Below are 56,415 nucleotides of genomic sequence, written 5' to 3' on the forward strand. Positions count from 1 at the left end.
CGTGCTCGGCGTCGGCGCCGGGTGGGCCCGTCAGGAGCACGACGCGCTCGGCGTGCCGCACGACCGACGGGGACGGCTGACCGACGAGGCGCTCGTGACGATCAAGGACGCCTGGCGCGACCACGACGACTACCGGGCCGGGCACATCCCGATCTGGGTCGGCGGCGATTCCGCGCCCGCGTTGCGTCGTGCGGTGGCGCACGGGGACGCGTGGCACCCGTTGCGGCAGACACCCGAGCAGTTCGAGGAAGCCTTGGCACGCCTCAAGACCGCCGCCCAGGACGCCGGGAAACCCGTGCCCGCGCTCGCACCCCGCATCCTGCTGAACCTGACCGACGACCCGCCCGCCGAACGGCGGCTCGGCGAAGGCACGGTGGCGCAGGTCGTCGCCGACCTCCACCGGCTGCGCGACCTCGGCGCCGGTACCGTCGTGCTCGACCCGTACCTCGGCGACCCGCGCGAGACCCTCGAACCCGAGGCGGCCTGGCACGCGCTGGCCGCCGTGCGAAAGGAATTCCGGTGACCCACCTGCACCGCGCGATCGCGTTGGCCGCCGAAGCCCGCGCCTCGGGCAACCCGCCGTTCGGCTCGCTGCTCGTCGGCCCGGACGGCGAGGTGCTGCGGGAGGAGCGCAACACCTCGTTGTCCGACAACGACATCACCGCCCACCCGGAGCTGAAGCTCGCCCGCTGGGCGGCGCGGGAACTCGCTCCGGAGATCGCGGCCGGGACCACGATGTACACGAGTTGCCAGCCGTGCGGCATGTGCACGGGCGCGATCGAACGCTCGGGCCTGGGACGAGTGGTGTTCGCGTTGTCCGAAGGGCAACTGCTCACCCTCAAGCCCGGCGGCGGGTTCCCGCCCGTGCCGCAGGACGGGCCGGACCTGTTCGACGAGGCCCGCGTCCCGGTGGCGGGCTACTACTGACGGTTCCACCCGGTGCTCCACGCGTCGACCTTCGGCATCCGACGGGGCGACGTGGTCGTGCCCGGTCAGGACACCGTGAGCACCGTGTTGTACGGCAGCAGCCCCGAGCACTCCTGCTCCCGGTAGCCCAGGCCGGCCACCTCGGCGAGCACGGCCGCGCGCCGCTCGCTCGTCGGCGTGTCCACCAGCAGCAACGGTCGCCAGCACGCGATCATCTCGCGGGCGCCGCGCAGCACGGCCGGTTCGTCGCCCTCGACGGCGATCTTCACGCAGTCCACCCGCGGCCCGCCCGCCGCCCGCCAGATCCCGTCCAGCGTGCGCACCGGGCACGACGTGCCGCCGTCGGCCGCCCGGTGCGAGAACGCCGAGTCGGGCGTCACCAGGAACTCCGCGTCGGAGTCGTGCTCGCCCAACGCGATCCGGTACACCAGCACGTTGCGCAGGTCCGACGCCACGACCGCGCGTTCCAGGTGCCGGGCCGTGTCGTCGATCGGCTCGAACGCCCACACCTCGCCCGCCGGCCGGTGCGCGCCGACGAGCAGCGAGAACCAGCCGACGTTCGCGCCCACGTCGACGAACACCCCGCCGGGCTGGGTCGCGCCGGTGAGCACCTCGCCCTCGGCGTGCTCGTAGCCCGCGCCCACCACGGCCATGCGTGCCAACGCGCCGCCGCCGTGCAGGCGCAGGTTCACGCCGGGCGACACGGACACGCGCACGGCCGGCACGCCACGTCGGGGCAACGCCCGGTCGAGCAGCCGCAGCACCGCGCGGTTGAGGACGCCGCCGGTCAGGGCCGCGTGCGCGGCGGCCACCAGGCCGACCACACGGACCCGGTGGTAGCCGGCGCCGCGCTCGACTTCGAGCCGGGGCCGGGGGATCGCACTGCGCGGCACGGTCATGGGATCGACTCCTCCCGTACGAACAGTCCGTCGCACTGGAGCAGGCGCCCGGTGCGCGGATCGCTGAACCCGGGTTCCAGCGCCCACAGCGTGAAACCCCGGTCGGTCAAGGTTTCCACGACGTCGTCCATCAGCCGCTGCCCGGCGTACAGCTCGACCAGGGTCAGCTCGACCTGCACGGCGGTGATCGACGACAGGCTCTCCGCCGCGCCGGCGAGCACCTGCGCCTCGTACCCCGGCACGTCGATCTTCACGAGGGTGTGCCGCAGCGGCAGCCGCAGATCGGCGGACAACGCGTCCAGGGTGGTCATGCGGACGACTTCTTTGCCCTGGTAACGGGAATCGGGCGCGGCCTGCTCGTGCACGGGCAGCATGTCGAGCACGGACGACGACGCGCCCGCGTTGCCCGCGATGTTGATCTCGACCTCGCCCTCGCGGTCGCCGACCGCGACCCGCAGCGCCGACCACGACCGGTCGTCGCGCGACCGTCGGCGCAGGTCGCCGAACGGACCGCTCAGCGGTTCCACCGAGACCAGCCCGCCGGGGAACCCGGATTCGCGCATCAGCGCGGCGTATTGGCCGGAATTCGCGCCGATGTCGAGGATCGTGGTGACGCCGACCAGGTTCGCCAACCGGACGACCCGACGCGGGAACGGGTGGCGCGATATCGCCAACCCCGCCCGGCTCGCGACCCTCCTGATGCCCGAGCGCAGCGCGGGCGGTACGTGCCTGGCGAGGTCGACGCTCAACGGAACTCCTCGGGTCCGGCGTCCGGGGTGGCCGGTGTCCATACTGGACCCGCCGACGCCGCCCTCAGCCGGACCGAAGCCGAAGCGTCACCTGAAAGCACCCGAACGCGTGGCTCCGGGTCCGGCTCGGCCGCCGTCCTCGCTCTTCGTATCGGCGACCAGGTGCACGTAGACCTGTTGCGGCGTATAGGCCGCCGTTTCGAGCCGGGACCGGTCCGGCCGCGTCGAAAGGGGAGGTGCGAGCCGCGCGGAATTCGACCGGTGCGCCGCCATGATCATGAGGACCGCTCGGGTCACGGGCCGATTCGCGTGCAGGTGCGGCGGAAGTGGGCGCCGTCGATCGGGCCGAGGAACTTGGCCGGCACGCCGCCGTGCGGCGTGCCGCCGGCTTAGCGGGTGTGCGGCGCGGTCACCGAGATCACCGGACCACCTTCGCGGGGTCTTCGCCGGTCGGCACCCCGAGCGGGTCGTCCGTGGAGCCGTGGTCCCCGACGACGAGTCCGTCGTCGGGGGAGAGCCGTCGCGGGATCCCCGCGAGACCGGCGGTGGAATGGCGTCCGGGGTCCGGGCCGGGCATGAGCGGGCTCAGCACCGGACACCCCCGGGCCCGGGTGGTGCGACTCGGCTCAGCACCGGATGCCGCCCAGCAGCGACAGGTACGCGTCGGCCACCGCCGGCACGGCGAACCGGTCCCGGGCGTACACCTGGCCGTTGTGGCCCACGCGGCGGCGCAGGTCGGCGTCGTCGAGCAGGCGGCGCAGGCTCGTCGCCGCCGACTCGACCGTGCGCTCGCACACCACGGCCGCCTCGTGCTCCACCAGTTCGTCGCCCAGGTAGACCTGGTCGCTGAGCAGCGCGGGCACGCCCGACTCGACCGCTTCCGCGACCGACAGCCCGAAGTTCTCGTTGTCGCTGAGCAACGCGAACACGTCGGCCCGCGTGAACAGCGCCCGTCGGGTCACGCCGTCGACCCAGCCCGGGAAGTACACGGTGCGGTCGCCGAGGATCAGCGCCGCCCGCCGCCGCAACGCCGACTCCAGTTCCTCGTCGCCGCTGCCCGCGATCACGAGTTCGTCGCCGGGCGCCGCGGCCCGGTCGAACGCCTCCAGCAGCAGCGGCAACCCCTTCTTGTGGTCGATGCGACCCAGGTAGAGCACGGTGCGGTACTCGTCGCGGGCGGCCTGCCGGGGGATCACCGGCGGACCGCCGGTGGTCAACGGCACGACGGTGGTCGCGGTCGTGGCGCCGAACCGGCGCACCCGTTCGGCCTCGCGGCGGGTCGTGCACACCACGGCCCGCGCACCGTTGAGCATGGCCCGCCACAGCGGTGCCAGCGCGAACTTCGCCAGGCGGTGACGGCGCAGGTCGTACGCGTCGAGGCTGCCGTGCGGCCACACCAGGTAGGGCTTGCCCGCCGCGCGTGCCGCGAGCCACCCGGCCTGCGCGACCGCGTCGAACACGCCGTGCACCACGACGACGTCGTGCTCGGCCACCAGGGCACGGGCGGTGGCCGTCAGGTCGCGGCCGTGGTGGAACCGCCCGGTGAACCGGTGCGGCACCAGCAGGTGCACGTCGAACGCGCGCACCGCCCGCCGCAACGTGTCCGTGCCCTGCTCCGGCCGGTCGAGCGTGACCAGGCTGGGCACGTGCCCGAGGTGCCGTTCCACGGCACCCAGACCGGCGACCGCGGTCGCCACGCCGCCGTACGAGTCGCCGACGCTGGCGACGAAGTGGACGGCCTTCACCACTCGCCCAACGCCGTCGCGGTCACCTGGCGGCTCGACCGACGCGGCGCGACCGTGCCCCGGCCGAGCGCGTGGCCCACGACGAGTCCGACCGACGCGCGGTCGACCTCTGCCGCCACCTCGCAGTCGGCGATCGTCGAACCCGGGCTCCCGTGGTCGGACGGGGTGCCGTCGACCGCATACCCGCGGCGGTGGTCGCGTGCGATCCGTTGTGTCCCGGCCGAGGTGCAAGGCGAGGAGGGCCGGAGCGGTGTTCGTTTGTTCCTGTGGTCGATGCGGCTGGTGTCGACTGTGCTCGCGCGGCGGACGACGCCGTGCGCCCGGTGTCCCCGGGAGATCGACAGTCCGGCCAGGCGGCTCCCGTCCTGACCGGTGATGCCGGTGACCAAGGCTCGCTTCGTCATACCGGTTCCTCCATATCGGACGGTGGTCGTGGGCTCGCGCTTGCCGCGAGCACGGGCAACGATAGGGCCGTGCCCGCGAGCGGGCACGGCGCCGACGGGTGACGCGATCTCACCCGAATGGGAGGACTTTGTGGCCGACCGACTGTCGACGGCGGAACAGGTCTTCGCGGCGGGAACGGGCGGTCCCGCCGGGGCCGTGATCGTCCGGACGCCGGGCTGTACCAGGCCGTGCTCTGCCGAGTTCGACCGCTACGCGCCGCCCACGTCGATCCACCGGGCTGTCGAGTGCGTCGCGGACACCGTGACGTCGTGGGATCCGCGCGCCGACGACCCGGGCAAGGCGTGCGTGCACCCGCTGCGCCGACGGGGAACGGTCGTCCTCTCGGTACCCGGCGGCGCGCAGCGCGCCAGGACCTGCCGCCGGTCCGTCGGGCACCGGGAGGTGGCACGCCGGTGACGTCCGTGACGATCGTCGGCCTCGACTTCCACCCCGACAGCCACGGCGTCGCGCCGTACTCGACGGGCCTGGCGCGGGGGTTGGCCGCGCGCGGGCACGCGGTGCGGGTCGTGACGGGGTTTCCGTACTACCCGGCGTGGCGGCTGCCCGCCGAGTACCGGTGGCTGCGGCACGGGTTGGCGCGTCGCACGCGGGAGCACGGTGTCGACGTGACCAGGCTGTGGCACCACGTGCCGCGCCGGCCGACGGCGATCGGTCGGTTCGTGCACGAGGCTTCGTTCGCGGCGCACGCGCTGGTGCGGCTGCTGTGCACGAGGCCCAGACCGGACGTCGTCGTCGGGGTGAGTCCGTCGCTGCTGTCGTCGGCCGCCGCCCGGTGCTATGCCGACCGCGTCGGCGTGCCGTTGGCCGTGGTCGTCCAGGACCTGTGCGGGCGGGGCACGCGCGCGGCCGGGTTCGAGCGGTCGCTGTTGGCGCGGGCCGCCGGGGTGTCGGTGGCCCACGACTCGGTCCGCTCGTACCTGGAACACGCCTACCGGCTGGACCCGGTGCGGCTCACCGTGATCCGCGACTGGGCGCACGGCGCCTCGTGCCGGCCCGACGTCGACCGCCACGAGGCACGCCGGGCGCTCGGGTGGCCGGTGGACGGGTTCGTCGCGCTGCACGCCGGGAACATGGGCGTGCGGCAGGACCTGGTGAACGTCGTCGAGGCCGCGCGGATCGCGGGCATCCGGCGGGAACCCGTGCACTTCGTGCTGATGGGCGACGGTGCGGCCCGGCCCGAGGTGGTGGCGCGGGCGCGGGGGTTGCCGCGGGTGTCCGTGGTGGCGCCGGTGGCCGGCGACCTGCTGCCGACGGCGTTGGGCGCGGCGGACGTGCTGATCGTGAACGAACGGCCGGGCCCGCCCGGGATCCGCCTGCCCCGCAAGCTGACCGCGTACTTCCGCGCCGGGCGGCCGGTGGTGGCCGCCGCGCACCGCGACTCGACGACGGCGACGGAGGTGACCGCCGCCCGGGCTGGGTGCGTGGTCGAACCCGGTGACGCGGTGGCGTTGCTGAACACCGTGCTGGACCTGGCCCGCGACCGTGCGTACGCGGAGTCGCTCGCGGCGGCGGGACTGGACCATGCACGTCGGACGCTCGATCGGGACCGCGCGCTGGACGCGTACGAGGACTGGTTGTGCGGGGTGGCGCGCTGAGAATCGGTCGTGCGGTGGGTGGGTTCGGTGGCAGCGCCCTGATCGCGCCCTGATCGCGGCCGAAGCCGACGACCTGGTGGACCGGGCGTGACCGGGTCCGCCTCGACCACCCGCGGCCGTCAGCGCCGACCGGCCGGGATGGGCTCGTCCCGCGCCAGCGCCGCGCACTGGGCGGCGAACGCGTCGGCGTCGAGGTTGACGATGGACTGCCCGTCGGGACTGGTGCCGAGCGAGGCCACCGCCGCGGTCGCGAACCGGACCCGGCCCGAGCCGATCCGGCTGACCTGGTCGGCCAGCGTGAACAGGTCGGTCACGGTCAGGCCCTCGTCGATCGCGACCGACGACGAGACCAGCCGGGTGAGCCGGTCGAGCAGCAGCGGCTGACCGAGCGGGTTGAGCGTGCGGACCCGGGCCAGTGCCCCGAACAGCAGTTGGTGCTGGCGGGCGATCCGGTCGAGGTCGCCGCCGGGCAGGCCGTAGCGCTGGCGGACGAAGGTCAGCGCGCGGTCGCCCTCCAGGACGTTCTCGCCCGCGTCGAACGTGGTGTTCGTCAACGGGTCCGTCGACGCCTCGGGCAGCGTGACCGTGACGCCGCCGAGCAGCGTGGTCAGCTCGCGCACCACGCCGAAGCCGACCTCCACCACGTGGTCGACGTGCACGCCCGACACCTGTTCGACCGTCCGCACCGCCAGCGGGATGCCGCCGTAGGCCAGCGCGGCGTTGATCTTCGCGTAGCCCCGGCCCGGGATGTCCACCCAGGAGTCGCGCGGGATGGACAGGACGTTGACCGCGCCCCGGTGCGGTGCGATCCGCGCGAGCATGATCACGTCCGCGCGTTCGCCGGTGACGCCGCTGCCCGCGTCCGCGCCGACCCGGGCGTCGGAGCCCAGCAGCAGGATGGTCGTGCCCTGGTCGTCCGGTGTGGACTCGTCGTCACCGTCGGTGCTCTTCGGTTCCGTCGGGGTGATCGCGCCGGTGATGCGCTGCACCGTCACCTCGGCCGTGTGCTTGAGGTGCCACGTGTACCCGGTGACGACCAGGACCGCCACGGCTGCGGCGGAGATCAGGACCCGGAACACCGCTCGCAGCACGGACATGCGGGGAATCGTCGCACCCGCGTCCGCGCGTGGCCGGACCGCCTCACTCGAAAGGACGGACGCCGGGTGTCGACGGGCCCGTCACCCGGGCGGCCGGTGGCCCGGGGGCTGGCGACGGTCGGTGCCGCTCTCGGCATCGCGGGCCGGTACCCGGCGGTGCCGGTGGCCCTGCCCGCCGGCCATCCGGTCCGGCGGCTCGCGGGTCGACCTCCTCGACGCGCCGAGCGTGATGGAGCCGGTGTCTACCGGGACGGTGCGGGTTCGCGGTTCCTGCGCCCGACGGCAGCCAGGAAGAGCAGGAGCACGGCCGCCGTGTACGCGGGCGCGGTGGGTCCGGCCTGGGACAGCAGCACGCCGCCGGCCACGCCACCCGCGGCGATGGCCACGTTCCACAACGTCACCAACGCGGCCTGCGCCGGGTCGGCGTAGGGACCGGCGGCCACCGCGGCGGCGGTCTGGAGCAGGGTCGGGACGCCGCCCCAGGCCAGGCCCCACACGGTGATCGCGACGAGCGGCACGGGCAGCGCGGCCAGTGCCAAGGCCGCCAGCGCGACCAGGACCGTGCACGCGAAGAGCAGGGGCCGGGACGCACGGTCGATCAAAGCGCCCACCACGGCCGTGCCGACCACGGACGCGATGCCGAACAGGAGCAGTGCCAAGTCCTTGGCGTCGGACAGGCCGTGATAGTCCAGCAAGGACGCGATGTAGGTGAAAAGAGTGTTGTGCGCCAACACGAAAACCAGCGTCACGAACAGCGTCCACCGCACGCCGGGCATCGCCAACGTCGCGCGCAGCGGTGGCGGGCCGCCGGACGGGAGACCGGGGAAGTCCGGCACCGCCAACGCGATCCACGCCGACAGCACCGCGGCGAGCACGCTCATCACGCCGAACGTCCACCGCCAGCCGACCGCCTCGCCCAACGCCGTCCCGGCGGGCACGCCCAACGACAGTGCCAACGGGATGCCGGTCATCACGATCGCGATCGCCTTGCCCGCCAACGGTTCCGGGACCAGGCGTCGCGCGTAGCCGGCCAGCAACGCCCACACCACGCCCGCCGCGATGCCCGCGCCGAACCGTGCCGCCAGGGTCAGCCAGTACGACTCGGACAGTGCCGTCACGGTGTTGGCCACGGCGAAACCGGAGACGCCGGACAACAGCAGGACTCGCCGCCGCCACCGTGCCGTGACCAGGGACAACGGGATCGCGGTCAGTGCCGTGCCGACCGCGTAGGCGGTGACGAGCTGGCCCGTGGCCGACTCGCCGGCCGACAGTCCCCGGCTCATCTCCGGCAGCACCCCGGCGGGCAGGGCCTCGGTCAGGACGGTGGTGAACGCGGCCGTGGCCAGCGCCAGGAGGGCGGGCAGGCGGGACCTCGTGGTTGCCATGGCTCTTATGCTGAAAGCCTCACACTGGTGTGAAGGTCAACGGATGTGGGGACGGGCACATGCTGATCGGGGAGTTGGCCGCGTTGACGGGCACGTCGCGACGGCTGCTGCGGTACTACGAGGAGCAGGGCCTGCTCGCGTCCACTCGCGCCGCCAACGGGTACCGGGAGTACGACGAGCGGTTCGTCGACCGGGTGCGCCAGATCCGGGGCCTGCTCGACGCCGGGTTGCCCACGCGGATCATCCGGCAGATCCTGCCCTGCCTGGACAAGCCCCGGATCATCCACTTCCCCGACGCCACGCCGGAGATGCTCGCGACGTTGGAGCACGAGCTGAGCCGCATGACCGAGCGCATCGAGTTCCTGACGCGCAACCGGAACGCTATCGCCGAATACCTCGCCGCGGTGCGTTCGTGCGCGAAGCCTTCGTGACGGTCCCACGCCTCGGACGGCGTTGACGGCCGATTCCGGCGGTTCCTAGCCTCGCGGCAGGGAGGAGAAACCGCCATGCCACAACAGCTTTCCGCCCAGGACCCCCTCGACCACGCCCGCGAGGCCGAACGCCTCGGGGTCGACCACCTCGTCGGCGACGACGTCCGGCTCGCCGCCGTCGCGGCCGTGACCACGAAGATCGGACTGGTCGTCGCCGTCGACCCGGACACCACGCAGCCGTACGAGGTCGCGCGCCGCGTCGCCACGCTCCACCACCTCAGCGGCGGACGTGCCGGCTGGCAGGTCGGGCCGTCCGAAGACCCCTTGCGGCGCAGGGAGTTCATCGAAGCGGTCCGTACCCTGTGGAACAGTTGGGACGCGGAAGACCTGCCCGCCGACCGCGACACCGGGACCTTCGTCCGGTCCGGCGCGGGCGAATTCGCCTACGAAGGCGCGCTTCTCACGCTCTCCGGCAGGTTCGTCACCCCGCGTCCCCCGCAGGGACACCCCGCACTGATCGAGGAGTCGGCATGAGCCCGATCCGGTTGGCGGTCGCGTTGGACGGTGCGGGCTGGCACCCGGCCGCCTGGCGGCTGCCCGAAGCGCGACCCGACGAGCTGTTCACCGCGCCCTACTGGATCGACCAGGTCCAGGCCGCCGAACGCGGCGGGATCGACTTCGTCACCATCGAGGACCAGTTCGGCGTCCAGTCGCCGCTCACCGGGCCGGACGGGCGCACCGACCGCGTGATCGGCCGCCTGGACGCCCTGCTCGTGGCGGCCCACGTCGCACCGCACACCCGGCACGTCGGTCTCGTGCCCACCGCGAACGCCACGCACACCGACCCCGCCGCGATCGCCGCCGCGTTCGCGGCGTTGGACCAGGTCAGCGGTGGTCGCTCCGGGTGGCGACCGCAGCTTTCCGCGCGGGAGAACGACGCGGCGCACTTCGGCCGGCGGCCGGCGGTCGCGCTCACCGCCGAGGACGTCGCGGGTGGGCCGTTGGCGATCTCGCTGCGGCTGCGGCCGTTGTTCGAGGAGGCGGCCGGGTTCCTGGAAGCGGTGCGCGGTGCGCACGACACGCTCGTGGCGCCGCTCGCGCACGCGCCGATTCCCTACGAGTTGGCCGCCAAGGGGGCCGACATCGTGTTCGTGACGCCGTTCTCGCTCGACGACGTCGGGCACGTGCTCGGTGAGGTGCGTGAAGCCGAGGCGAAGGTGCGCACGCGGTCCGAACCGTTGCGGGTGTACGCGGATCTGTTGGTGCACTTGGACGACACGCCGGGTGCGGCGGATCTGCGGCGTCGGCATCTCGACGGCCTCGACGGTGCCGAGGCCGACTCCGACGCGAAGATCGTCACCGGGACGCCGGGTGAGCTGGCCGACCTGCTCGTGGCCTGGCACTCGGCCGGGATCGCGGGGTTCCGGCTGCGGCCCGCGAGCGTGCCGCACGACCTGCACGCGATCGTCGACGGGCTGGTGCCGGAGCTGCGTCGGCGGGGCGTGGTGCCGGAGGCGTACGGCAGTGGGTCGTTGCGGGAGCGGGTGTTGTCGACCGGCGATTGACTCTGATCTGTCCACTATGTGTCCGCCGCCGCCGGAGACGGCCGTGCCATCCTGAAAGTGTGGGGTGCGGAGGTGGTGGAATGCGTGGGCGGTGGTTTTCCGTGTGCGGAGTACTACTGCGATGCGGATCGGCCTGCGCTGGAACCATGCGGGCCGGTCCGCTTCGATGATCGTGCGCGTGGACTTGCCGCGCTGTGGCGTGGCACCCGCTGTTCCTTCGTGATCGAGGCGTTCGCTCGTCGGTCGATTTCGCCTGCCCGGAGTTCGGCGGGGTGGCCGGGGGTGGTTCGTGGGTGTTCTCCGCTGTCGGGAATGGGCTCGGTCGTCGGTGGGCTCGGTCGTCGGTGGGGCGGATCGGGTGGTGGGGTGTCGGCTCCGCCGTCCGTGGCGGGGGCGGGTTCGGGGAATCGGGTCAAGCGGGGGGTGCGCTTGTCGATGGATCGCTCGGTGTCCCGCCGCCAGAGGGGAGTGGCGGGCGCCTCGCGGCCCTCGGCCCCGCCTCCGTGCCGGTCGGGTTCGTGAACGCGCGAGTTGTGCGTTCAGACACCGCGAAATGTGCGTTCAGGCACTTTCGTTCGGGTGGCCGACCGTGGTGGCTGTTGGTGTCCGCTCAAGGAAAGCCGGCCACGACGGTGGTCGTGGCCGGCTGTGCGCGGAGTGGTGGCCGGTCCCCCCGGATCGTCGGAAACCCTTCCGACGGCCGGGCGTGGGTCCTGGCACCGCGTACCCCCCAACGTGCGCCGGCGGTGGCGCAGGCGGTGTCGGTGGACCCCTACCCGGCTTGGCCTGCCCTGCTCCGCGCGTGACCGGTCACGGGCGGGTGGTCCGGGGTCGGCGTTCGGGCCTTCCCGTCCTCGACCGGTCGGCATGCGGGGTGGTGGGGCGACTTCGCGTCTGTCCTCCGGCGCGCGGTTCCGGTCCGTGTGGCGGTTCGGTGTCCGTGTTTCGCACCGTTGTCGCCTGCCGGTCGGAACGGGTTCCGGTCCCCCTCGATGCCCCCATGTGGTTCTCCTCCCCCTTGCGTCCTCGACATTAGTTACTTCTTCACGGGACGCTGAGGGGTGTTCGACCCACATTCAGAGATCTTCCAACCTGACCAGGCCGTCCTGGATCGCCCGTGCCACGAGGGCTGCCTTCGTGTGTGCGGGTCGGCCCGCGTCCGCGTATCTGATCCTGGCCCTGTCGATGTAGGTGTTCACGGTGCGCACGCTGATGTTCAGCTTGCGTGCCACCATCTCCTTCGACTCGCACGCGAACCAGTTGACCAGCACGTCCACCTCCCGCGCCGTCAGCCGGGGGCGGTCGGGGCGGTCGTCGGTGCCGAACGCGCGGGCCATCACGGGCGGTGTGTAGGGGAGGTCCTGGGCCGCCGCACGGATGGCCGGTACGAAGTGGGCCGGGCCCTCGGTTTTCGTCAGGTAGGCCGCCGCGCCGAGGTCCAGGCACGTCAGCACGGACTCGCGGTCCTCGCGCAGGGTGTAGACGACCACGCGGCGCCGTGCCGTCACGAGCCTGCGCAGGTCGCCGTACGCGGGAGTCGAGCCGGTCAGTTGGAGGTCGAACACGACGACGTCCGCGCCCAGGCCGGGTTCGGTCCAGGCCGCCGCCGGTGTGGGGCCGGAGCCGAGTACTTCGATCGGCGGGTCGGCCGCCGCGCACCATGCCTCGATGCCGGCGACGATGGCCGGGTGGTCGTCCACCACGACGACGCTGGTCACGGACGCCATGTCGCCTCCACCCACACCTGGCCGTCGTCGTCGAACCTGGTCACCCGCACGCCGGCGGCCGGGCGCTCCGCCACCTCGCCCGGGTCGGCGTCGGCCACCACGCTCACCGTCACCTCCTCCGGCGAACCGAGCACGGTCACGCGGGCACGGCCGCGGGCGGCGATCATGGTCCGCATGATCGGGTCCGTCAGCGCGCGCCGCACGTCGGCGGGCACGGTCGGGCCGTCGCCGCAGGTGCCGATGTAGACCGTGACGCCCCGGCGGTCGAGCAGGTCGGCGCACCCGCGCAGCTCGTGCAGCAGCGGGTCGGCGGCCTCGTCGTCCTCGGCGAACAGCCGCCGCATCCGGGCCGCCTCTACCAGGCACCGCCGTCGGGTCTCGGCGTCGACCGGGTGGCCGGTGGCGATCCGGGCCAGCAGCGGACCGGTCGTGTCGGCCAGGTCGGCGTAGCGGGCGCGTCGGTCGGCCTGGAGGCGTTCGGCGATCTCCTCGGCCGTGCGCCCGCGCGCGGTGGCCGCCGCCGTCTCCCGCGCCCGGTCCGCGATCCGCCGCAGCACCCGGACGGCGGCGACCACGGTCAGCTGCTCGGTCAGCACGAGCACGGTCACGACCGACCCGCGCACCGGGTCCTGGTCGTACCAGAGCAGTCTCAGGACGTCGACGGACGCGTGTGCCGACAGGAACACGGCCGCGGCGAGCGGGCTGCGGTCCATCAGCAGGGCCAGCGCGAACCAGCCGACCAGGCCGTAGGACCACTCGGCCTCGGACGCGAGCAACTCCACCGGCACACCCGCCACCGCCAGCCACGACGCGCCGTACACGGCCGCCAGCAGGGTGATCCGCAGCGGCCACCCCGGCTCCCACCGGGCCCACAGCACGCCGCACAGCACCACGGCCACCACGGTGATCACCGACACCGCCGCCCACTCCAGCGCGACGTGCGCGTACCGCGGCGTGTTGGCGAGCACCTCGGGGATGCCCAGGCCGATCAACGTCACCATGCCGACCAGCACCACGGCCAGCCGCAGCACACGGGTCAGCGCGGCGACCGTCAAACCATCCACAGTGGACTCAGGCACGCGGCCACTCAACGCGGACGACGGTGCCCGAGGCTCCGCTGTGGACCGCCGACCGCCCGCCGACCGCCCGCATCCGCTCGGTGATCGACCCGCTGATGCCGCGTCGCGCCTCGGGCACCGCGGTCACGTCGAACCCGCTCCCGGTGTCGCGGACCTCGACGGACACCACGCCGTCGGCGTCGGCGACCACGACCGACACCCGGTCGACGGCCGCGTGTCGGGCCGCGTTCGTCACCGCCTCACGGGTCGCGCGCGCCAACGCCACGGCCTGCGCGGCGGGCAGGTGCACCGCGGCCGGTGCCGTGGTGGCCACCGCGATCGGCGCGTGCCGGGCCACCTCGGCCAGCAGGCGCACCAGGTCGGTGTCGCCGTCCTCGGAGTACAGCCGGCCTTCCAGCACGTCGAGGTCGGCCGCCGCCCGTGCGGCCAGCCACGGCTCGTCGCCGCGCACCATGCCCAGCCCGACGCCGAGCACGGTCGCGGCGGCGGTGTCGTGCAGCGTCGCCAGGTGCTCGCGCTCGTCGGCCCGGCGCGCGGCGGCGAGCGCGGCCGACCGGCGGGCGTCCTCGGCCTCGGCGGCGGCCCGGTCGCCGACGCGGGCACCGGCCCGCACGAGTACGCACAGCGCGCGGGACAGGCCGCATTCGGCGAACGTCCACAGCCCGATCTGGAGGTCGCCCGGCCACACGCCGGTGCCGGTGTCGGCCAGGCCGGCACCGGTCAGGTACGCGGCGACCGCGACGGCCGTGACCGCGACCCCGGTGCCGATCCCGGTGTTCCACTGCGTCGCGACCACGGTGAACGACACGATCGCCAGCACCCAGTTCGTGCTGTCGTCCAACGCGGGCACGGGCACGGTGAACGGCTGCGACGCGCACAGCAGCACCAGCAGCACGGTGTCGCCCGGCACCGTCCACCGCGCGTCCGGACGCCTGGTCAGGACCACGTGCCACAGCAGTGCCGCCGCGACGACGGCGGCGACCGCACCCCTGGTCGCGGCCGGTGCCTGGACGATCCCGACCAGTCCCGCGCACGCGACCACGACGATCCGCCCGGTGAGGAGGTACCGCCGCCCGACCCGCAGGGCTTCCGCCTCGACCGCGCCCGTCATCCCACGATCGTCGCAAAGACGCGATCGCGTCGCCGCCGAAAACGGGTCCGTGTCGCGGGTTCACCCGAGCGGACCTCCGGGAAGTCCGTTCCCCCAAGGGTCTCCGGCGTCAGACCGGTTCGGTGGTCCGCGAGGACACGGTCCGGTGCGCGAACAGCACGCCGGTCAGCACGATCGCCCCGAACACGCCGTAGAGCCACCGCGAGGAGTTCGCGATGTCCGCCGCGTTCCCGTCGACGCCGGTCAGGTTGGTCACGGTGCCCGCGAGCGCCGCGCCCAACGACGTGGCGACCAGCTGCACGGTCGTCAGCGACGCGGCGGCCGTGTCCTGTTCCCGCGGGGTGTCGCCGGAGTTCATGGCGGTGGCGGTCATGTGCGGCCACGCGATGCCGACGCCCGAGCCCGTGACGAACAGCAGCACGGCCCACACCAGCACCAACGCCGCGGGCGCGGCCGACCACGACGTCAGTGACAAGCCGGTCAGGCCGAGCGCGGACACCAGCGGCGCCACGCCGACGAGCGCGCGGGCGCGACCGGTGAGTCCGGCGCTGACCATGGACCCGACCGTCCACCCGGCCGCGAGCGCCGCGCCGAGGAACCCGGCCGCCAGCGGGCCGAGACCGCCCAGGTGTCCGCCGAAGAACGGTACGAAGATCTCGGTGGTACTGGCCAGCACGAGGACGACCAGCGTGCCGTACAACGGGATCAGCGCCGAGCCGGACGTGAACGCCTTGCGCGGCAACACCCGAGGGGCCCTCGTGCGTTCACGGTGCACGAACACGCCCAGCAGGACGATCGCGCCGACCACGCCCGCGACGTTCACCAGCGCTTCGTGGGACAGGCTCGTCGCGCTGACCAGCAGCACGGCCGCCGCGATCAGCGCGAGGTTGGCGACGGGGACCGGGGTCGCGGTCCGCGTGCGGTCGTCCGGCATCGTCGAACGCAGCAGCAGCATCAGGCCCAGCGTGCACCCCGCGAGCACGCCGAACGCCGTACGCCACTGGCCGAGCTGCGCGAACGCACCGCCGAGCGCCGGTCCCACCAGCGTGCCCACACCCCACATGGCCGACAGCACGCCGGCCGCGCGCGTCCACAGGGCGGGCGGCAGCGTGGCGCCGATCATCGCGTAGGACAGGCCGACGAGCAGGCCGCCGCCCAGGCCCTGGACGGTGCGCCCGACCAGGAGCACGGCCATGTCCGGCGCGAGCGCGCAGACGAGCGTGCCGATGCCGAACGCGACGAACGCGAACCGGTACGAGCCGCGCGGGCCCAGGCGGGACAGGCAGCGGGGGACCAGGGCGGAGGAGACCACCGAGGCGAACATGAACAGCGTGGTGCTCCACGCGTAGTAGCGCAGGCCGCCGATGTCGGCCACGACCGACGGGAGCATGGCCGTGACCAGGTAGATGTTGATCGCGTGCAACGCCGTGCCGCCCGCGAGGACGGTCAGCACGGCGAGATGGGGCGGTCGTAGCAGCGCGCCCCAGGAACCGGTATTCATGGACACCTCGCATCCAGGATTGCGGACATTTCAATACGAGCCGGAACGGATCGTAACTTGACGCAGCTCGCGGGCGGTAGGTGACCGGGCGCACACGCTATGCTTGCTCGGTGGGACGGCGTGTGGTCGGCAGACCGAGGGACCCGGCGATCGACCGCGCGATCCTCGACGCCACCGTGGCCGTGTTGCGCGAGCACGGGTACACGGGGTTCAGCCTCGAAGCCGTGGTGAACCGCGCCGGCACCACGAAGCCGTCGGTGTCCCGGCGGTGGCCGCGCCGCCAGGAGCTGATCATCGCGGCCCTGGTGACCGTCGTGGTGACCCCGCCCGTGCCCGACAGCGGGTGCACGCGGTGCGACCTGATCTCGGGCGTGGAGCTGTTGGCGGCGGCCCTGCTGCGGCGGATGCCGCCGGGGGTGCTGGCGCCGCTGGTCGCGGACTGCGCGGCGGACCCGGAGTTGCACCGGCACCTGGTCGACTCGTTGATCAAGCCGGTGCGGGGCGCGGTGGCGGCGACCGTGCAGCGCGCCGTCGAGCGCGGGCACCTGCGCGCGGGCTACGACGCCGAGCTGGTCGTGGACCTGCTGGTGTCCGTGGTGTTCCAGGCGAGCGTGTTCGAGTCCCGGTTCACGGTGGACCTGGCGGCCAACTTCGTCGACATGATCCTGCAGGGCATCGCCGTCGACTTCGACGAGCTGGTGGAGATCAGCCGCCGCACCCCCAAACCCCACCGCCACGACACCTGATCCCGCGAGTCCTCCACTCGGACACCGTGAAATACGCGTTCGGACACCCACTTCCGGGTGATCTCCACGTGCGCGTCCTCCGGTCAAGCTGAACGGGCGCCCCGGTTCCCCGCCGGTCGGGGCACCGGGTGTGCCGGGTGCGCGGGCCGTCCGCCGCCGTTCGGGTGTGCGGTCCTGCCGGCCTTCGAGTCCGGCCCGAGTCCGGTCGGCGACGGTCGTGCGCGGCACCAACCCATCCGGGAGGTCGTTGTGCATCGCACACTCATCGTCGCGAGGGTCGACCCGCGCGACACCGACGCCGTCGCCGAGGTCTTCGCCGAGTCCGACGCCACCGCACTGCCCGCGCGCATCGGCGTGACCGGGCGGACGCTGTTCCGCTTCCACGGCCTGTACTTCCACCTCGTGGAGGCCGACGAGGACATCCGCCGCAACCTGTACGCGCACCGGGATTCCGCGCTGTACCAGGACGTCAACACCAAGCTGTCCCGGTTCGTGTCGCCCTACGACCCGGACTGGAAGGAACCCGCCGACGCCATGGCCACCCCGTTCTACCGGTGGACCGCCCAGGACGGACGGCTCCGGTGAACGCCCCGCGCAAGATCAACGCGACCGCCGTCGAACCCAACGTCCGCCGGGGCGGCGAGATCCGCGTGACGCTCAGCCCCCGCACGGTCGGCGCCTGCTCCGGCTTCGGCGGCGTGCTGGACCTCGCGCCCGGCGACCACGTCACCGAGCACTACCACCCGTACTCCGAGGAGTTCCTCCACGTGGTCACCGGCGAGCTGCGCCTGTGGCTCGACGGCGACCCCGTGGACCTCGGCGCCGACGACTCGCTGCTGGTCCCGATCGGCGTCCGCCACCGCCTGGTCAACGTCGGCACGGCACCCGCCCACGTGGTCTTCCACCTGTCGCCGCTCGCGCCCCGCCCCGAACTCGGCCACGTCGACACCGAGGCGCCCCGCGACGAGTCCCGGCCCAACGTGGACGTCGGCGGTGCGCCGTGACCGCCGTCGTCACCGGCATCGGCGTGGTCGCGCCGGGCGGCATCGGCCGCGAGCCGTTCTGGGACCTGCTCGTCGGGGGCCGCACGGCCACGCGCGCCATCACCCTGTTCGACGCCAAGGACTTCCGGTCGCGCATCGCCGCCGAGTGCGACTTCGACCCGGCCGACCACGGCCTGTCGCCCCGGGAGATCCGGCGCATGGACCGGGCGGCCCAGTTCGCGGTCGTCTCCGCGCGCGAGGCCGTCGAGGACAGCGGGCGGAGGATCGCCGATGTGCCACCGCATCGCATCGGCGTGAGCATCGGCAGCGCGGTCGGCTGCACGATGGCGCTGGAACGCGAGTACGTCGTGCTGTCCGACAAGGGGCGCGAGTGGCACATCGACCACGAGTACGCCGTGCCCCACCTGTACGGCCACATGGTGCCGAGCACGCTGGCCGTCGAGGTCGCCTGGCAGGCCGGCGCCGAGGGGCCGGTCGCGTTGATCTCCGACGGCTGCACGTCCGGCATCGACGCGATCGCGCACGGCGCCCGGATGATCACCGAGGGACGGGCCGACGTCGTGCTCGCGGGCGCGACCGACGCGCCGCTCTCGCCGATCACGTCCGCCTGCTTCGACGCCATCCGCGCCACGTCGCCGCGCAACGACGACGCCGAGCACGCCTCGCGCCCGTTCGACGCCGACCGCGACGGGTTCGTGCTCGGCGAAGGCGCGGCCGTGCTGGTGCTGGAGCACAAGGACGCGGCACAGGCCCGCGGTGCCCGGATCTACGGGGAGGTCCTGGGGTTCGCCGCGCGCAGCAACGCTTTCCACATGACCGGTCTCAAGCCCGACGGCCGGGAGATGGCCGAGGCGATCGACGCCGCGCTCGCCGAGGCCCGTCGTGACCCGCGTGCGGTCGACTACGTCAACGCGCACGGCTCGGGCACCAAGCAGAACGACCGACACGAGACGGCCGCGTTCAAGCGCAGCCTCGGCCACCACGCGTACCGGGTGCCGGTCAGCTCGATCAAGTCCATGGTCGGCCACTCGCTCGGCGCCATCGGCGCGATCGAGGTGGCCGCGTGCGCGCTCGCGCTGGACCGCCAGGTCGTGCCGCCCACGGCCAACCTGCGCACCCGCGACCCCGAGTGCGACCTGGACTACGTGCCGTCGACCGCGCGCGACCACCGGGTCGACACCGTGCTGTCGGTGGCGAGCGGGTTCGGCGGCTTCCAGAGCGCCATGGTGCTGGGGCGCGGCGATGGCTGACCTCGTCTTCACCGGCATCGGCGTGGTCGCGCCGACCGGCTCGACCGCCGAGGAGCACTGGGCGTCCGTCCTTAAAGGACAGAGCGGGATCACCCGGATCTCCCGGTTCGACGCGTCCGGCTACCCGGTCCGGTACGCGGGCCAGGTCGTCGACCCGCGCGTGGCGCAGGCCGTGCCCGGCCGGTTGGCGCCGCAGACCGACCGGTGGACGCACCTGGCCCTGGTGGCGGCCGACGAGGCGTTGCGCGACGCGGACGTGGACCCGAAGGCGGTGCCCGAGTACGAGATGGCCGTCGTCACGTCCAGCTCGTCCGGCGGCACGGAGTTCGGCCAGCGCGAGATCGAACGCCTCTGGCGCGACGGGCCCGACCACGTCGGCGCCTACCAGTCGATCGCCTGGTTCTACGCGGCCACGACCGGTCAGTTGTCGATCCGGCACGGCATGCGCGGCCCGTGCGCGGTGCTCGCGGCCGAGCAGGCGGGCGGGCTCGACGTGCTCGACCACGCCCGCCGCCTGACCCGCTCGGGCTGCCGGCTGGTGCTCACCGGCGGCACGGACGCGTCCCTGTCGCCGTACGGCCTGGTCGCCCAGCTACCCACCGGACTTCTGTCCACTGTGGACGACGGTGCGTACCGGCCGTTCGACGTGGCCGCGTCCGGCCATCTGCCCGGCGAGGGCGGCGCGATCCTGGTCGCCGAGGAGGCGTCGGCGGCCCGGGACCGCGGCCACGACCGGCCGTACGGCGTCCTGCGCGGCCACGCCGCCGGGTTCGACCCGCCGCCCGGCTCGAACCGCCCGCCCGTGCTCGAACGCGTGCTGCGCGCGGCGCTGTCCGACGCGGGGGTGTGGCCGTCGGAGGTGGACGTGGTCTTCGCCGACGCGCAGGGCACGCCCGCCGCGGACCTGGCCGAGGCGCGGGCGATCGGCGCCGTGTTCGGCGCGCACGGTGTGCCGGTGACCGCGCCGAAGACGTTGACCGGGCGGTTGTACGGCGGCGGTGCCGCGCTGGACGTGGCCACCGCCCTGATGTCCCTGCGGTACGGGGTCGTGCCGCACACGGCGGGGGTCGAGCGGCCCGTGCCCGCCTACGACCTCGACCTGGTGCTCGACCGGCCGCGCGAAAGACCCGTGCGGACCGCCGTGGTGCTCGCCCGGGGGTACGGCGGGTTCACCTCGGCGGTCGTGCTCGGCGCGGCCTGACACGCAGACAGTCCTGGTAGGGGGAGGAAACAGGGGATGACCGAGTTCGCATTGCGGGATCTCACCCGCATCCTGAAGTCGTGCGCGGGGGTCGACGACGCGGTCGACCTGGACGGCCCGGTCGCCGACACGGCGTTCGAGGACCTGGGGTACGACTCGCTGGCGCTGTTCGAACTCGTCGGCCGGGTGCGCCGCGAGTACGGCGTCGAGCTGCCCGACGAGGCGGTCGCCGAGATGGCCACGCCCCGCGCGGCCGTCGACTACATCGCCCGGCACCTGGAGCCGGTGGGGGACAAGCGGTGATCGGGCACACCGACAACTCGATCCTGATCGACGCGCCGCTCGCGCTCGTGTGGTCGGCGACCAACGACGTCGCGAACTGGCCGGAGTTGTTCAGCGAGTACGCGTCCGCCGAGATACTGTCCGAAGTGGACGGTACGACCACGTTCCGGCTCACGCTGCACCCCGACGACGAGGGTCGCGTGTGGAGCTGGGTGTCCGAGCGCACGCCCGACCCGGTGACCAGGACCGTGCGGGCCCGGCGGGTCGAGCCCGGCGTCTTCGAGTTCATGGAGATCACCTGGGAGTACCGCGAGGTGGCGGGCGGCGTGCTGCTGCGCTGGGTGCAGGACTTCCGGGTCCGGCCCGACGCGCCGATCGACGACGAGGCCATGACCGAGCGCATCAACCGGAACACGGTGACGCAGATGGGACTGATCAAGGAACGGATCGAGGCCGGCGCGGGCCCGCTGCCCGCCGATTTCGGGTTGGCCGGCCGCCGGGTGCTGGTGACCGGCGGCACGCGCGGCATCGGGCGCGGCATCGTGCGCATGCTTGCCCGCGCGGGTGCCGACGTGCTGACCTGCTACCGCGACGACGAGGCCGCCGCGCGGTCGTTGGAGCGCGAGCTGAAGGGGCTGCCCGGCACCCATCACGTGGTGCGCGCGGACCTGTCGAAGGTGGAGGACGTCGAACGGCTCGTCGACGAGTGCGAGGTCCGGTTCGGCGTGCTCGACGCCGTGGTGAACAACGCGGGCGTGATCAGTCACCTGCCGTACCGGGAACTGCCGGTGCGGGAGTGGCAGCGGATCATCGACGTGAACCTGACCGCGGCCCACCTGGTCACGCAGCACACGTTGCCGCTGCTCTCGCCCGGCGCGTCCGTCGTGTTCATCGGGTCCAAGGTGGCCGAGGTGGGCGTGCCGCTGCGGGCGCACTACACGGCGTCGAAGGCCGCGGTCGTGGGCCTCGCGCTGTCGTTGGCCAAGGAACTCGGGCCGCAGGGCGTGCGGGTCAACGTGGTGGCACCGGGCGTGATCGAGACCGAGGTGCTGCACGCCATGCCGCGCGACGCGCGCGACGGGCTCCGCGCGCGGTACCGGGAGAAGACCGCGCTGGGCCGGCTCGGCGAACCCGACGAGGTGGGCGGCGCGGTGCTGTTCCTGGTCTCGCCGCTGTCGAGCTACGTGACCGGCGAGGTGCTGCACGTCGGCGGGGGGATCTCCTGATGGTGTTCCGGGTGCAGTTGCGCATGGAGATCAAGCCCGGCCACGAGGCCGACTTCGAACGCGTGTGGCGCGAGATCGGCGACGCGGTGACCGGCCACCCGGCCAACCTCGGCCAGTGGCTCGCGCGCAGCCTGGAGGAGCCGGGCATCTACTACATCACCAGCGACTGGGTGGACGAGCCGCGGTTCCGGGACTTCGAGACCAGCGAGGGGCACCTGCGGCACCGCACCCGGCTGCACCCGTTCCGGTCCGGTGGGTCGATGACGACCATGACCGTGGTGGCCGCGCTCGGCGGGGGTCGGTCACGGAGTGGTCGGTGATCGGCTCGGTCCGGGTGTTCGTGTACTACCGCGGCACGGACGGTGACGCCGTCCGTGCCGCGTACCGGGAGGCGAGCGCGGCGCTGCGCGGCGTGCCGGGATTGATCTCCCACGAACTCCTGGAATCGGCACAAGATCCGACGGCATTCGTCGTGGCCAGCAGTTGGACCGACTTCGAAGCATTCGGCGCGTGGGAACGCGGAAATGACCACCGGGCGGCGACCGCGCCGCTGCGGAAGTTCCGGGACGGACGACTTGAGGTTCCATTCGCGGTGTACCGGGTGGATCGTCCGGATGGAGGCGGGTACTGACCCCGGATTGTCCGGTGGTGCGCGCGTGCCTGGTGACTACCCATCGTCACCAGGCACGCGAGACTTTTTCCGATCAGGGATCGGCGGGGCGGATTCGCCGGTGATTCATTTCGACGGGCGCGTCGCGATCTCACCGAAACCCGATCGGATTCGCTAGGCTGGGTCGGCGGTTCGGCATTGATCGAGGGGGATCAATTGCGCGACCTGCGGCTTCTCCGACGCGCTCGCGGGGGCGATCGCGTCGGCCGGGGAAGCCGTCATGGGCGCCACCGCGAAGTGCTGATCGACTAGGGGGAACACGCATGCGCGTGGACGTACTGGGGCCTTTCCGCGTTTCTCATCACGGCGTCGTCGTGACGCCCACGGCACCGAAGCTGCGCCAGGTCATGGCGGTGCTCGCGGTGTCGGCCAACCGGCTCATCCGCACCGACCAACTCATCGACGAACTGTGGCCGGAACGACCACCGGCCAGCGCGATGACCACCTTGCAGACCTACGTGTACCAGTTGCGCAAGTTCATGCGACTGGGCAACCCGGGCGACGGCGGTCCACGCGAGGAGGCCGTCGCGCTCACCACCCAGCCCAGCGGCTACCTGCTGCGCCTGCCCGACGACGCGGTGGACGCGGTCGAGTTCACCGGGCTCGCCCGGCTCGGCCGCGCCGGACTCGCCGCCGACCGGGTCGACGAGGCCGCCGCCGTGCTGCGCCGGGCGCTGGACCTGTGGCGCGGACCCGCGTTCGCCGACGTGCCCGCGGGCCCGCTGCTGCGCTCGGAGATCGTGCGCCTGGAGGAGTTGCGCAAGAGCGCGGTCGAGGTGCGGGTCGACGCCGACCTCAAGCTCGGCCGCCACCACGACGTCATCGGCGAGCTGACCAACCTGGTGGCCGCCGAACCCACGCACGAGGGCTTCCAGGGCCGGCTCATGCTCGCGCTGTACCTGGCGGGCCGCCGGTCCGACGCGTTGCGCGTCTACCAGAACACGCGCGACAGCCTGTCCGCCGAGCTGGGCCTGGAACCGTCGGCCGAACTGCGCCGCCTCCAGCGGCGCGTCCTCGACGCCGACGGTTCGCTCGAATCGTCGTTCCTGCGCCCGACGACGCGGGCCGCCGCGGTCGAGCCGCCCGCCCAGCTCCCGCCGACCGTGTCCGGGCTCATCGGCCGGGAACGCGAACTCGGCGAGGTGCGCGACGTGCTGGTCAGGCGGCGGCCCGGCGGTGTCGCGCCGGTCGTCGTGGTCACCGGCCCGCCGGGCGCGGGCGGCACGGCGTTGGGCCTGCACGCGGCGCACCTGCTGTGCGAGACCTATCCCGACGGACAGTTGTACGCCCGGCTGGGCGACGTCGGTCCGGCCGAGGTGCTGGCCGCGTTCCTGCGCGGCGCCTGCCACCGCGAACTGCCCGACGACCTCAAGGAGCGCAGCGACCTGTTCCGCAGCTGGACCGCACGACGACGGGTGCTGGTCGTGCTGGACGACGTGGTCGACACCGACCAGCTCACCCACCTGCTGCCCGCCGGGTCCGGCTGCGCCACGATCGTGACGTCACGGCGGCGCATCCACAGCGCGGCGGTGAGCCGGGTCGTCGACCTCGCGCCGCTGGCCGACCCGGACGCGCTGGCCCTGCTGGTGCGCGAACTCGGCAGCCCCCGGGTCCGCCGGGAGTTGGCCGACGCGCGCCGGCTCGTCGAGTTCTGCGGCGGTCTCCCGCTGGCGTTGCGCGCGGCGGCGGCCGTGCTGCGGGTGCGCGCGCACTGGCCGCTGGCCCGGCTGTTGCGCGAGGACAAGCCGGCGGTGTGGACCGGGCTCGGCGAGTCCGTCGGCACCACGTGCGACCTGCTGGCCGACGCCGTGCGCACCGCGTTCCACACGCTCGCGCCCGCGGCGGCCGTGCCGCTGACGCCGACGGCCGCGGCGGCCGTGCTCGGCACGTCGCCGGGCGTGGCCGAGGAGGTGCTGGAATCCCTGGTGGAGCACCACCTCGCGGAGGTCGTGACCATCGGGCCCGACCAGTTCCACTACCGCGTGCCGCGTCCGGTGCGCCTGGCCGTGCGCGGCTGCGTGCGTCCGGTCCGGCCCGCGCCGGACGTGCGGAAGTTCGCGTGAGCGCCCCGGCACTGCCGGGCGTCGAGGTCCGACCGGGTTGGTTCCGCGTGCTGTTCCTGGTCGACGTGTGGGAGCGGTTCAGCTTCTACGGCATGCTCGCGATCCTCACGCTGTACCTGACGGCACCCGTCGAGCGGGGCGGGCTCGGGCTCACGCCGGGTGCGGCGGCGGCCGGGTTCGGCACGTACCTGGCGTTGAGCTTCATGGCCGCGGTGCCCGGCGGCTGGATCGCCGACCGGGTGCTCGGCCAACGCCGGGCCGTCCTCGTGGGCGGGATCGTGATCGCCTGCGGGCACCTCGTGCTGGCGTTGCCCACGGGCACGGCGGGCCTGGGCCTGGTGGTCGTCGGCACGGGGCTGGTGAAGCCCGCGATCGCGGCGATGATCGGGCAGCACCACCGGTCCTCCAGCGGTCGGCGCGAGGCCGCGATGTCGGTGTTCTACATGAGCGTCCAGGTCAGCGCGTTGATCGCGCCGCTGATCACGGGACTGCTCGCGCACCGGGTCGGGTGGCACGCGGCGTTCGGCGTCGCGGCGCTGGGCATGGGGATCGGGGTGGTCGGGTACGCGCGCTCGATGCACCGGCTGGGCGACGTCGGAGCGCCGCCCGCCCGGCGGGTCGACGTGACCCGGCAGCGGGTACTCCTCGCGGTCGTGTGCGCGGTGGCGGTCGTCGGTGTCGTGGCGGCCGGGTTCACCGTCCCGTGGGTGGTGGCCGTGGTCGGTGTCGTGGCGCTGGTGCTGCCGTTCGTGGTGGTCCGGCTGTTGCGCGTGCGGACCGGTCGGTCGTTGCGCCCGTTGGTGGTGCTGATGTGCGCGGCGGCGGTGTTCTGGGGGCTGTTCGCCCAGGGTGGTGCGCTGCTGACGTTGTTCGCGCGGGACCGCACCGACCGGGTCGTGCTCGGGTTCGACGTGCCCACCGGGTGGTTCCAGTCGTTGCCGCCGCTGTTCCTGCTGCTGGGAGCGCCCGTGGCGGCGTGGCTGTGGTTGCGGGTGCGCGGGAGACCCGAGGCGAAGGCCGCCGCCGGGCTGGTGCTGGCCGGTGCGGCGTTCCTGATCATGGCGTGGGCCGGTCGGTCCGCTGTGGACGGTCCGGTCGCGCCGTGGTGGCTGGTGGCGGTGTACCTGCTGCTGGCGTGCGGCGAGTTGGCGATCGGGCCGATCGTGCTCAGCGCGGCGGCGGGCACCGCACCCGCGGGGTACGAGGGCCGGTTCGTGGGGTTGAGCTGGCTGTTCGTGGCGGCGGGCGTGGTCGTGGCCGCGCAGGTCGCCCGGATCGTCGACGTCGTGCCCGATTCCCTGTACTTCCTGGGTTTCGGCGCGGTGGCCACCGTCTTCGGCCTCGTCCTCTTCCGCCCCTGAACCCGCGAGTCATACGTTCGGACACCGCGAGTCATACGTTCAGACACCGCGAGTCGTGCGTTCAGGCACCGACCGGACGTCGTCGTCCGGTCGGTGCCCTCACGACTGCCCGGCGCGCGCCACCGACAGCATGGTGGCCAGGTCGCCCACGCTCACCCGCGGCCGGCCGTGCACCCGACCCAGGTCGATCTCGTGGGCGTCCAGCCGCAACCACCCCGCCCACGTCACGTACCGCACGTTGCGCTTGTGCAGCAACACGGGCACGGTCGACGCCCCGACCTGGAACGGCACCGGGAACCCCGCCGCGTCGGCCAGCACCGCCCGCACGGTCGCCGCCGCGTCGGCCCGGTTCGTGCCGATCACGCCGCCGGGCCCGCGCTTGATCCACCCGGCCGCGTACAGCCGCGGCACGACCACGCCCGTCGCGTCCACCACCCGGCCACCGCGGTTGCGGATCGTGCCGGTGACCTCGTCGTGCGGCACGCCCGGCAACGGCCGACCCCGGTACCCGATCGCCCGCACCACCGCCCCGGCGGGCAGATCGGACCGCACGCCCGCGCGCTCCACGCCCAACCGCGACCCGACCACCTCGACCGGCCGCCGGTGGAACAACAGGTGCACGCGCCGAGGCGCACCGGACAGCGGACGCGACGACCACTCCCGCAGCAGCTCCCACACCGACCGACCGCGCCCGCGGACCTGGTCCCCGTCCGACAGGTCCGCCGGGTCGACGACCACGTCCACGTCGTCAAGCCGGCCCAGCTCCGTCAGCTCCGGCAGCGTGAACCGGGCGTGCGCGGGTCCCCGTCGCGCGATCACCCGCACGTCGGTGACGTTCCCGTCGGCCAGCGACTTCAGCACGTCCTCGGGCACGTCGCCGGACGCGAGCCGGTCCGGCCCGCCGACCAGGACCCGCGCCACGTCCAGCGCCACGTTGCCCGCACCGACCACGGCCACGTCCCGCGCCGCCAGGACCCGCCGGGGGAACGCGTCGTCGGCGTGCGGGTGGGCGTTGTACCAGGACACCAGCCGCCCGGCCGAGCCGACGCCGGGCAGGTCCTCGCCCGGGATGCCCAGCCTCGGCTCGTCGTCCGCGCCCACCGCGAACACCACGGCGTGGTAGCACGCCAGCAGGTCGCGCAGTCCGATGTCGAGCCCGAACGTCACGTTGCCGAAGAACCGCACCGCCGGGTCGCCGAGCGTGCGGCCCAGCACGGTCGAGATCCGCTTGGTGCGCGGGTGGTCCGGTGCCACGCCGTACCGGACCAGCCCGTACGGCGCGGGCAGCCGGTCGAACACGTCGACCGCGCAGTCCGGTGCGCCGGCCAGCAGTTCCTGCGCCGAGTACACCCCGGCGGGCCCGGCGCCGACGACCGCGAACCTCACGGCGCCGCCAACCCGAACCGGCCGTACGCGTCGGCCACCACCGCCGGGTCGTCGACCTCGGACTCGTGCAGGATCGCGTCCACCGGGCACACGTCCACGCACGCGCCGCAGTCCACGCACTCCACCGGGTCGATCACGACCTGCTCGCCGATGTCGAGGATGCAGTCCACCGGGCAGACCGTCATGCACGACGTCTCCTTCGTGCCCACGCACCGGCTCGTCACGACGTACGTCATCGCGCGCTCACCGCCTCGCGCCGGCGCTGCTGCGCCCGACGGCCCCAACCCGTGCGGTTCCAGGGCTTCACGACCGAGAGCAGCGTCGTCACGATCAGCACGACCATCATCACGACCGAGCCCGCGATCACGCTCTCGGCCAGCCGCCCGATGTCCGCGTCCAGGTCGTGCTCGGTGGCGGCCAACGCCGACTTCACGTTCTGCGCCACGTACACGTAGGCGAACACCATGGCGCCGATGGTGAGCAGCAGCTTGGTCACGACCCACCAGTGGTGCAGCACGCGCCACTTCGTGTACAGGCCGAGGACCAGACCCGTGATCAACGCGCCGAGGCTGCCCGGGATCATGATCACCGTGTCGGCGATGTGCATCATCTCGTAGGCGGCCGGGCGCAGTTCCCGGCCGACGTTGGTCAGCGCGACCACGCCCATCATCAGCATGGCCCACGCGCCGCCGAACCAGCCGACGGACACCACGACGTGCGCGATCAGCCACGCCTTGCGCGTGCCCGGCTTCATCTGCCAGGTCAGGGACCGACGGCGGGGTCTGTCACCCGCACGTGTCCGTTGGGGAGTCATCACCGTCTCCTGCATGGTCACCAGTGCAGCGGGTCACCGGCGTGGGCGAATCACGGCGCACTGCCAAGCCGGGGTATAGCCCGCTCTACTGCGCCGGGTCCCGGAAGGCTCGTACCCTCCGGTGACATGGACGGTGCGCGGGGACCCTGGCGTTCGTGGCTGTACGTGGCCACGGGCGCGCTGGTCGGGTTCCCCACGCTCGTGGTCGTGCTCGTGCTGGCCGGGTTGGGCATGGCGTTGTCGCCCGTGCTGGTCGGGCTGCCGATCCTGGGCCTGCTCGGGCTCAGCGGCGTCGTGGTGGGCAAGGTCGAACGCCGCCGGTTGCGGCTGCTCGGCGACGAGCCGCCCAGCCCGCACCGCACGCTGACCCGGCGCGGTTTCCTGGACCGGGCGAAGGCGCGGGCCGGCGAGTTGGCGACGTGGCGCGAGTTCGCGTACACGCTGCTGTTCGCGACGGGTCTGTGGCTGCTCGACTACGTGGCGGCCGTGCTCCCGTTCGTGTCGTTGCTGCTGCTCGGCGCGCCCGTGGCCTACTGGCTGGACGAACCGGCCTACTTCGGGTTCACGCTCACGTCGCTGCCCGCCGCGCTGCTGGTGGCGGCGGTCGCGGTACCGGGCGTGGTCCTCGGTCTGCTGCTGGCCACGGGCGTGGCCCGGCTGCACGCCAAGGCGGCCCGTTCGCTGCTCGGCGCACCCGATGCCGGACCCGACGCGGACATGGCCGCGATCGAGTCCAACGGGCGACTGCTCGACGCGTTCGACGCCGAACGCCGGCGCATCGAGCGCGACCTGCACGACGGCGCCCAGCAGCGGCTGGTCGCGTTGACCATGAGGCTCGACATGATCCGGCTGAGGTCGGACGACCCGGCGGTGCGCGCCGAGCTGGCCACGGCGCACGCCGACGCCCGCACCACGCTCGCCGAGCTGCGCGAGCTGATCCAGGGCATCCACCCGCACGTGCTCGACGAACGCGGGCTGCCCGCCGCCGTGACCGACCTGGTGGCCCGGCACCCGGGACCGGTCGACGTCCGCCTGCCCGGCCTGGGCCGGTTGCCGTCGACCGTGGAGAGCACGGCGTTCTTCGCGGTCAGCGAGGCGTTGACGAACGTGGCGAAGAACGGCGGCGCGCACGCGTGGGTGCACGGCCACCTGGCCGGGGACCTGCTGGTCGTCGAGATCGGCGACCGGGGCACGGGCGGCGCGGACCCGGAGGCGGGCAGCGGGCTGCGCGGCCTGGCCGACCGCGTGACGGCCGTGGGCGGCCGGGCGATGCTGTCCAGTCCGCTCGGCGGACCGACCGTGGTGCGGGTGGAGATCCCATGCCGGTGACCAGGGTCGTGCTCGCCGAGGACGCGGGGCTGCTGCGGGAGAGCCTCGTGACGTTGTTGACCCACTTCGGGCATCGGGTGGTCGCCGCCGTGGGGTCGGCGGACGAACTGCTGGCCGCGGTCCGGGCCGACCCCCCGGACGTGGTGGTGACCGACGTGCGGATGCCACCGACGTTCCGGGACGAGGGGTTGCGCGCGGCGATCACCCTGCGCGGGGAACGGCCCGGCCTGCCGGTCCTCGTGCTCAGCCAGCACGTGGACGCGCCGTCGCTGGGCGAGCTGCTCGACACCGGCACGGCCGGTACCGGCTACCTGCTCAAGGACCGGGTCACCGACGGGACCGAGTTCGTCGCCGCGGTGACCGAGGTGGCCGCCGGCGGCACGGTCGTCGACCAGGAGGTGGTGCGCCGACTGCTGACCAGGAAACGGGATCCGCTCACCCGGCTCAGCTCCCGCGAGCGGGAAGTGCTGGGGCTCATGGCCGAGGGCCGGTCCAACGCGGCCATCGGCACGGAACTGGTGCTCGCCGACGTGACGGTGTCCAAGCACATCGGCAGCATCTTCACCAAGCTCGGACTCCACGCCGACGGCGGCGAACACCGTCGCGTGCGGGCCGTGCTGGCGTACCTGAGGGGCGAGTAGAGCTTTTCTGGACCGGGATTCGAGCGCCGGAGCCGACCTTGTGGCAGTCCACTGGACCCGAGGGAAGGCAGACGGATGGCGGGCATCACCGGGTGGTTCGACCACGACCGGGACATCAGCCACGACCTGGCCGTGGCCAGGCACATGACGGCCGCGCTCGCTACGCGCGGCCCCGACGACGAACGGCTCTGGGCGGCACCGCACGTCGTGCTGGGCCACCGCCGCCTGGCGATCGCCGACCCGGTGGCCCAGCCCGCTGTGGTGCGCGCGGGCGGACGTTCGGTCACGGTGACGTTCGACGGCGAGCTGTACAACCGCGCCTCGCTCGCGGAACGCTTGGGGCGCGACGGTTCGGACGCGGAACTGGTCGGCGCGGCCTACCTCGCGTGGGGCGAGCGGTGCGTGCGCGAGTTCGACGGGCCGTTCGCGTTCGGCCTGTGGGACGGCACCGCGCTGGTGGTCGCACGGGACCACATCGGCCTGCGTCCCCTGTACTACTGCGAAACGCCGACCGGCGCGCTGTTCGCGTCCGAGCCCAAGGCGTTGCTGAGCCACCCGCTGGTCGAGGTGGCGGTCGACCTCGACGGGCTGCGCGAGGTGCTGTCGTTCGCCGGGACGCCGGGCCACGCCGGGTACCGGGGCATGCGGAAGGTCGAGGGTGGACACCTGATCCGCTTCGACCGCACGGGCGCCCACCACACCCGGTTCTGGGGACTGGAGGACGGCGAGCACACCGACGACTTCGACACCACGGTCGACCGCATCCGCGAGCTGCTCGCCGACTCGGTGGCGCGGCGCGTCGGCACCGACGACGGGTTCAGCATCATGCTGTCCGGCGGCCTGGACTCCAGCCTGGTGACGGCGATGGCCGCGAAGGTGTTGCGGGACAAAGGGGTCGACCGGATCCGGACCATGGCCGTCGACTTCGTCGAGCACGCCCGCAACGCGCGCAAGTCCGGCACGGACGACAGCACGTTCGCCGCCGAGCTGGCCCGGCACATCGGCACCGACCATCAGGACATCCTGCTGGACCGGGAACTCCTGCTCGGCGCATTGCCCCGGGCCGCCGCCGTGCGCGCGTACCCCGACCTGCCGTGCCCGGTCGGCGAGATGACCACGGCGTTGTACGTGTTCTTCAAGGCGGTGGCGGACAACACGTCCGTGACCATGATGGGGGAGTGGGCCGACACGCTCTTCGGCGCGTTCCTGCGCATGGAGGACCCCGAGGTCGTCGCCCGCCGCACGCTGCCGTGGGTGGCGTCGGGCCAGTTGCACGTGCGCAGCACGGGTCTGGGCTCGGGCCTGTTCGACCCGACCCTGCTCAAGCAGCTCGACCTGCCCGGCTACTGCGCCGACCGGTACCGCGACGAGGTCGCGGTGATGCCGTCCGGCGGCATCGAGTCCGACCACGACCGGCGCATGCGCGAGATCAGCTACCTGTACCTGCGCGGGTGGATGGAGATGGGCCTGGCCCAGGACGACGGTCTCACCTCGGCCCACGGCCTGCGGTTCCGGGCGCCGTTCGCCGACCCGGCGTTGATGCAGTACGTCTACACGATCCCGTGGTCCACCAAGACGTTCGACGGCCGCAGCAAGGGGCTGCTGCGCAAGGTCGCCGAGGGGTTCGTACCGAAGTCCATTGTGGACCGTCCGAAGAACCCGTTCCCGTCCACGCCGGACCTCGCGCACGCGTCGGCGTTGCGGGCCGAGGCGTTGGCCGTGCTGGACGACCCGAACTCGCCCGTGCTGCCGTTGATCGACGTCGCCGCGACCCGCGAGGCCGTGGCGGACGTCGAGGCGCTGGCCACCGGCTGGCAGGGGCGCGGCGACGTCGAGATGGTGCTCCAGGTCGACACGTGGCTCGCGGACTACCGGCCGCGGCTGGAGCTGTGACGTGACGGCCGTCCTCGTCCTGGTCGTGCTGTCGGCCAACGGGCTCGCGGCCGGTGTGCTGCTGTGGTCGGCGGTGTGCGGCGTGCCCCTGCTGCGCACCCTCGACCCGGGCCGCTACATCGAGGTGGAACGCCTGTGGGGCAACCGGTTCGAGCCGTTCCAGCCGATCTGCGTCGTGCTGACCGTGCTGGCCGACGTGCTCCTGGCGGTCACGGGGCCGGTCTCGCGGCCCCTGTTCGCGGTGGCCGCCGTGGCGGCGGCGGGGGTGATCGCGATCTCGACCACGCGCAACGTGCCGCTCAAGCGCTGGGTGATGTCCCTGGACCCGGCCGCGCCGCCGGAGGACTTCGAGGAGCACGACCCGCGCCCGGAGTGGGCGCGGTGGAACCTGACCCGCACGGTGCTGGCCTCGGTGGCGTTCGTCGCCAACGCGTTGGCGGTGGCCGGCGCCTTCTGAGCACACGACGGTGGCCGGGAAGCTTCGCGCTTCCCGACCACCTCTGTGCCGACGGTCAGTGGGCGCGGTACCCGACGACCGCCGTCTCCAACCCGTCCACCAGCGGGTACGCCTCGGTGCGCGCGAAGCCCGCCGACTCGACCCACCGGCGGCAGTCGGCGACCGCGTACTCCGAGCCGCCCGGCGTGACCAGCAGCAGGTTGAGGCAGCCGAGCAGGCCGACCGCGTTGGACCGGCGCTCGTCGTCGATCATCCGGTCGTAGACCACGACCATGCCGCCGGGCCGGACGGCGTCGAACGCCTTGGCCAGCAGCGCCCGCCGCTGCTCCACGTCCCAGTCGTGCAGGATGTGCCCGAACACCAGCACGTCCGCCTTCGGCAGCGGCTCGGCGAAGAAGTCGCCGGTGACGAAGTCCGTCCGGTCGGTCAGGTCGCGCGCGGCCATGTGCTCGTCGAACAGCGGACGCAGCTCGGGCATGTCGAACACCGTGCAGCGCAGGTTCGCGTGCTCCCGCAACAGGTACGCGGACAGGTTCCCGCGCGCGCCGCCCACGTCCAGGATGTCCCGGTGGCGCGACCAGTCCAGCTTCCCGGCCAGTTCCGGGCCGATGTGGTTGGTGATCGCGTCCATGGCGGAGATGAACGCCCGGCGGTGGTCGAGGTTCTCGTACAGCCTGCGGAAGTAGTCCTGGCTGTCCGAGCCGATCGTGGGCCGGCCGGTGCGCAGGCTCTCGGTCAGCCCGCTCCACGCCAGGAACAGCCGGCTGCTCGCCTGGCGCATCCAGCCGCCCAGGTAGCCGTCCTGGTTCTCGTCCAGGTAGAGCGCGGTGGCCGGGGTGTTGGCGTACAGGTCGCCTTCACGTTCCAGCACCCCCAACGCCACCAACGCGTCCAGGAAGTCGCGCGTGGAGCGGGGGTGCAGGCCGAGCTTCTCGCGCACCTGCTCCTCCGTGGCCGGTCCCGTGCCCAGCACGGTGAACAGGCCGAGTTCCACGGCCGACAACAGGGTCTTGGACGCCCAGAACCCCGTGCCCAGTTCGAGCAGCGGGCGGGGGCTGGTGGTCTGTGTGGTCATGTCGGTCCTCTCACCAGGTCAGGGGCAGGGTCTGCGGACGGGCGAAGGCCGTGCCCGTCCGCCACACGAGGTCCTCGGCCGGCAGGGCCGGGCGGAACGCGCCGAGCCGGCGCAGCAACGTCTCCAGCACCACCTGGAGTTCCACCCGGCCCAGGTGCGCGCCGAGGCAGTGGTGGATGCCGTGCCCGAACGCCACGTGCGGGTTGTGCGCGCGGGTCAGGTCGAGTTCCTCGGCGTCGGTGAACACGAGTTCGTCGCGGTTGGCGGCGTTGATGGACGGCAGCACCGCGTCGCCCGCCGCGATCCGGACACCGCCGACGTCCACGTCCTCGGTCGCGATGCGGACCGGTCCCACGCCGCCGCCCGCCTGCGAGTAGCGCAGCAGCTCCTCGACCGCTGTCGGGATCGACGCGGGGTCCTGACGCAGCCGTTCGACCTCGTCGGGCCGGGCGGCCAGGTTGAGCACGGCGTGCACGATCTCGGCGGCCGTGGCGTGGTAGCCGGCGACGAGCATGGTCTGGCCGAAGGACAGCAGTTCGTCGGTCGACAGCAGGTCGTCCTCGTCCCGCGCCCGGATGAGGACGGTGAGCAGGCCGTCGTCCGGTTCCTCGCGCTTGGCCTCGACCAGGGCCGACAGGTAGCCCCGCAGCGACCGCACGGCCGCGCCGATCTCGGCGGGCGTGTGCGCGGTGAAGCTGAGCATGATCTCGGTCCAGTCCCGGAACACCGTCCGGTCCTGTGACGGCACGCCCAGCAGCTCGCAGATCACGGTGATCGGCAACGGCTCGGCCAGGTGGGCGATCAGGTCGGCCCCCGGGCCTTCCGCGACCAGCCGGTCGGCCATCCCGTCGGCGAGTTCGGCGACCCGGGGCCGCAGGTGTTCGAGCCGACGCGTGGTGAAGGCGGCGGCCACCAGCTTGCGGACCCTGGTGTGCTCCGGCGGGTCGAGCACGAACAGGGACTTGGAGCCGGTGCTCACCGGCAGCAGCTTGGGCGCGTCGGGCGCGGTGATCGCGGCCCGACTGAACCGGGGATCGGCGAAGACGGCCCGCACGTCGTCGTGCCGCGTGATCAGCCAGACCCGGTGGCCGTTGGGCAGCGTGGCGCGGGCCGGGCCGTGCTCGCGCAGCTTGGCGTACTCGGGCGGCGGCGCCGTGGGGTGGTCCCCGCGGAAGGGGAAGGTCAGTCCCGGTGGATCGACCGGCATGGACACTCCTCGGATCGACGGATGCCAGGAGTGTCGGAACGCCGACTCGACAGGCGGTCAATCCCGACTCGACCCCATCGCCGGTCGAGAGGATCGCGAGCGGTCCGGACCACCCTCGACGCGAACCCCACGAGGAGGAGCGCACATGACCGACCGCCGGAACCTGCTGAGGATGTCGGCCCTGACCGGTCTGGTGGCCGTCGCGGTGCCGGGCACCGCGACGGCGGCACCGTCGTCGACGAAACCGGTGGGGGTGTGGGAGGTGACGCTGGTGATCAAGGAGCAGCAGCGTCCCGCCGAGGTGTCGCTGTGGAGCCTCGGCGCGGACGGGCTGTTCCTGCACACGAGCGACAACGGCGGCACCGGCTTCGGCCGGTGGGAGCGGACGGGCAGGTCGACGTTCACCGCGCGGTACCGCGAGTACGTGTTCAGCACGTCGGGCGTGGTGGAAGGCCAGTTGCGGGTGTCGGAGGAGTGCACCTTCACCGGGGCGGACCGCGTCGACGTGGCGTCGACGGCGGACTTCCACACGCCCGACGGCGTGCTGGTGGGCACGTTCCACGCGGCGGGAACGGGCGTCCGGGTGCTTTAGCCGACGGCTTCGCGGATCACCGGCTCGACCAGGTCGGCGACGTGCCGGTGCCCGTTGAGGTTGGGGTGCACGATCGTGGCACTCGTGTCGTCCGTGCAGGTCAACGTGAAGGACATCGGCGGCTTGCCGAGCGTGATCGAGGAGGGCCAGAACCACTCGGCGGAGCCGCAGACGCCTTCGACCCACTTGTCGTAGGCGTCCTGGCAGACGTCGTGCCCGACGCTGGACGTGGCGGTGTCGACGAACCGGAAGGCGCCGACGTACTCGGTGGCGTCCTTGATGACGGTGTTCAACTCGGCGACCACCTGGCCCAACCACTCGATGTCGCCGTGGGTGATGGACAACAGGGTGTCGTTGACGTTGGCGGCAAAGGCGGTCGTGTCCTCACGGCCGCAGGAGGACGCGTCGGCCGGGAAGATCGTCGGGTACCCGACCGTGATCACGGCGGCGGAGGGGGCTTTGGCCCGCACCGCTTCCAGGAGTTCGACGTACTCCGACGCGACCCGGTCGAGCACCTGGTCGATCGTCTCCTGCCCGTCACCGCCGGAGGTGTGGGCGTCACGGCAGGGCGTCGCGTCGTCCGGGAACCCGGCACCGAGCAACAGGCAGCTCATGACCAGACCACCGAGCGGAACACTGTTCCCACCGACCCCGATGGTGACGACGGCGGTATCGGCACTCACCGGTTCCAACTGGGGCGCCACGGCCGCCCAACCACCTTCCGGCGTGCCGACCGGACTGGCCGGCACCTGGGAGGTGAGGTGCAGGTCGGAGATGGTCGCGTTACCGCAACTCACGTCCACCAGCCGCACCAGATCACCACCCAACCGCCCCCCGACCTGCTCGGGATAGGCCCCGACAGTCCGATCACACCCGTTGCCGGACCGCTGCTCACCGACAAACCCGCCGGCGGTGTAGGAGTCCCCCAACGCCACCCACTCGACGGAAGCCGGCTCCTCCGCGACAGCACCGTCCACAAAAGAAGAAGACAGACCGACAACGACAAGCCCAACCATGAAATTCCGACAAAACACCACAAACACCTCCTGGACGCAGGACCCGTCCAGGCAACCCCCACCCCCACGCCAGTGCCGCCCGAGCCCCCCGATTACACCCGACGGTGGGACACAAGACAGCGAAACCACACAGCCGGACTCCCCACACCCAACGGCGGCACGACAGCCCTTTTCCGGTGGTCTGCCCAGCGGCGAGCGCGCCCTTCACACCTCCGTCAGCGCCCCACGACGACACCCGCCACGCACAAGCACCCAGTCCCGGACACACCCACCACCCGGTGATCCAAGCCCCGAACGCACGACGCCCACCTTTCGGCGCCCCAACGCACGCCCTGCGGTCCCCACCACGCCAACACCCGGCACCCGGCAGCACAACTCGCGGTGCCTGAGTGCGCAACTCGCGGTGTCTGAATGCACAACTCGCGGTGTCTGAACGCATAACTCGCGTGGTAGGGGAGCGCAGTCACCCGGACGAAGGTGCCCGAGTGCGTATTTCAGGGTGTCCGAACGGAGGACTCGCGAAGATCGGGACCGCGCGGACGGTGTGGGGACCGTCCGCGCGGTCGGTCCGGGTCAGCCCAGACGGCCGGGCAGCGGCGCCAGCCGGCAGGTCTTCCAGAAGTACTGGTCCGCCGCGTGCTGATCCCCGGCGAAGTTCACCGCCTCCACGATCTTCCGATTCCGGACGCGGAACGCCAACGCCCACAGGATGTCCAACCCGGCGGGCTGCGTGCTCCACCCGCGGTGCAGGTCGACCACCCACTCGCCGTCCGCCGCGAGGAAGATCGGCTCGGCCCGGAACCCGGCCTTGGCCAGTTCGCGGAAGAACGCCAACACCTCGTCCACGCCCTGCTTCGTACCCGCCAGCGGGTGGTGCCCGGGGATCGTCCACTTGATGTCGGAGGAGAAGAACCGGCGCAGCTTGGCCGGATTCCCCTCCGCGTAGACCGAGTAGTACTCCTTGATCAGCCGGACGTTGGGGTGCTCGCCTTGAGCCTCCTGCGCCCCGGCCGTGCCGGCGGTCAGCAGGGTGCCGCCGGTGACGGCCGCGGCCGTGAGTCCCAGGCGCAGCACGTCCGCGCGGGACACGCCCGCCTGGTCTTCCGAGGTCGTCATGCTCAACTCCTGAACGAGGGGCAGGGCGTCTGTACCTCGAACGTATGGACACCACGCGTGACAGGTCCAATACCCGCCGCGATTACAGATCGGCATTGATTTCGGGCACAAGCCACAGAACGCCCAGAGCGGGCAGGCTCAGCGTGGCGGACGCGGGCCGGGAGTGCCGTGGCGTGGACACCGCCGTCACGCCGCCCAGGTTGCCCACGTCCGCACCGCCGTACACCGCCGCGTCGGTGTTCAGCACCTCCCGCCACCGCCCCGCCCGGGACAGCCCCACCTCGTAGTCGTGCAGCGCATGCGGCCCCAGGTTCGCCACGCACACGAGCGCACCGCGCCCGTGCCGTTCGAACACGACCACGTCCCCGTTGACGTCCGTCCACGAGAAGCCGTCCGGACTCGTGTCCGCGGCGTACAACGCCTCCGTGGCGCGGTAACGCCGGTTGAGATCGGCGACGAGCCGCTGCACCCCGGCGTGCCCGGGAGATCCCAGCAGGTGCCAGTCGAGCCCGGTCTCCGACCACTCCGCCCGTTGGCCGAACTCGTCGCCCATGAACAACAACTGCTTGCCGGGGTGGGCCCACATGAACGCCAGCAGGGCACGCAGGTTCGCCGCCCGCGCGAAGTCGTCCCCGGGCATGCGCCGCCACAGGGACCCCTTGCCGTGCACGACCTCGTCGTGCGACAGCGGCAGCACGTAGTTCTCGCTCCACGCGTAGGTGAGCGAGAACGTGATCTCGCCCTGCCACGGCCGCCGGTCCTCGCGGCCGAAGTAGCGCAACGCGTCGTGCATCCACCCCATGTTCCACTTGAACCCGAACCCCAGGCCGTCGGGCCGGGTCACGCCGGGCCAGGTGGTGGACTCCTCGGCGATCGTCAGCGCGCCGGGGTGCAGGCGGCGCACGGTCGCGGTCAGCTCGCGCAGGAAGCGCACCGAGTCCAGGTTCTCCCGGCCGCCGTCGACGTTCGGTGTCCACTGCCCGTCGCCGCGTGAGTAGTCCAGGTAGAGCATCGATGCCACGGCGTCCACGCGCAGCCCGTCGACGTGGTACTCCGCCAACCAGAACAGCGCGTTGGCGACGAGGAAGTTGCGCACCTCGGGCCGCCCGTAGTCGAAGATCAGCGTGCCCCAGTCCGGGTGCTCGCCGCGTTCGGGGTCGGCGTGCTCGTAGAGCGGGCCGCCGTCGAAGCGGGCCAACGCCCACTCGTCGCGCGGGAAGTGGGCGGGCACCCAGTCGAGCAGCACCCCGATCCCGTTGCGGTGCAGGGTGTCCACGAGGTGCCGGAAGTCGTCCGGCGAACCGAAGCGGGACGTGGGCGCGTAGTACGAGGTGACCTGGTAGCCCCACGAGCCGCCGTAGGGGTGTTCGGCCACGGGCAGCAGTTCGACGTGCGTGAACCCCAGCCGGGTCACGTAGTCCGCGAGCTGGTCGGCGAGTTCGCGGTAGTCCAGACCGGGCCGCCACGAGCCGAGGTGGACCTCGTAGACGCTGACCGGCGCCCGGTCCCAGTCGGTGGCGTCACGGGTGGCCACCCACTCGTCGTCCTGCCAGCCGAAGTCCGAGCGGTGGACGACCGAAACCGGCGGGCGGGCGGCGAACGCCATGGGGTCGGCCTTGTCCCGCCACACGCCGTCCACGCCGAGCACCCGGAACATGTAGTGCGTGCCGGGGCCGACGCCGGGCACGAACAGTTCCCACACGCCCGCGCCCAGTCGGCGCATCGGCAGTCCCAGCACCTGCACGGCCCGTGCCTTCGGCGCCCACACGGTGAACGCCGTGCCGGACACGCCGCCCAGTTCGCGTACGTGCGCGCCCAGCGCCTCCCACAGGCGTTCGTGGCGGCCTTCGGCGATCAGGTACAGGTCCAGGTCGCCGATCGTGGGCAGCCAGCGGTACGGGTCGTCGGCGTGCTCGACGCGATCGGGGTAGGCGACCTCGAAGCGGTAGTCGCCGAGGCGGTCCGGGATCAGGCCGGAGAACAGGCCGTCCCGCACCCGCGACAGCTCGAACCGGTCGTGCGGGGTCACCACGGTGACCGCCTCCGCGCCCGGCCACAGGGCCCGGACCAGCACGCCGGCCGGGCGCGGGTGGCTGCCCAGGACGCGGTGCGGGTTGTCGTGCGCACCGGACAGGAGCCGGTCCACCTGGAGGCGGTCGGGCGCTCCGATGTCCACGATGGATGCTGTCATGGCTTTCCCCCCGGAATGCCGCGTCACGGCCGACGCGGGCGTGTTCTTGCGTTGTCTCGGGAACGGCACGTGGTCACGACGAGCGGGCCAGGACCGCCGCACCCCGGACATGGCCAGGGCTTGGCGGGTTCCTCGGGTCGGGGCAAGGCGGGCACTGCCGCTTGACCGGGACGTGGTGGACGACCCCCGACGTCGTCCACCGCGGTCCCGCTCAGGCGAACAGCGCTGCCACGACCTCGACGGGCAGCAGGTCGCGGGCCAGGTCCAGCGGCGTGCGGCCCAGGTGGTCGACCAGGTCGGCGCGGGCGCCCGACTCCAGCAGCACGCGGGCGGCCTCGGCGTTGCCGTGGCGCACGGCGACGTGCAGCGGGGTCTGGCCGGTGGTCGCCACCGGAGCGTCCACAATGGACCCAGCACGGACCAGTGCGCGGACGATGTCCGCGCTGCCGTTCTCCACCGCCTTGTGCAGCGCGGTCTGCCCGGACCGCTCCGTCACGAGCACGTCCGCGCCGCCGGTCAGCAAGGTCCGCACCACGGTGTCCGCGCCCAGCGCCACCGCCGCCATCAGCGGCGTGAGACCGGACCCGACGTCGTGCCGGTTCGGGTCGCCGCCGAAGCGCAGCAGGTCGCGCACCTCGGCGCCGTCACCGCGCGCCGCGGCGGCGTACAGGCGCTGCTCGCGGTCCGCGTTGAAGGCGTTGACCTCGGTGTTCGGGTCGAAGTACACCTTCCAGTGGGTGATCTTGCCCTGTGCGTCGAGGACGAGCTTGTGCATGTCCTCGATCTCGAACAGGACCTTGGTGCGGGTGTGCCGGCCCTTGGTGTAGACGACCGCGAGCGCGGTGTCGCCGTCCACGAACAGGCCGCGCAGTCCGTAGTCGAGCACCTCGGTGGTCTCGGCGCGGATGCGGAACGCCTCGGCGACCTCGTTCAGGCCGACGTGCGTGCCCAGGTACGGGATCACCGCGTTCCACTGGTCCTCCGGCAGTTCCAGCACCACCGACGGCGAGAGCCCGGCCATGATCTCGTCGAGGTCGCCGCGCCCGATCGCGCCGTACCAGTTGTCCACGATGCTGCGGTTGTCCACGGACTTTTCCTTTCGGCAGAAGGGAATCTCCCCTGCTTCCAGGCTGGCAGCGGGCCGCGGCGGGTACGAGGAACACCGGACGACTGGTCGGAGTGGACGAAGAAGCACCGGGCCCCGCCGCCAGGGGAACCGACGGCGGGGCCCGCCGGGAACCTAGCTGTAGCGCCCGATCACGTCCTGGATCAGCCCGTCGCGGACGAGGAACTCGTAGTAGAACGTTTCGCTGCCGCCGCCGCGCGTGGTGAACTCGTAGTCGACGACGTAGCGGCTGCCGTTCCACCGGGTGCCCGTGACCTCGTACCGGCCACCGGCGCGGATGACCTCGGGATCGAGGAAGCGGTCCATGATGTCCGCGCGGGACGGGTAGATCCGGCCGACGCTGTCGAACCGGGCGTCCTCGGCGAAGGTCGCCGCGACACCCGCGGAGTCGCCGGCGTTGGCCGCGTCCGCGAACCGCTGCGCCACGGCGGGCGCGGCCTCGCGGTCGGCGTCGGACAGCGGCTCGGCGTCGACCGAGGCCGCCGTCGTGCCGCCGGCCGGACTTCCGGCGGTGGGCTCGGACGTGCCGCACGCGGCGGCGGACAGCACCGCGCCGACGAGCACTATTCGTTGGTACCAGCGCATTTCGGTTCCTTCGGTCGGCGGACAGTCCCTCGGCCCGGAGGCCCGGGGGCCTCCGGGCCGAAGCCGGGATGCGACGCACGAGGGGGACGGGGAGTCGTGCGCCTGTCCGGCACGCGCCCACCGGGGGTAGGGGCGGACGCGGCCGTTCCCGAGTCATGGTGGTCTCAGCCGCGTCGACGCATCAGCAGCGTGATCGCCAGGACGGCGACCAGCAGCACGGCGACCGACGCCAGGTAGGCCGCGTGGTAGCCGTCCAGCAGCCCCTGCGCGGTCTCGGTGGTGCCGACCGAGGTGGCCAGCGTGACCAGGGCGGCGACACCGACACTGCCGCCGAGCTGCTGCGCGGTCACGTTCAGGCCGCCCGCGACGCCGTGCTCGTGCTGCGGCACGCCGGTCAGCGACGCGGCGGTCAGCCCGGCGAACGCGACGCCCTGGCCGACGCTCATCACGGCGACCGACGGGAAGACGTGCGTCCAGTACTGGCCGTCCAACGGCGTCAGCGCCCACAGGCCCACACCCGCCGCGATCAGCAGCAGCCCGACGACCAGCAGCGGCTTCTGGCCGACCCGCGCCATCACGCGGCCCGCCACGTTCGAGCTGACCACCACGATCATGCCCATCGGCAGGATCGCCAGTCCGGACTGCAGCGGCGTGTAGCCGAGGAGGCCCTGGAGGTACAGCGGGGCGAAGAACAGCACGGCGAGCACGGCGGTGAAGAACGCGACCGCCGCCACGGTGGCCGCGGTGACCGTGGGCAGTCGGAAGATCCGCATCGACAGCAGCGGTTCGGACGTGCGCAGCTCCCAGCACACGAAGCCGACCAGCAGGAGCACCGCGAGCACCAGCGAGCCGAGCGTGGTCGGCGTGGTCCAGCCGGTGTGGCCCGCCTCGCTGAGCCCGTACACGGCCAGCAGCAGGCCGCCGGTGACGGCCGCGGCACCGACCAGGTCCAGCGACCGCGGGTCGCGGGTGCCGGCCGGCAGCACGGCCTTCACCGCGAGCAGCACGGCCAGGCCGATGACCACGTTGAACGCGAACACCGCACGCCAGCTGAACAGGTCGGTCAGCACGCCACCGAGCACGACGCCCGCGCTGAAGCTGGACGCGCCGACCGACGTGTACACGGCCAACGCCCGGTTGCGCCGCGGCCCCTCCGGGTAGAGCTGGGTGAGCAGGGCCAACGACGCCGGTCCGGACAGTGCCGCGCCGACGCCCTGCAAGGCCCGCGCGACCATGAGCACGGCGGCGTCGGGTGCGAGCGCCGCCACGACCGTGGCGGCGGTGAACAGACCGACGCCGAGCGCGAACACGCGGCGGCGGCCGAGCACGTCGGCGGCCCGGCCGCCGAAGAGCAGGAAGCCCGCGAACGTGACCGCGTACGAGGTCATCGTCCATTGCAGACCGGAGCTGTCGATGTCGAGGTCGGAGCCGATCACGGGCAGGGCGGCGTTGACGACGGCCACGCCGCCCGCGTCCAGCGCGAGGGCGGCGGCCAGCACGACGACGGCCAGCGGGTGCGGAGTGCCCGACCCGGCGGGCTTCGCCACCGGGTCGACATGGGTGGACATGGGTGTGGATCTCCAGATTCGTGGGCGCGGCGGACGCCGCGCGGTCGGGCCCCGACCGCCACGAGGGGTCAAGGGGCCTGGTCTACGTCCGTGGCGACCGAGGTGGGTCGCCACGTGGTGAGTTCGTCCTGGAGGCCCGCCAGCCGGCCGGTGATCGCCTCGTAGGCGTCCGGGCCCAGCGGCAGGCGCAGGGGGGTGCGGTCGGAGTCCAGCGCGGCGAGGATCGCGGCGGCGGCCTTGGCCGGATCACCCGGCTGGGTGCCGTCCATGTCGCGGACGAGCGCGCGGACCGGGTCCATCACGGCGCGGTAGTCCGGCAGGGGAGCGCCGAAGCGCAGCGGCGCCCCCGCGAAACCGGTGCGGAACGCGCCCGGCTCGGGGATCAGCACCTTGATGCCGAACGACGCCACCTCGGCGGCGAGGCCCTCGGAGTAGCCCTCCAGGGCGAACTTCGCCGTGCAGTAGGCGGCGAAACCGGGCCAGACGACCTGACCGCCCATGCTGGACATCTGCACGATCGCGCCGGAACGGCGGGCCCGCATGTGCGGTAACACCGCGCGGGTCAGCGCGACCGGGCCGTGCAGGTGGACCTCCAGCATGTCGCGCAGCTCGGCGTCCGGGGTCTCCTCGGCCGCGCCGATGAAGCCGTGGCCGGCGTTGTTGACGAGCACGTCGATCCGCCCGTGCCACATGATGGCGTCCTGCACGGCGTTCGCGATGGCGTTGCCGTCGGTGACGTCCAGAGGCAGGGGTGTCACCCGGTCCGGGGCCAGGGCCATCAGCCCGGCGAGCGACTCCACCTTGCGCGCGGTGGCCACGACGGTGTCGCCGACGGCCAGCGCCTGTTCCGCGATCGCGCGGCCCAGACCCGATGAAGTACCGGTGACGAACCACACTCGTGATGGCACGCCGCCGTCGGGGGCGGGTAGCTGGTTGACGCTCATGGAGGTCCTCCTGGTCCTGGACCGGTGTGCCGTCCTGCACGATCAAGAAGACCGGCGATCTCCGCCGAAGTCCAAGACTCGTACCAATACGCTGGTCGCATAGATCGCGACCCCGGGGGGCAAACCATGGACGTCGACACCCGCGTCCTGCGCTACTTCGTCGCTGTCGCGGAACATCTCAGCTTCACGCGCGCGGCCGAACTCCTGTTCGTCTCGCAGCCCGCGTTGAGCAGGCAGATCCGCCAGCTCGAGGCGGACCTGAAGATCACTCTGTTCGAGCGGACGAGCCGCGAGGTGCGGCTGACGTCCGCGGGTGCGGCCCTGCTGCCGCCGGCCCGGGCGCTGATCGCCGACTGGCAGGCGGCGCAGCGGACCGCGCGCAGCGTCGCGGCCATGGAGTCGAGGGTGCTGCGCGTCGGCTTCGAGGCCACCGGTGCGGGACCGCTCACCACGCGCGCGCGCACCACGTTCGCCGCGCGCCATCCGGACGTGACGATCGAGCCGAAGCGGTTCGACTGGGGCGGCGAGGTGGCGGCGCTGCGGGACGGCCTGGTCGACGCCGCGTTCCTGTGGCTGCCGGCCGACACCACCGGCCTGCACACCGAGATCGTCGCGGTCGAGCGGCGGCTGGTCGGCTTCGCGGCCACCCACCCGCTGGCCGCCCGCGCGGAGGTCGGGATCATGGACCTGCGCGACGATCCGCTGATGTGGACGCGCAAGGCGCCCCGGCACTGGGTGGACTGGTGGGCGGTCAACCCCCGGCCGGACGGCTCGGAACCGGTGTGGGGGCCGGAGAACGACAACGTCGAGGAGATGCTGGAGCACGTGGCGGCGGGGGCGGCGGTGTGCATCGGGCCGGAATCCATGGCCGCCTACTACGCCCGGCCGGACCTGGTGTGGCGGCCGATCGTGGACATCCCGCCGTTGCGCATCGCCCTGGCGCGTCCGGCGAACAGCACCAACCCGCTGGTGGTGGCCTTCGCCGAGGTGGTCCGAGAACTGTCCGAAGTGGACTGACCGGGCGCCGGCGGGCGCCGCGCGGTCCGGGTGCGGCAAGAGGGTGGGGCGCGGTGCCGGGCAGGCGCGGTCGGATGGGCGCGGTCGTGCGGGCTGTGCGCCGGGCAAGCCGTGGGCCGGCCGTCGGTCGCGCGGTCCGCGGTCGTCCGGCCCTCGGCATGGGCTCGTCCGACCGTGATCACGCGCGCCGACCCGGCGTCCTCGTCGCGCCCGGCACCCGGGAGTGACGACGGCACGGCCCCGACCTACCGGTGTCGGGACCGCGCCGTTCGGGATCAGGCGTTCCAGCGCGTGCTGGCGCCTGCCGTGACGTCCAGGACCGTGCCCGACACGTACCGGGCCTTGGGCGAGGCCAGGAACGCGATCGCCTCGGCCACGTCCGCCGGTTCGATCAACCCCACCGGCTGGGTGTTGTAGCCGCGCAGGGCCTTCTCCAGGTCCTCCGGGCCGGTGCCGCCCGCCCAGCGGTAGGTGGCCTCGTTGAGCACCATCGGCGTGCGCACGCCCGTCGGCGCGACGCCGCTCACCCGCACACCGGCCGGTCCGACCTCGGTGGCGACCGCCTTCACCAGGCCGATCGCACCCCACTTCGCCGCCTGGTAGTGGGCCAGCAGCGGTGCGCCGTGCCGGGCCTCGCTGGAGGTCACCACGATGATCGCCCCGGCCTTGCGCGCCACCAGGTGCGGGATCGTCGCGCGCATCGTGTTGGCCACGCCGGTCAGGTTCACGTCGATCACGTCCGCGAACTGCTGCGGCGACATGTCCGCCAACGGTGCGTAGGTGGTGATGCCCGCGTTCGGCACCACGATGTCCAGTCGGCCGAACTCGCGCACGGCCTGCCGGGCCACCTCCCGCAACCGGTCGGCGTCGCGGACGTCCGCCTTCACCGCCGTCGCCCGCCGGCCGAGGCCGCGCACCGCGCGCACGGTCTCCTCCAGCTCGGCCGCCGAGCCCAGCGGGTAGTCCAGCCTGATCGCCTTGGGCGCCGCGATGTCCACGGCCACGACGTCGGCACCGGCCCGTGCCAACGCCAGGCACGTGGCCCGTCCGATCCCGCGCGCCGCACCGGTCACCAGGGCCACCTGGCCGTGCAGGTCGCCCGTACCGGCGGCCTCCGGCTCGGCCGCCGCCGCGCCCGCGGTCGCCGCGGTCGCCGCCACCCCGGCCGCCGCGCCCGCCAGCAGCGACCGCCTGCTCACCCTGCCCTCGTCCGTCATGGCTCCCGATCGTGCTGAGCCCACCCGCACGGTGTCCAAGACCCGCGGCCATGCCGTTTGGTAATGGGGTCGGCCCACCGCGTCAAGTCGGGCAAGTCGTCCCCGGCACCTTGTCGGCCCGCGCCGGCCGCCGGTTGACTGGGTGTCGTTCGAAGGGCGCTTTCCTTGACGCACAAGGACATTCTCCGCCCGAAATCCTAGCCTGGGGGAACTGCCATGAGTGACGCCGTGCGCACCCTGCTGCTCAACGCGGTCCGCCGCGACGACCTGCCCGCCGTGCGCGGACTGCTGCGCGGCGGGGTCGACCTGAACGCCCGGGGCTCGGACGGCCTGACCGCCCTGATGGTCGCCGCCGGCAAGGGGAACGCCGAGCTGGTGGGCGTGCTGCTCGACGCGGGCGCCGACGTGCACACCGCCGACAGCGTCGCGGGCGGCACGGCCCTGCACAAGGCCGTGCAGGGCGGTGACCTGGACACGGTCAAGCTGCTCGTGGCGGCCGGCGCGTTCGTGGACGCCGTGGCCGTCTCCACCGGCCACACCCCGCTGCTGGACGCGTTCTGGTACAAGCGGCCCGACCTCGTCGGCTACCTGCTCGACCGCAACGCCGGCCTGAACCTCGGCACGCACTACGGGTTCTCGATGCGCGACCACTTCGAGTACGCGCTCAACGTGAACACGCTGGGCCGGGAGAAGCTGCTCGCCGCCGAGGCGTTGCTCCGGCGCCGCATCGCGGCCGACGAGCGTGCGGTGGCCGACCAGCGGCTGATGGCCGCCACGATCGAGGGCGACCTGATCGCCGTGCAGGTGCTGCTGGCCGACGGCGCCGAGGTCGACGCCCGGTACCCGGTCCTCAACGGCTTCAACGACCTGCACACGCCGTTGCTGGTGGCGTCGCGCGACGGCCACGCCGAGATCGTGCGGGCGCTCATCGCGGCGGGCGCGGACGTCAACGCCACCGAGCCGACGTTCGGCGCCGTGCCGCTGCACAAGGCCGTCTACAACGGACACGCCGACATCACCGCGATCCTCGTCCGCACGCCCGGTGTGGACATCGACTTCCAGGGCGCCACCAACGGCTACACGCCGCTGCACGACGCGCTCTGGCACGGCTTCGAGGACTGCGCGCGGATCCTGGTCGACGCCGGTGCCCGGCTCGACCTGGTCGGCCACGACGGGCTCACGGCGGCGGAACTGGCCGCCGACGTGTTCGGCCGCGACCACGCGCTCACCCGCGAACTCGCCGACTAGTCGCCGAAGAGCCAACGAGAAGGGGGAGGACGACATGCTGTTCTACTGCCAGATGCGGTGGAACCACGAGGGCCGCATCAGCCTCGACGAACTCTGGGAGATCGAGGAGGAGGAGACCCGCCACGCCGAGGAGACGTTGAACTCCGGCTACTGCATCGGCCTGTGGAAGGTCGCCGGCCAGAAGCGGGTCATCGCCGTGGTCGACGCCGAGTCCGCCGAGGAGCTGGACCGCTCGGTGTTCCGGCTGCCCATGCGCGAGTACCTGGAGTTCGAGGTCATCTGGCCGCTGCGGGACTACCTCGGTTTCGCCGAGGACGTGCAGAACCGCTACCGGCCGACCGACGCCGAGACGCCGGCAGCGACCCCGTCCGGCGACCCGGTCGGTATTCCGACCGGCAACCGCCCGGTGAACCTGTTGGGGAACAACGGATTCGGCGTGAACGGGTCGGGGCGATGATCCACCAGTTGATCTTCGCCTACCCCCGGCCCGGTCTGGACGAGGACGAGTTCCACCGCTACTGGGTGGAGGAGCACGCCGTCCGCTACGCCGCCAAGATCCCGCAGATCCGGCAGTACTGCGTGGACACCCGCGTCGAGCTGTCGGCCGACGAGCCCGCGCCGACGTGGAGCGGGGTCGCCGAGATCTGGCTGGCGAACGAGGAGGAGCAGCTCGCCTCCCTGCAGACGCCGGAGTTCCTGGAGGGCGCCCGGATCGACGAGCCCCGCTGGGCGGCGTTCTGGCGGACGCTCGTGCTCGACACCGACGCCCACGTGGTGTTCGACCGGCCCGACGCGGAACCGGGCGTGAAGCTCTTCGTGCTCGTGAAGCGGCGGGAAGGCATGCCGCTCACCGAGTTCCGGCAGTACAGCCGGGACGCGCACGCCTCGCTCATGGGCAAGGTGCCGGGCCTGCGCCGCTACCACCAGAACCACACCCGTGACGGCGCCTACGGCATCGGCGAGGCCCCGCTCGACTGCGCCTACCAGCTGTGGTTCGACGACGTGGCCGCGGTGCGCGATGCGGTGCGCGGCAACGAGTTCCAGCGGGCGATGGCCGACCTGGCCACCTTCACCAACCCGCGCTACGTGCACACCCTCGCGGTCCGCGAGAACTGGATCATCGGGCCCCGGCCCGCCGACGCCTGAGAGGAACCACCCCAATGACCAAGCGAATGCTGGTCGTCCTGTCCGAGTTCGGCTACTGGGGGGAGGAGCTGGTCGGTCCCGTCGAGGCGTTCGACGCCGCGGGCTACCGCGTCACGTTCATCACGCCCAACGGCCGCCGCCCGCAGGCCCTGCCGCCGAGCCTGGACGCCGGCTACGTCGACCCGCCGCTGGGCCGTTCGGTCACCACGCCGGACATGGCCCGCCGTGCCCGCGAACTGGACGCGTCCCCCCGCCTGGACAACCCGCTGAGCCTCGCCGACCTCGTCCCCGAGCGGCCGTACTACAGCGCGGTCAACCACCTGCGCGAGGTCGAGGAGTACAACCGCCGCCTCGACGGCGCGGTCGCCGACCTGGTCGGCAGCTTCGACGCGCTGACCATCGTCGGCGGCTCGGGCCCGATCGTGGACCTGGCCAACAACGAGCGGCTGCACGAGCTGGTGCTCGGCTTCGTCGCCGCCGACAAGCCGATCCTCGCCGAGTGCTACGGCGTCGCGGTGCTCGCGTTCGCCCGTGACCTGGAGAGCCGCACGAGCATCATCCAGAACAAGCACGTCACCGGGCACCCCAAGGAGTACGACTACAAGGACGGCACCGGCTTCGTCGGCGTCGAGTTCAACATGGGCCCGCCGCCGTACCCGCTGGAGTACATCCTGCGCGACGCCACCGGTCCGGTCGGCCGCTTCCACGGCAACGTGGGCCGCGAGACCTCGGTGATCGTCGACTACCCGTTCGTCACCGCCCGTTCCACGCCCGACTCCACCCCGGCCGGCGAGCTGCTGGTCCAGGTGCTGGAGAACGGCCTGCGCCGGTTCGGCTGGTAACGCGATGACCACCAGGCCGGGCCGGGCCGCGATCTTCGAGCAGTTCGCGGCCGACGGCATCGAGTACATGTTCGGCAACCCGGGCACCGTCGAGCAGGGCTTCCTGGACGCGGGCGGCGCGTCCGACATCGAGTACCTGCTCTCGCTGCACGAGGGCGTCGCCGTGGGCATGGCCGACGGTTACGCCCGCGCCACGCAGCGGCCCGGCTTGGTCCAGCTGCACAGCGGGGTGGGCCTGGGCAACGGCATCGGCATGCTCTACCAGGCCAAACGCGGCGGCTCGCCGCTGGTCGTGGTGGTCGGCGAGGCCGGGGTGAAGTACGACGCGATGGACGGGCAGATGGCGGTCGACCTGGTCGGCATGGCCGAGCCGGTCACCAAGTGGGCCACCCGCGTGGTCGACCCGTCGTCGGTGCTGCGCGTGCTGCGGCGGGCGGTGAAGATCGCGATGACGCCGCCGCGCGGCCCGGTCGTGGTCGTGCTGCCGGCCGACGTGCTCGACGAACCGAACTCCGAGCCCGCGGTGCCCACGTCCGTCCCGGACACGCGGGTCGTGCCGGAACCGGCGCTGGTCGCGGAGGCCGCGACCACGCTGCTGGCCGGGCGGAACCGGCTGATCCTGATGGGCGACGGCGTCGCCACGAGCGGTGCGCAACGGGAGCTGACGGCGGTCGCCGAGGCGTTGGGCGCGAAGGTGTGGGGCGTGAACTCCTCGGAGTTCAACTTCGACGCCACGCACCGGCTCTTCGGCGGGCAGCTCGGCCACATGTTCGGCGAGACCAGCGCACGCGTCGTCGGCGAGGCGGACTCGGTCCTGATCGTCGGGACCTACGTCTTCCCCGAGGTGTTCCCGGCACTGGAGAACCCCTTCAAGGCGGGCGCGAAGATCGTGCACGTCGACCTCGACGCGTACGAGATCGCGAAGAACTTCCCGGTCGACCTCGGTCTCGTGGCCGACCCGAAGCTCACGCTCGCCGCGCTCAACGCGGAGATCAACCGGCAGCGGCCCGGCCTCGCGCCGAGCACGCCGATCGCGGTCTCCTCGACCCGACCGGTGTTCCCGGAGCCGCCGCTGGAGCAGGACAGCGTGCTCGACCGGTTCGTCCGGCGGCTCGCGGGCCGCGCACCGGAGGACCTGGTGGTGTTCGACGAGGCGTTGACCGCGTCGCCGCCGCTGGCGAAGTACCTGCCGCCACGACAGGCCGGCCGGTTCTTCCAGACCCGGGGCGGGTCCCTGGGCGTGGGCATCCCCGGCGCGCTGGGCATCAAGCTCGCCTCGCCGGAGCTGCCGGTCGTGGCCTTCACCGGCGACGGCGGCTCGATGTACACGATCCAGGCGCTGTGGACGGCGGCGCGCTACGGCATCGGCGCGAAGTTCGTGATCTGCGACAACCGCCGTTACCACCTGCTCGACCAGAACATCGAGCAGTACTGGGCCGAGCAGGGGATCACGCCGCACGAGTTCCCGGCCGCGTTCGACCTGTCCACTCCGGAACTCGGCTTCACGGGGCTCGCCGCCGCCATGGGCGTCCCGGGCCGACGGGTGGAGAAGCTCTACGAGGTGGACACCGCCGTGGAGGCGATGCTGAACCACGACGGTCCCTATCTCATCGACCTGGTCATCGACTAGGTCACGACACGACAGGGGGCGGGCAGACATGGGGGGCTTCGACCGGCCGGTCGACGTCGGTGCGGTCCGCGGGCTGGTGCGCGACTGGTTCGCCGCGCTGGACCGCCACGACGACGCGGACGTGCTGCTGGCACTCCTCGCCCCGATCGGGCTGGTGCTGCACCTGCCCGGGGCGACCGTGCGCGACCGGGAGGGCCTGCGGGCCTGGCACGCGGACCGGGTGTCCACCTACTTCGACGAGACCCACCGCGCGCACGACGTGCGGGTGCGGGTCGTGTCGCCGCGGCACGCGGAGGTGCTCGTCCGGGTGGACTGGCGGGCCAGCGTCTGGGTTCCGCCCGCCGCGGGCAGCACGCGGGTCGGCGGCGAGTCGACCCAGCGGTGGTCGGTGGTGCCTTGGCACGACGGCAAACCCCGGCTGCGCACCTGTGTCCTCGGGGGCCCGACCCCCGTCCCGGGATCGGTCGCCCCGCGTGCGGCCCGGCCCACCGGCCTGGGCGCCGCGGCGTAGCGCCGATCCCCGGCCGCCGGCGGCGACCGGCGGCCGACCGTCGAGGGCCGGGAGCCCCACCCGGCTCCCGGCCCTCGACGGGTCATCCACCAGATTCCCAGCGAAGGCGAAGGACCATGACCACTGACGTGCTGGCGACCGGCCGACTGGCGGGCAGGCGCATCGGCATCCTGATGGAGAGCGACTACGTCGAGGAGGAGATCTCCTACTACCGCAAGCGGTTCGAGGAGGAGGGTGCGCGGGTCGAGCTGCTGACCCGCCTGTGGGGCAACGAGTCCCTGACGTTCACCGGCCACGAGCAGCGCGCGCCGATCGAGGTGACCGGGGACCTGGAGCGGCTCGACTACGACGAGCTGTCCCGGTACTCGGCGCTGATCGTGCCCTCGGGCATGGTCTCCGACCGGTTGCGCTACACCGACGACGTGCAGCGGCTCGCGCCCGCCGTCGAGGTGATGCGCCGGGCGTTCCGGCTGCCCAACCTGGTCAAGGCGTTCTCGTGCCACGGCCTGCTGCTGCTCTCGGCCGTCCCGGAGCTGATCCGCGACCGCGCGGTGACGTGCCACAACAACCTGGTCGGCGACGTGCGCAACATGGGCGCCGTGTACACCGCGCAGGACGTCGTCGTGGACGGGGACCTGGTCACCTCGCGCACGGTCGAGCAGTGCAACCTGCTGGCGCGCACGGTGATCGAGCAGCTCGTCGCCCGGCAGCGCTGACATGCACTCGTACTCCGACACCGCGTTCGGCCGCCTGGAATCCGCGTGGGACGGCCACTTCCGGCTGCGCCTGGCGGACGGGACGTCGGTCGACCTGCACCTGACCGACACCACGTCGGCCCAGGTCGTGCGCAACCTCGGCGAGCCCTACCACGACGTCACGGGCCGGCTCGCCGAGTTGCTCGCCACGCCGGGGCGGCTGGTGTTCGCGCACGGCCCGGTCTACCCGGACGGCCGCCGGCAGGCCACGCAGGTCACGTTCGTCGGCGAGGGCGCGGACGAGCACGTGTTCGAGCGGCCCGACTGGTGGATCGACCAGGTGCGCGAGCTGGCCCGGTTCTACCGCCGGGCGCAGTTCGGCACGGGCGAGGTCGACTACGCCGACTACCGCACGCAGATCCGGCTGGGCGGCGACAAGAACGGCCGCCACGTCCAGGAGACCGACACCATCTCGCGGCTGGTCTACGGCATGGCCAGCGCCTACATGCTCACCGGCGACGAGGACTTCCTCACCGTCGCCGACCGGGGTTCGCGGTACCTGCGCGACCACATGCGGTTCGTGGACACCGACGAGGACGTGACCTACTGGTACCACGGCGTCGACGTGGACGGCGGGCGCGAGCGCAAGCTGTTCACCTCCGAGTTCGACGACGACTACCACGCCATCCCGGCCTACGAGCAGATCTACGCCCTGGCCGGGCTGGTGCAGAACTACCGGGTGACCGGCGACCCGGCGATCAAGGCCGACATCGACGGCACCATGCGCCTGTTCGAGCGCTTCTTCGCCGATCCCGTGCTGGGCGGCTACTACTCCCACATCGACCCCGTGACCCTGAGCCCGCACCACGACTCGCTGGGCGCGAACCGGTCGCGCAAGAACTGGAACTCGGTCGGCGACCACGCGCCCGCGTACCTGTTCAACCTCTACCTGGCCACCGGCGACGAGCGGCACCTGCGGATGCTGGAGCACACGTTCGACATGATCGTGTCCCACTTCCCCGACCGCGACACCCCGTTCGTCCAGGAGCGGTTCCACGCCGACTGGGCGCCGGACCGGTCGTGGGGCTGGCAACAGGACCGGGCCGTGGTCGGGCACAACCTGAAGATCGCCTGGAACCTGACGCGGATGGGCGCCGCGCTGCCCAAGTACGACTACGCCCGGCTCGCCGACCGGCTCGCCGACACCATGCCGGACGTGGGCCGCGACCCGTTGCGCGGTGGGTGGTACGACCTCGTGCGGAGACAGGCGCCGCACGACTTCGTCTGGCACGACCGCAAGGCGTGGTGGCAGCAGGAGCAGGCGATCCTGGCCTACCTGGTGCTGGCGGGGCACCGGGGCGACGCCGGCCGGCTGGCGCACGCCCGTGAGGCGCAGTCGTTCTACAACGCGTTCTTCCTCGACCACGACGAGGGCGGCGTGTACTTCAACGTGCTGGCGGACGGCATCCCGTACCTGATGGGCACCGAGCGGCTCAAGGGCAGCCACTCGATGAGCATGTACCACTCGGCCGAGCTGTGCTACCTCGCGACCGTCTACAACGGACTCCTGGTGCGCGGCGAACCACTCGACCTGTGGTTCCGCCCGCGGGCGGACGCCGACTTCCCGGACCGGTCGCTGCGGGTGGCGCCGGACGTGCTGCCCGCCGGGCGGGTGCGGCTGGAGGGCGTGCTCGTCGACGGCGAGCCGTACCGCGACTTCGACGCCGACGCGATGGCGGTCCGGCTGCCCGACAGCGCGGGACCGGTGACCGTGCGGGCCCGCCTGGTGCCGGTGGAGCGGTCGTGACGCGCTGGCTGGACGGCTTCCGCGTCGGCCCCGGCGTGGCGGAACCGGGCGCGGTCGTCGGGCCGGACGGCGTGTCGTTCGGGGTGCGGTCGGGCAGCGCGGGCGGGATGTGGCTGGTGCTGCTGGACCCCGAACGCGGCGACGTGCTCACCGAGCTGCCGTTCCCGGACGACTACCGGGTGGGCGACCTGTTCACCATGACCGTGCTGGGCCTGGATCCCGACCTGGTGCACTACGCGTTCCGCGTGGCCGGCCGGGACGAGCTGCTGCTGGACCCGTACGCGAAGGCGCTGGCCGGTGGCGAGGAGTGGGGCGTGCGTCCGCGCTACCGCTCCCGCGTGCCGAACATGGACTTCGACTGGGGCGACGACCGGCCGCCGCACATCCCGGCCGAGGACCTGGTGGTCTACGAGCTGAACGTGCGCGGCTACACCCGGCACCCGTCGTCCGAAGTGGACGGTCCGGGTACGTTCGCCGGACTGCGCGAGCGGATCGGGTACCTGCGGGAGCTGGGCGTGAACTGCGTCGAGCTGCTGCCGATCGCCGAGTTCGACGAGACCGACATCGCGGGCGGCCCGCCGAGGCTCAACACGTGGGGCTACCACACTGTGGGGTTCTTCGCGCCCAAGGCTTCGTACGGCTCGCCGCGTGAGCTGAAGGAACTCGTGCGGGATCTGCACGCGGCCGGCATCGAGGTGGTGCTGGACGTGGTCTTCAACCACACCGCCGAAGGCGACGAGCGGGGGCCCGTGCTGTCGTTCAAGGGACTCGACGACTTCTGGTACCTGAAGACGCCGGACGGCGCCTACTACAACTTCAGCGGCACCGGGAACACGGTGAACTGCAACGACCCCGTGGTGCGCGGCTTCATCCTGGACTGCCTGCGGCACTGGGTGACCGAGTACCGGGTGGACGGGTTCCGCTTCGACCTGGCCTCGATCCTGACCCGCGGCGCCGACGGCGGCCCGCTGGCCGACCCGCCGCTGCTCGCCGAGCTGGCGGCGGACCCGGTGCTGGCCGACGTGAAGCTGATCGCCGAGGCGTGGGACGCGGGCGGGCTCTACCAGGTCGGGTCGTTCCCGCACCACGGGCGGTGGCAGGAGTGGAACGGGCGCTACCGCGACGCGCTGCGCCGGTTCCTGGTGGCCCGGCCGGGGTCGACCGGGGAGTTGGCCACCGCGTTGGCCGGCTCGCCGGACCTCTACGCCGGCCGCGGCACGCGGGCGTCGGTGAACTTCGTGACCTGCCACGACGGCTTCACACTCGCGGACCTGGTGTCCTACGACCACAAGCACAACGAGGCCAACGGCGAGGACAACCGGGACGGGCACGACGCGAACGAGAGCTGGAACTGCGGCGTCGAGGGGCCGACCGACGACGCCGGCGTGCTGGCGTTGCGGGCCCGGCAGACGCGCAACGCGTTGACGTTGCTGCTGGTCAGCCACGGCGTGCCGATGCTGACGGCGGGCGACGAGTTCGGCCGCACGCAGCGCGGCAACAACAACGCGTACTGCCAGGACAACGAGCTGACCTGGGTGGACTGGTCGGCGGCGGAGAAGAACGCGGACCTGGTGGCGTTCGTGCGCGGGCTCCTCGCGCTGCGGGCGCGGCACCCGGTGTTGCGCCGCGCGGCGCACCCCGACTCGGACGGCCTTCGCTGGCACGGCGCGGAGCCGGGGCGGCCGGACTGGTCGGCCGACTCGCGGTTGCTGGTGGCCGAGTCGCGCGCGGGCGACGACGCGGTGCTCGTCGTCGCGAACAGCGACCTCGCGGAGGCGGCGGTGCGGTTGCCCGAGCCGCCCGGCGGCACGCGGTGGTACCCGGCGGTGGACACCGGGGGGCCGGTGACCGGCGTGCCGGTCACCGGATTGATCGCGGTGGGCAAGTCGGTGGTCGTGCTGGAGGCACGGCCGGGCGGGGGAGGACCACGATGACGTTCGAGGCGTACCTGGGGTTCACCGGGCAGACGGCCACGGTGTTCGCGAGCGGGGAGCTGGGTGCGGAGACCGCGCCCGTGCTCAGGTCGCTGGTGGAACGGGCCGCGGCCGGGCCGGTGGCACGATTGGTGCTTGATTTGACCGGATTGTCCGCGATGTCGTCGGCGGGCGTCCGGGTATTGGCGTTCGCACAACAGTCGTTGCCTTCGGGCGTGCCGATCATCGTCGTCGGCGCCCGACCCGAAGTAGTCGAGATCATCCGGTTGGCCGGGTTCGACCAGGCCGTTTCCCTCTCGCCCGGAAGCTCTTGATCGAATTAGTCGGGCACCGGGCGGGAAATGTTTCA

57 protein-coding genes and 1 pseudogene (1 of these 58 only partly in view) are annotated in these 56,415 nt (G+C 72.5%); 34 read left to right on the forward strand and 24 right to left on the reverse strand.

Features of this window, described 5'->3' with window-relative positions; all coding sequences use genetic code 11:
* Together F4559_RS03610 and F4559_RS03615 are read left to right on the forward strand one after the other, a co-directional pair.
* Nucleotides 1–523 carry the 3' portion of an LLM class flavin-dependent oxidoreductase gene (locus tag F4559_RS03610; RefSeq protein WP_184666149.1) on the forward strand. The gene continues 308 nt to the left of window position 1, outside the view, so 523 of the gene's 831 nt are visible here — the last part of the coding sequence; its start codon lies off the left edge, out of view; its stop codon occupies nt 521–523.
* Nucleotides 520–927 carry a nucleoside deaminase gene (locus F4559_RS03615; protein ID WP_312865467.1) on the forward strand — a complete coding sequence of 136 codons (408 nt, stop codon included), beginning with the start codon at nt 520–522 and terminating at the stop codon, nt 925–927. The genes F4559_RS03610 and F4559_RS03615 overlap by 4 nt, the downstream gene beginning before the upstream one ends.
* A gap of 65 nt (nt 928–992) precedes the next feature.
* On the opposite strand, the gene F4559_RS03620 is transcribed toward F4559_RS03615, so the two are convergent.
* From F4559_RS03620 to F4559_RS03640, 5 genes are all read right to left on the reverse strand, one after another.
* A complete protein-coding gene (locus tag F4559_RS03620) occupies nt 993–1,826 on the reverse strand; it encodes an FkbM family methyltransferase (protein WP_184666150.1) in 834 nt (277 codons plus the stop codon).
* Entirely contained in the window at nt 1,823–2,575 is a 753-nt protein-coding gene (locus F4559_RS03625) for an FkbM family methyltransferase (RefSeq protein WP_184666151.1), read from the reverse strand. Before F4559_RS03625 ends, F4559_RS03620 begins: the two co-directional genes overlap by 4 nt.
* 418 nt (nt 2,576–2,993) lie before the next feature.
* Nucleotides 2,994–3,167, reverse strand: a complete 174-nt coding sequence (locus F4559_RS03630) for a hypothetical protein (RefSeq protein ID WP_184666152.1) — start codon at nt 3,165–3,167, stop codon at nt 2,994–2,996.
* Nucleotides 3,168–3,201: 34 nt separating this feature from the next.
* The gene (locus F4559_RS36185; protein ID WP_184666153.1) at nt 3,202–4,323 is read right to left on the reverse strand and encodes a glycosyltransferase; all 1,122 of its coding nucleotides are present in this window, start codon (nt 4,321–4,323) and stop codon (nt 3,202–3,204) included.
* Nucleotides 4,317–4,724 (reverse strand): GDP-mannose 4,6-dehydratase, encoded by a 408-nt coding sequence (locus F4559_RS03640; RefSeq protein ID WP_184666154.1) that lies wholly within the window; start codon nt 4,722–4,724, stop codon nt 4,317–4,319. Before F4559_RS03640 ends, F4559_RS36185 begins: the two co-directional genes overlap by 7 nt.
* 130 nt (nt 4,725–4,854) lie before the next feature.
* Here F4559_RS03640 and F4559_RS36190 point away from each other — a divergent pair, with 130 nt between their 5' ends.
* Nucleotides 4,855–5,181, forward strand: coding sequence for a hypothetical protein (locus tag F4559_RS36190; protein WP_184666155.1), 327 nt, complete (start codon nt 4,855–4,857; stop codon nt 5,179–5,181).
* On the forward strand, nt 5,178–6,380 hold the full coding sequence (locus tag F4559_RS03650) for a glycosyltransferase (protein WP_184666156.1): 1,203 nt from the start codon (nt 5,178–5,180) through the stop codon (nt 6,378–6,380). Before F4559_RS36190 ends, F4559_RS03650 begins: the two co-directional genes overlap by 4 nt.
* A 119-nt stretch (nt 6,381–6,499) precedes the next feature.
* Here F4559_RS03650 and F4559_RS03655 read toward each other — a convergent pair whose 3' ends face one another.
* Both F4559_RS03655 and F4559_RS03660 read right to left on the reverse strand, forming a co-directional pair.
* Nucleotides 6,500–7,477 carry an LCP family protein gene (locus F4559_RS03655; protein ID WP_184666157.1) on the reverse strand — a complete coding sequence of 326 codons (978 nt, stop codon included), beginning with the start codon at nt 7,475–7,477 and terminating at the stop codon, nt 6,500–6,502.
* 242 nt (nt 7,478–7,719) lie between these two features.
* Nucleotides 7,720–8,862, reverse strand: a complete 1,143-nt coding sequence (locus tag F4559_RS03660; protein WP_184666158.1) for an MFS transporter — start codon at nt 8,860–8,862, stop codon at nt 7,720–7,722.
* Nucleotides 8,863–8,921: 59 nt separating this feature from the next.
* On the opposite strand from F4559_RS03660, the gene F4559_RS03665 reads away from it, so the two are divergent.
* From F4559_RS03665 to F4559_RS03675, 3 genes and pseudogenes are all read left to right on the forward strand, one after another.
* Nucleotides 8,922–9,293 (forward strand): MerR family transcriptional regulator, encoded by a 372-nt coding sequence (locus F4559_RS03665; protein ID WP_184666159.1) that lies wholly within the window; start codon nt 8,922–8,924, stop codon nt 9,291–9,293.
* A gap of 54 nt (nt 9,294–9,347) precedes the next feature.
* A pseudogene (locus F4559_RS03670) lies at nt 9,348–9,827 on the forward strand (LLM class flavin-dependent oxidoreductase); the annotation flags it as partial.
* On the forward strand, nt 9,824–10,858 hold the full coding sequence (locus F4559_RS03675) for an LLM class flavin-dependent oxidoreductase (protein ID WP_184666161.1): 1,035 nt from the start codon (nt 9,824–9,826) through the stop codon (nt 10,856–10,858). The pseudogene F4559_RS03670 and the gene F4559_RS03675, both read left to right, overlap by 4 nt.
* Nucleotides 10,859–11,934: 1,076 nt before the next feature.
* On the opposite strand, the gene F4559_RS03680 is transcribed toward F4559_RS03675, so the two are convergent.
* From F4559_RS03680 to F4559_RS03695, 4 genes are all read right to left on the reverse strand, one after another.
* On the reverse strand, nt 11,935–12,585 hold the full coding sequence (locus tag F4559_RS03680; RefSeq protein ID WP_184666162.1) for a response regulator: 651 nt from the start codon (nt 12,583–12,585) through the stop codon (nt 11,935–11,937).
* Nucleotides 12,573–13,664: a hypothetical protein gene (locus F4559_RS03685; protein WP_184666163.1), complete on the reverse strand. Its 1,092-nt coding sequence runs from the start codon at nt 13,662–13,664 to the stop codon at nt 12,573–12,575. Before F4559_RS03685 ends, F4559_RS03680 begins: the two co-directional genes overlap by 13 nt.
* Nucleotides 13,657–14,775 carry a sensor histidine kinase gene (locus F4559_RS03690; protein WP_184666164.1) on the reverse strand — a complete coding sequence of 373 codons (1,119 nt, stop codon included), beginning with the start codon at nt 14,773–14,775 and terminating at the stop codon, nt 13,657–13,659. Before F4559_RS03690 ends, F4559_RS03685 begins: the two co-directional genes overlap by 8 nt.
* A gap of 109 nt (nt 14,776–14,884) precedes the next feature.
* Entirely contained in the window at nt 14,885–16,276 is a 1,392-nt protein-coding gene (locus F4559_RS03695) for an MFS transporter (RefSeq protein ID WP_184666165.1), read from the reverse strand.
* Nucleotides 16,277–16,386: 110 nt separating this feature from the next.
* Here F4559_RS03695 and F4559_RS03700 point away from each other — a divergent pair, with 110 nt between their 5' ends.
* From F4559_RS03700 to F4559_RS03750, 11 genes are all read left to right on the forward strand, one after another.
* A complete protein-coding gene (locus tag F4559_RS03700; protein WP_184666166.1) occupies nt 16,387–17,022 on the forward strand; it encodes a TetR/AcrR family transcriptional regulator in 636 nt (211 codons plus the stop codon).
* A 249-nt stretch (nt 17,023–17,271) separates the two neighbouring features.
* Entirely contained in the window at nt 17,272–17,607 is a 336-nt protein-coding gene (locus tag F4559_RS03705; protein WP_184666167.1) for a TcmI family type II polyketide cyclase, read from the forward strand.
* On the forward strand, nt 17,604–18,026 hold the full coding sequence (locus F4559_RS03710; protein ID WP_184666168.1) for a cupin domain-containing protein: 423 nt from the start codon (nt 17,604–17,606) through the stop codon (nt 18,024–18,026). The genes F4559_RS03705 and F4559_RS03710 overlap by 4 nt, the downstream gene beginning before the upstream one ends.
* Nucleotides 18,023–19,276 carry a beta-ketoacyl-[acyl-carrier-protein] synthase family protein gene (locus F4559_RS03715; RefSeq protein WP_184666169.1) on the forward strand — a complete coding sequence of 418 codons (1,254 nt, stop codon included), beginning with the start codon at nt 18,023–18,025 and terminating at the stop codon, nt 19,274–19,276. The genes F4559_RS03710 and F4559_RS03715 overlap by 4 nt, the downstream gene beginning before the upstream one ends.
* Nucleotides 19,269–20,477 (forward strand): ketosynthase chain-length factor, encoded by a 1,209-nt coding sequence (locus F4559_RS03720; protein ID WP_184666170.1) that lies wholly within the window; start codon nt 19,269–19,271, stop codon nt 20,475–20,477. The genes F4559_RS03715 and F4559_RS03720 overlap by 8 nt, the downstream gene beginning before the upstream one ends.
* Nucleotides 20,478–20,513: 36 nt before the next feature.
* The gene (locus F4559_RS03725; RefSeq protein WP_184666171.1) at nt 20,514–20,780 is read left to right on the forward strand and encodes an acyl carrier protein; all 267 of its coding nucleotides are present in this window, start codon (nt 20,514–20,516) and stop codon (nt 20,778–20,780) included.
* Nucleotides 20,777–21,985 carry an SDR family oxidoreductase gene (locus F4559_RS36195; protein WP_312865468.1) on the forward strand — a complete coding sequence of 403 codons (1,209 nt, stop codon included), beginning with the start codon at nt 20,777–20,779 and terminating at the stop codon, nt 21,983–21,985. Before F4559_RS03725 ends, F4559_RS36195 begins: the two co-directional genes overlap by 4 nt.
* Entirely contained in the window at nt 21,985–22,305 is a 321-nt protein-coding gene (locus tag F4559_RS03735) for an antibiotic biosynthesis monooxygenase family protein (protein ID WP_184666172.1), read from the forward strand. Before F4559_RS36195 ends, F4559_RS03735 begins: the two co-directional genes overlap by 1 nt.
* Complete coding sequence (locus tag F4559_RS03740; protein ID WP_184666173.1) at nt 22,302–22,616, forward strand: antibiotic biosynthesis monooxygenase family protein; 315 nt, start codon at nt 22,302–22,304, stop codon at nt 22,614–22,616. The genes F4559_RS03735 and F4559_RS03740 overlap by 4 nt, the downstream gene beginning before the upstream one ends.
* Before the next feature lie 302 nt (nt 22,617–22,918).
* On the forward strand, nt 22,919–24,718 hold the full coding sequence (locus F4559_RS03745; RefSeq protein WP_184666174.1) for an AfsR/SARP family transcriptional regulator: 1,800 nt from the start codon (nt 22,919–22,921) through the stop codon (nt 24,716–24,718).
* Complete coding sequence (locus F4559_RS03750; protein WP_184666175.1) at nt 24,715–26,079, forward strand: peptide MFS transporter; 1,365 nt, start codon at nt 24,715–24,717, stop codon at nt 26,077–26,079. The genes F4559_RS03745 and F4559_RS03750 overlap by 4 nt, the downstream gene beginning before the upstream one ends.
* A 99-nt stretch (nt 26,080–26,178) precedes the next feature.
* Here F4559_RS03750 and F4559_RS03755 read toward each other — a convergent pair whose 3' ends face one another.
* From F4559_RS03755 to F4559_RS03765, 3 genes are read right to left on the reverse strand one after another with little or no spacing between them, the layout of a single operon-like run.
* The gene (locus F4559_RS03755; protein ID WP_184666176.1) at nt 26,179–27,465 is read right to left on the reverse strand and encodes an FAD-dependent oxidoreductase; all 1,287 of its coding nucleotides are present in this window, start codon (nt 27,463–27,465) and stop codon (nt 26,179–26,181) included.
* The gene (locus tag F4559_RS03760) at nt 27,462–27,701 is read right to left on the reverse strand and encodes a ferredoxin family protein (protein WP_184666177.1); all 240 of its coding nucleotides are present in this window, start codon (nt 27,699–27,701) and stop codon (nt 27,462–27,464) included. The genes F4559_RS03755 and F4559_RS03760 overlap by 4 nt, the downstream gene beginning before the upstream one ends.
* Entirely contained in the window at nt 27,698–28,279 is a 582-nt protein-coding gene (locus F4559_RS03765; protein ID WP_184666178.1) for a DUF2269 family protein, read from the reverse strand. Before F4559_RS03765 ends, F4559_RS03760 begins: the two co-directional genes overlap by 4 nt.
* A gap of 126 nt (nt 28,280–28,405) precedes the next feature.
* On the opposite strand from F4559_RS03765, the gene F4559_RS03770 reads away from it, so the two are divergent.
* The 4 genes from F4559_RS03770 (at nt 28,406) to F4559_RS03785 (ending at nt 32,599) form a co-directional block, all read left to right on the forward strand.
* Complete coding sequence (locus F4559_RS03770) at nt 28,406–29,608, forward strand: sensor histidine kinase (protein ID WP_184666179.1); 1,203 nt, start codon at nt 28,406–28,408, stop codon at nt 29,606–29,608.
* A complete protein-coding gene (locus F4559_RS03775) occupies nt 29,599–30,249 on the forward strand; it encodes a response regulator transcription factor (protein ID WP_184666180.1) in 651 nt (216 codons plus the stop codon). Before F4559_RS03770 ends, F4559_RS03775 begins: the two co-directional genes overlap by 10 nt.
* Nucleotides 30,250–30,324: 75 nt before the next feature.
* Entirely contained in the window at nt 30,325–32,142 is a 1,818-nt protein-coding gene (asnB, locus tag F4559_RS03780) for an asparagine synthase (glutamine-hydrolyzing) (protein ID WP_184666181.1), read from the forward strand.
* A gap of 1 nt (nt 32,143) precedes the next feature.
* Nucleotides 32,144–32,599 carry an anthrone oxygenase family protein gene (locus F4559_RS03785; protein ID WP_184666182.1) on the forward strand — a complete coding sequence of 152 codons (456 nt, stop codon included), beginning with the start codon at nt 32,144–32,146 and terminating at the stop codon, nt 32,597–32,599.
* Nucleotides 32,600–32,654: 55 nt separating this feature from the next.
* On the opposite strand, the gene F4559_RS03790 is transcribed toward F4559_RS03785, so the two are convergent.
* Together F4559_RS03790 and F4559_RS03795 are read right to left on the reverse strand one after the other, a co-directional pair.
* A complete protein-coding gene (locus F4559_RS03790) occupies nt 32,655–33,674 on the reverse strand; it encodes a methyltransferase (protein ID WP_184666183.1) in 1,020 nt (339 codons plus the stop codon).
* 10 nt (nt 33,675–33,684) lie between these two features.
* Nucleotides 33,685–34,881 (reverse strand): cytochrome P450, encoded by a 1,197-nt coding sequence (locus F4559_RS03795; protein ID WP_184666184.1) that lies wholly within the window; start codon nt 34,879–34,881, stop codon nt 33,685–33,687.
* A gap of 145 nt (nt 34,882–35,026) precedes the next feature.
* Here F4559_RS03795 and F4559_RS03800 point away from each other — a divergent pair, with 145 nt between their 5' ends.
* Nucleotides 35,027–35,473 (forward strand): hypothetical protein, encoded by a 447-nt coding sequence (locus tag F4559_RS03800; protein WP_184666185.1) that lies wholly within the window; start codon nt 35,027–35,029, stop codon nt 35,471–35,473.
* Here the strand turns inward: F4559_RS03800 and F4559_RS03805 are convergent.
* From F4559_RS03805 to F4559_RS03835, 7 genes are all read right to left on the reverse strand, one after another.
* Entirely contained in the window at nt 35,470–36,450 is a 981-nt protein-coding gene (locus tag F4559_RS03805; protein ID WP_184666186.1) for an SGNH/GDSL hydrolase family protein, read from the reverse strand. The genes F4559_RS03800 and F4559_RS03805 overlap by 4 nt on opposite strands.
* Nucleotides 36,451–37,062: 612 nt before the next feature.
* A complete protein-coding gene (locus tag F4559_RS03810; RefSeq protein ID WP_184666187.1) occupies nt 37,063–37,605 on the reverse strand; it encodes a nuclear transport factor 2 family protein in 543 nt (180 codons plus the stop codon).
* Nucleotides 37,606–37,687: 82 nt separating this feature from the next.
* Entirely contained in the window at nt 37,688–39,796 is a 2,109-nt protein-coding gene (glgB, locus tag F4559_RS03815) for a 1,4-alpha-glucan branching protein GlgB (protein WP_184666188.1), read from the reverse strand.
* Between the two features lie 211 nt (nt 39,797–40,007).
* Nucleotides 40,008–40,883: an ankyrin repeat domain-containing protein gene (locus tag F4559_RS03820; RefSeq protein WP_184666189.1), complete on the reverse strand. Its 876-nt coding sequence runs from the start codon at nt 40,881–40,883 to the stop codon at nt 40,008–40,010.
* 153 nt (nt 40,884–41,036) lie between these two features.
* Nucleotides 41,037–41,507: a nuclear transport factor 2 family protein gene (locus tag F4559_RS03825; protein WP_184666190.1), complete on the reverse strand. Its 471-nt coding sequence runs from the start codon at nt 41,505–41,507 to the stop codon at nt 41,037–41,039.
* A 164-nt stretch (nt 41,508–41,671) separates the two neighbouring features.
* Complete coding sequence (locus tag F4559_RS03830; RefSeq protein ID WP_184666191.1) at nt 41,672–43,075, reverse strand: MFS transporter; 1,404 nt, start codon at nt 43,073–43,075, stop codon at nt 41,672–41,674.
* Between the two features lie 68 nt (nt 43,076–43,143).
* Nucleotides 43,144–44,019 (reverse strand): oxidoreductase, encoded by an 876-nt coding sequence (locus F4559_RS03835; RefSeq protein WP_184666192.1) that lies wholly within the window; start codon nt 44,017–44,019, stop codon nt 43,144–43,146.
* A 126-nt stretch (nt 44,020–44,145) separates the two neighbouring features.
* On the opposite strand from F4559_RS03835, the gene F4559_RS03840 reads away from it, so the two are divergent.
* Nucleotides 44,146–45,036 (forward strand): LysR family transcriptional regulator, encoded by an 891-nt coding sequence (locus tag F4559_RS03840; protein WP_184666193.1) that lies wholly within the window; start codon nt 44,146–44,148, stop codon nt 45,034–45,036.
* A 275-nt stretch (nt 45,037–45,311) separates the two neighbouring features.
* Here the strand turns inward: F4559_RS03840 and F4559_RS03845 are convergent, their stop codons facing one another.
* Nucleotides 45,312–46,253 carry a mycofactocin-coupled SDR family oxidoreductase gene (locus F4559_RS03845; protein WP_184666194.1) on the reverse strand — a complete coding sequence of 314 codons (942 nt, stop codon included), beginning with the start codon at nt 46,251–46,253 and terminating at the stop codon, nt 45,312–45,314.
* A 216-nt stretch (nt 46,254–46,469) separates the two neighbouring features.
* On the opposite strand from F4559_RS03845, the gene F4559_RS03850 reads away from it, so the two are divergent.
* The 10 genes from F4559_RS03850 (at nt 46,470) to F4559_RS03895 (ending at nt 56,380) form a co-directional block, all read left to right on the forward strand.
* Nucleotides 46,470–47,501, forward strand: a complete 1,032-nt coding sequence (locus F4559_RS03850; RefSeq protein ID WP_184666195.1) for an ankyrin repeat domain-containing protein — start codon at nt 46,470–46,472, stop codon at nt 47,499–47,501.
* A 34-nt stretch (nt 47,502–47,535) separates the two neighbouring features.
* Nucleotides 47,536–47,958, forward strand: coding sequence for a muconolactone Delta-isomerase family protein (locus tag F4559_RS03855; RefSeq protein ID WP_184666196.1), 423 nt, complete (start codon nt 47,536–47,538; stop codon nt 47,956–47,958).
* Nucleotides 47,955–48,647 (forward strand): EthD domain-containing protein, encoded by a 693-nt coding sequence (locus tag F4559_RS03860; protein ID WP_184666197.1) that lies wholly within the window; start codon nt 47,955–47,957, stop codon nt 48,645–48,647. The genes F4559_RS03855 and F4559_RS03860 overlap by 4 nt, the downstream gene beginning before the upstream one ends.
* Nucleotides 48,648–48,661: 14 nt before the next feature.
* On the forward strand, nt 48,662–49,489 hold the full coding sequence (locus tag F4559_RS03865) for a type 1 glutamine amidotransferase domain-containing protein (protein WP_184666198.1): 828 nt from the start codon (nt 48,662–48,664) through the stop codon (nt 49,487–49,489).
* Nucleotides 49,490–49,493: 4 nt separating this feature from the next.
* The gene (locus tag F4559_RS03870) at nt 49,494–51,119 is read left to right on the forward strand and encodes a thiamine pyrophosphate-binding protein (protein WP_184666199.1); all 1,626 of its coding nucleotides are present in this window, start codon (nt 49,494–49,496) and stop codon (nt 51,117–51,119) included.
* 28 nt (nt 51,120–51,147) lie between these two features.
* The gene (locus tag F4559_RS03875) at nt 51,148–51,630 is read left to right on the forward strand and encodes a Cif family virulence factor (RefSeq protein WP_184666200.1); all 483 of its coding nucleotides are present in this window, start codon (nt 51,148–51,150) and stop codon (nt 51,628–51,630) included.
* Between the two features lie 116 nt (nt 51,631–51,746).
* Nucleotides 51,747–52,346, forward strand: a complete 600-nt coding sequence (locus F4559_RS03880; RefSeq protein WP_184666201.1) for a DJ-1/PfpI family protein — start codon at nt 51,747–51,749, stop codon at nt 52,344–52,346.
* A gap of 1 nt (nt 52,347) precedes the next feature.
* Nucleotides 52,348–54,132, forward strand: a complete 1,785-nt coding sequence (locus F4559_RS03885; protein ID WP_184666202.1) for an AGE family epimerase/isomerase — start codon at nt 52,348–52,350, stop codon at nt 54,130–54,132.
* On the forward strand, nt 54,129–56,066 hold the full coding sequence (locus F4559_RS03890; protein ID WP_221447133.1) for a glycogen debranching protein: 1,938 nt from the start codon (nt 54,129–54,131) through the stop codon (nt 56,064–56,066). Before F4559_RS03885 ends, F4559_RS03890 begins: the two co-directional genes overlap by 4 nt.
* Complete coding sequence (locus F4559_RS03895; RefSeq protein ID WP_184666203.1) at nt 56,063–56,380, forward strand: STAS domain-containing protein; 318 nt, start codon at nt 56,063–56,065, stop codon at nt 56,378–56,380. Before F4559_RS03890 ends, F4559_RS03895 begins: the two co-directional genes overlap by 4 nt.
* Nucleotides 56,381–56,415: the final 35 nt, after the last annotated feature.

Origin of the sequence: Saccharothrix violaceirubra (assembly GCF_014203755.1) — a bacterium.
Taxonomy (GTDB): Bacteria; Actinomycetota; Actinomycetes; order Mycobacteriales; family Pseudonocardiaceae; genus Actinosynnema; species Actinosynnema violaceirubrum.

Coding starts and splice junctions, on each gene's coding strand:
- F4559_RS03830 (WP_184666191.1), bottom strand. CDS start 43,075: ATGTCCACCCATGTCGACCCGGTGGCGAAGCCCGCCGGGTCGGGCACT.
- F4559_RS03675 (WP_184666161.1), top strand. CDS start 9,824: ATGAGCCCGATCCGGTTGGCGGTCGCGTTGGACGGTGCGGGCTGGCAC.
- F4559_RS03810 (WP_184666187.1), bottom strand. CDS start 37,605: ATGACGACCTCGGAAGACCAGGCGGGCGTGTCCCGCGCGGACGTGCTG.
- F4559_RS03665 (WP_184666159.1), top strand. CDS start 8,922: ATGCTGATCGGGGAGTTGGCCGCGTTGACGGGCACGTCGCGACGGCTG.
- F4559_RS03765 (WP_184666178.1), bottom strand. CDS start 28,279: ATGACTCCCCAACGGACACGTGCGGGTGACAGACCCCGCCGTCGGTCC.
- F4559_RS03870 (WP_184666199.1), top strand. CDS start 49,494: ATGACCACCAGGCCGGGCCGGGCCGCGATCTTCGAGCAGTTCGCGGCC.
- F4559_RS03850 (WP_184666195.1), top strand. CDS start 46,470: ATGAGTGACGCCGTGCGCACCCTGCTGCTCAACGCGGTCCGCCGCGAC.
- F4559_RS03725 (WP_184666171.1), top strand. CDS start 20,514: ATGACCGAGTTCGCATTGCGGGATCTCACCCGCATCCTGAAGTCGTGC.
- F4559_RS03790 (WP_184666183.1), bottom strand. CDS start 33,674: ATGACCACACAGACCACCAGCCCCCGCCCGCTGCTCGAACTGGGCACG.
- F4559_RS03875 (WP_184666200.1), top strand. CDS start 51,148: ATGGGGGGCTTCGACCGGCCGGTCGACGTCGGTGCGGTCCGCGGGCTG.
- F4559_RS03835 (WP_184666192.1), bottom strand. CDS start 44,019: ATGAGCGTCAACCAGCTACCCGCCCCCGACGGCGGCGTGCCATCACGA.
- glgB (WP_184666188.1), bottom strand. CDS start 39,796: ATGACAGCATCCATCGTGGACATCGGAGCGCCCGACCGCCTCCAGGTG.
- F4559_RS03880 (WP_184666201.1), top strand. CDS start 51,747: ATGACCACTGACGTGCTGGCGACCGGCCGACTGGCGGGCAGGCGCATC.
- F4559_RS03735 (WP_184666172.1), top strand. CDS start 21,985: ATGGTGTTCCGGGTGCAGTTGCGCATGGAGATCAAGCCCGGCCACGAG.
- F4559_RS03800 (WP_184666185.1), top strand. CDS start 35,027: ATGACCGACCGCCGGAACCTGCTGAGGATGTCGGCCCTGACCGGTCTG.
- F4559_RS03860 (WP_184666197.1), top strand. CDS start 47,955: ATGATCCACCAGTTGATCTTCGCCTACCCCCGGCCCGGTCTGGACGAG.
- F4559_RS03695 (WP_184666165.1), bottom strand. CDS start 16,276: ATGAATACCGGTTCCTGGGGCGCGCTGCTACGACCGCCCCATCTCGCC.
- F4559_RS03760 (WP_184666177.1), bottom strand. CDS start 27,701: ATGACGTACGTCGTGACGAGCCGGTGCGTGGGCACGAAGGAGACGTCG.
- F4559_RS03795 (WP_184666184.1), bottom strand. CDS start 34,881: ATGCCGGTCGATCCACCGGGACTGACCTTCCCCTTCCGCGGGGACCAC.
- F4559_RS03655 (WP_184666157.1), bottom strand. CDS start 7,477: ATGTCCGTGCTGCGAGCGGTGTTCCGGGTCCTGATCTCCGCCGCAGCC.
- F4559_RS03690 (WP_184666164.1), bottom strand. CDS start 14,775: ATGACGGGCGCGGTCGAGGCGGAAGCCCTGCGGGTCGGGCGGCGGTAC.
- F4559_RS03855 (WP_184666196.1), top strand. CDS start 47,536: ATGCTGTTCTACTGCCAGATGCGGTGGAACCACGAGGGCCGCATCAGC.
- F4559_RS03885 (WP_184666202.1), top strand. CDS start 52,348: ATGCACTCGTACTCCGACACCGCGTTCGGCCGCCTGGAATCCGCGTGG.
- asnB (WP_184666181.1), top strand. CDS start 30,325: ATGGCGGGCATCACCGGGTGGTTCGACCACGACCGGGACATCAGCCAC.
- F4559_RS03720 (WP_184666170.1), top strand. CDS start 19,269: ATGGCTGACCTCGTCTTCACCGGCATCGGCGTGGTCGCGCCGACCGGC.
- F4559_RS03640 (WP_184666154.1), bottom strand. CDS start 4,724: ATGACGAAGCGAGCCTTGGTCACCGGCATCACCGGTCAGGACGGGAGC.
- F4559_RS03865 (WP_184666198.1), top strand. CDS start 48,662: ATGACCAAGCGAATGCTGGTCGTCCTGTCCGAGTTCGGCTACTGGGGG.
- F4559_RS03845 (WP_184666194.1), bottom strand. CDS start 46,253: ATGACGGACGAGGGCAGGGTGAGCAGGCGGTCGCTGCTGGCGGGCGCG.
- F4559_RS03745 (WP_184666174.1), top strand. CDS start 22,919: ATGCGCGTGGACGTACTGGGGCCTTTCCGCGTTTCTCATCACGGCGTC.
- F4559_RS03840 (WP_184666193.1), top strand. CDS start 44,146: ATGGACGTCGACACCCGCGTCCTGCGCTACTTCGTCGCTGTCGCGGAA.
- F4559_RS03825 (WP_184666190.1), bottom strand. CDS start 41,507: ATGCGCTGGTACCAACGAATAGTGCTCGTCGGCGCGGTGCTGTCCGCC.
- F4559_RS03775 (WP_184666180.1), top strand. CDS start 29,599: ATGCCGGTGACCAGGGTCGTGCTCGCCGAGGACGCGGGGCTGCTGCGG.
- F4559_RS03770 (WP_184666179.1), top strand. CDS start 28,406: ATGGACGGTGCGCGGGGACCCTGGCGTTCGTGGCTGTACGTGGCCACG.
- F4559_RS03620 (WP_184666150.1), bottom strand. CDS start 1,826: ATGACCGTGCCGCGCAGTGCGATCCCCCGGCCCCGGCTCGAAGTCGAG.
- F4559_RS03660 (WP_184666158.1), bottom strand. CDS start 8,862: ATGGCAACCACGAGGTCCCGCCTGCCCGCCCTCCTGGCGCTGGCCACG.
- F4559_RS03895 (WP_184666203.1), top strand. CDS start 56,063: ATGACGTTCGAGGCGTACCTGGGGTTCACCGGGCAGACGGCCACGGTG.
- F4559_RS03680 (WP_184666162.1), bottom strand. CDS start 12,585: ATGGCGTCCGTGACCAGCGTCGTCGTGGTGGACGACCACCCGGCCATC.